The 57,237-nt window shown below is 72.6% G+C and carries 48 protein-coding genes and 2 pseudogenes (2 of these 50 only partly in view); 29 read left to right on the top strand and 21 right to left on the bottom strand.

What is annotated here, in order from left to right; all coding sequences use genetic code 11:
* From yidC to ACZ7BZ_RS03990, 6 genes are all read left to right on the top strand, one after another.
* A protein-coding gene (gene yidC, locus ACZ7BZ_RS04015) for a membrane protein insertase YidC (RefSeq protein ID WP_470356989.1) crosses the window boundary here: on the top strand, positions 1 to 437 show its final stretch. It extends 706 nt beyond the left edge of the window; 437 of the gene's 1,143 nt are visible here — the last part of the coding sequence; its start codon lies off the left edge, out of view; it ends in the stop codon at positions 435 to 437.
* Between the two features lie 82 nt (positions 438 to 519).
* On the top strand, positions 520 to 1,050 hold the full coding sequence (locus tag ACZ7BZ_RS04010; RefSeq protein ID WP_465739873.1) for a Jag family protein: 531 nt from the start codon (positions 520 to 522) through the stop codon (positions 1,048 to 1,050).
* Between the two features lie 160 nt (positions 1,051 to 1,210).
* The gene (gene rsmG, locus ACZ7BZ_RS04005) at positions 1,211 to 2,038 is read left to right on the top strand and encodes a 16S rRNA (guanine(527)-N(7))-methyltransferase RsmG (protein WP_470356988.1); all 828 of its coding nucleotides are present in this window, start codon (positions 1,211 to 1,213) and stop codon (positions 2,036 to 2,038) included.
* Between the two features lie 291 nt (positions 2,039 to 2,329).
* The gene (locus ACZ7BZ_RS04000) at positions 2,330 to 3,280 is read left to right on the top strand and encodes a ParA family protein (RefSeq protein ID WP_380461671.1); all 951 of its coding nucleotides are present in this window, start codon (positions 2,330 to 2,332) and stop codon (positions 3,278 to 3,280) included.
* Positions 3,277 to 4,353 carry a ParB/RepB/Spo0J family partition protein gene (locus tag ACZ7BZ_RS03995; RefSeq protein ID WP_470356987.1) on the top strand — a complete coding sequence of 359 codons (1,077 nt, stop codon included), beginning with the start codon at positions 3,277 to 3,279 and terminating at the stop codon, positions 4,351 to 4,353. The genes ACZ7BZ_RS04000 and ACZ7BZ_RS03995 overlap by 4 nt, the downstream gene beginning before the upstream one ends.
* A gap of 133 nt (positions 4,354 to 4,486) precedes the next feature.
* A complete protein-coding gene (locus ACZ7BZ_RS03990; RefSeq protein ID WP_470356986.1) occupies positions 4,487 to 5,104 on the top strand; it encodes a GNAT family N-acetyltransferase in 618 nt (205 codons plus the stop codon).
* A gap of 73 nt (positions 5,105 to 5,177) precedes the next feature.
* On the opposite strand, the gene trxA is transcribed toward ACZ7BZ_RS03990, so the two are convergent.
* From trxA to ACZ7BZ_RS03955, 7 genes are all read right to left on the bottom strand, one after another.
* Entirely contained in the window at positions 5,178 to 5,504 is a 327-nt protein-coding gene (gene trxA / locus ACZ7BZ_RS03985) for a thioredoxin (protein ID WP_380458421.1), read from the bottom strand.
* 134 nt (positions 5,505 to 5,638) lie between these two features.
* On the bottom strand, positions 5,639 to 6,604 hold the full coding sequence (gene trxB / locus ACZ7BZ_RS03980) for a thioredoxin-disulfide reductase (protein WP_188307728.1): 966 nt from the start codon (positions 6,602 to 6,604) through the stop codon (positions 5,639 to 5,641).
* A 194-nt stretch (positions 6,605 to 6,798) separates the two neighbouring features.
* On the bottom strand, positions 6,799 to 7,755 hold the full coding sequence (locus tag ACZ7BZ_RS03975; RefSeq protein WP_470356985.1) for a cupin domain-containing protein: 957 nt from the start codon (positions 7,753 to 7,755) through the stop codon (positions 6,799 to 6,801).
* Entirely contained in the window at positions 7,752 to 8,531 is a 780-nt protein-coding gene (sigM, locus tag ACZ7BZ_RS03970; protein ID WP_470356984.1) for an RNA polymerase sigma factor SigM, read from the bottom strand. The genes ACZ7BZ_RS03975 and sigM overlap by 4 nt, the downstream gene beginning before the upstream one ends.
* 39 nt (positions 8,532 to 8,570) lie before the next feature.
* Positions 8,571 to 10,523 carry a protein kinase family protein gene (locus tag ACZ7BZ_RS03965; protein WP_470356983.1) on the bottom strand — a complete coding sequence of 651 codons (1,953 nt, stop codon included), beginning with the start codon at positions 10,521 to 10,523 and terminating at the stop codon, positions 8,571 to 8,573.
* A 316-nt stretch (positions 10,524 to 10,839) separates the two neighbouring features.
* Positions 10,840 to 13,269 carry a murein biosynthesis integral membrane protein MurJ gene (murJ, locus tag ACZ7BZ_RS03960; protein WP_470356982.1) on the bottom strand — a complete coding sequence of 810 codons (2,430 nt, stop codon included), beginning with the start codon at positions 13,267 to 13,269 and terminating at the stop codon, positions 10,840 to 10,842.
* A gap of 58 nt (positions 13,270 to 13,327) precedes the next feature.
* Positions 13,328 to 15,862 carry a DUF6049 family protein gene (locus ACZ7BZ_RS03955; protein ID WP_470356981.1) on the bottom strand — a complete coding sequence of 845 codons (2,535 nt, stop codon included), beginning with the start codon at positions 15,860 to 15,862 and terminating at the stop codon, positions 13,328 to 13,330.
* A 362-nt stretch (positions 15,863 to 16,224) separates the two neighbouring features.
* Here ACZ7BZ_RS03955 and ACZ7BZ_RS03950 point away from each other — a divergent pair, with 362 nt between their 5' ends.
* Positions 16,225 to 17,649, top strand: coding sequence for a CCA tRNA nucleotidyltransferase (locus tag ACZ7BZ_RS03950; protein ID WP_470357168.1), 1,425 nt, complete (start codon positions 16,225 to 16,227; stop codon positions 17,647 to 17,649).
* Positions 17,650 to 17,724: 75 nt separating this feature from the next.
* Here the strand turns inward: ACZ7BZ_RS03950 and ACZ7BZ_RS03945 are convergent, their stop codons facing one another.
* From ACZ7BZ_RS03945 to ACZ7BZ_RS03925, 5 genes are all read right to left on the bottom strand, one after another.
* The gene (locus ACZ7BZ_RS03945; protein ID WP_470356980.1) at positions 17,725 to 18,717 is read right to left on the bottom strand and encodes an LppU/SCO3897 family protein; all 993 of its coding nucleotides are present in this window, start codon (positions 18,715 to 18,717) and stop codon (positions 17,725 to 17,727) included.
* Between the two features lie 54 nt (positions 18,718 to 18,771).
* Positions 18,772 to 19,380 carry an LppU/SCO3897 family protein gene (locus tag ACZ7BZ_RS03940; RefSeq protein ID WP_470356979.1) on the bottom strand — a complete coding sequence of 203 codons (609 nt, stop codon included), beginning with the start codon at positions 19,378 to 19,380 and terminating at the stop codon, positions 18,772 to 18,774.
* Positions 19,381 to 19,515: 135 nt separating this feature from the next.
* Positions 19,516 to 20,850, bottom strand: coding sequence for an MFS transporter (locus tag ACZ7BZ_RS03935; RefSeq protein WP_470356978.1), 1,335 nt, complete (start codon positions 20,848 to 20,850; stop codon positions 19,516 to 19,518).
* Positions 20,851 to 20,966: 116 nt separating this feature from the next.
* The gene (locus tag ACZ7BZ_RS03930; protein WP_470356977.1) at positions 20,967 to 22,049 is read right to left on the bottom strand and encodes an inositol-3-phosphate synthase; all 1,083 of its coding nucleotides are present in this window, start codon (positions 22,047 to 22,049) and stop codon (positions 20,967 to 20,969) included.
* A gap of 127 nt (positions 22,050 to 22,176) precedes the next feature.
* Positions 22,177 to 22,881, bottom strand: a complete 705-nt coding sequence (locus ACZ7BZ_RS03925; protein ID WP_380458441.1) for a PadR family transcriptional regulator — start codon at positions 22,879 to 22,881, stop codon at positions 22,177 to 22,179.
* 354 nt (positions 22,882 to 23,235) lie between these two features.
* Here ACZ7BZ_RS03925 and ACZ7BZ_RS03920 point away from each other — a divergent pair, with 354 nt between their 5' ends.
* Entirely contained in the window at positions 23,236 to 25,854 is a 2,619-nt protein-coding gene (locus tag ACZ7BZ_RS03920) for a transglycosylase domain-containing protein (RefSeq protein WP_470356976.1), read from the top strand.
* A gap of 152 nt (positions 25,855 to 26,006) precedes the next feature.
* Positions 26,007 to 27,590, top strand: a complete 1,584-nt coding sequence (locus tag ACZ7BZ_RS03915) for a glycosyltransferase family 87 protein (RefSeq protein ID WP_470356975.1) — start codon at positions 26,007 to 26,009, stop codon at positions 27,588 to 27,590.
* A 3-nt stretch (positions 27,591 to 27,593) separates the two neighbouring features.
* Here ACZ7BZ_RS03915 and ACZ7BZ_RS03910 read toward each other — a convergent pair whose 3' ends face one another.
* The 3 genes from ACZ7BZ_RS03910 to ACZ7BZ_RS03900 all read right to left on the bottom strand — a co-directional run bounded on the left by ACZ7BZ_RS03910 (position 27,594) and on the right by ACZ7BZ_RS03900 (position 30,228).
* Positions 27,594 to 28,628, bottom strand: a complete 1,035-nt coding sequence (locus ACZ7BZ_RS03910) for an alanine racemase (RefSeq protein ID WP_380458447.1) — start codon at positions 28,626 to 28,628, stop codon at positions 27,594 to 27,596.
* Positions 28,629 to 28,641: 13 nt separating this feature from the next.
* Positions 28,642 to 29,760, bottom strand: a complete 1,119-nt coding sequence (locus tag ACZ7BZ_RS03905) for a lipid II:glycine glycyltransferase FemX (protein ID WP_363429774.1) — start codon at positions 29,758 to 29,760, stop codon at positions 28,642 to 28,644.
* Between the two features lie 168 nt (positions 29,761 to 29,928).
* Positions 29,929 to 30,228, bottom strand: coding sequence for a hypothetical protein (locus ACZ7BZ_RS03900; protein WP_188302419.1), 300 nt, complete (start codon positions 30,226 to 30,228; stop codon positions 29,929 to 29,931).
* A gap of 319 nt (positions 30,229 to 30,547) precedes the next feature.
* Here ACZ7BZ_RS03900 and rpsF point away from each other — a divergent pair, with 319 nt between their 5' ends.
* From rpsF to rplI, 4 genes are all read left to right on the top strand, one after another.
* On the top strand, positions 30,548 to 30,838 hold the full coding sequence (gene rpsF, locus ACZ7BZ_RS03895; protein WP_188298654.1) for a 30S ribosomal protein S6: 291 nt from the start codon (positions 30,548 to 30,550) through the stop codon (positions 30,836 to 30,838).
* A gap of 96 nt (positions 30,839 to 30,934) precedes the next feature.
* Positions 30,935 to 31,549, top strand: coding sequence for a single-stranded DNA-binding protein (locus ACZ7BZ_RS03890; protein WP_470356974.1), 615 nt, complete (start codon positions 30,935 to 30,937; stop codon positions 31,547 to 31,549).
* An 80-nt stretch (positions 31,550 to 31,629) separates the two neighbouring features.
* Complete coding sequence (rpsR, locus tag ACZ7BZ_RS03885) at positions 31,630 to 31,866, top strand: 30S ribosomal protein S18 (protein WP_030059640.1); 237 nt, start codon at positions 31,630 to 31,632, stop codon at positions 31,864 to 31,866.
* A 17-nt stretch (positions 31,867 to 31,883) separates the two neighbouring features.
* A complete protein-coding gene (rplI, locus tag ACZ7BZ_RS03880; RefSeq protein WP_380458452.1) occupies positions 31,884 to 32,330 on the top strand; it encodes a 50S ribosomal protein L9 in 447 nt (148 codons plus the stop codon).
* Positions 32,331 to 32,395: 65 nt separating this feature from the next.
* Here rplI and ACZ7BZ_RS03875 read toward each other — a convergent pair whose 3' ends face one another.
* The gene (locus tag ACZ7BZ_RS03875; protein ID WP_470356973.1) at positions 32,396 to 33,745 is read right to left on the bottom strand and encodes an MATE family efflux transporter; all 1,350 of its coding nucleotides are present in this window, start codon (positions 33,743 to 33,745) and stop codon (positions 32,396 to 32,398) included.
* Between the two features lie 451 nt (positions 33,746 to 34,196).
* Between ACZ7BZ_RS03875 and dnaB the strand changes: the two genes are divergently transcribed.
* Positions 34,197 to 35,789 (top strand): replicative DNA helicase, encoded by a 1,593-nt coding sequence (gene dnaB, locus ACZ7BZ_RS03870; RefSeq protein WP_470356972.1) that lies wholly within the window; start codon positions 34,197 to 34,199, stop codon positions 35,787 to 35,789.
* A 43-nt stretch (positions 35,790 to 35,832) separates the two neighbouring features.
* Here dnaB and ACZ7BZ_RS03865 read toward each other — a convergent pair.
* Positions 35,833 to 35,961 (bottom strand): annotated as a pseudogene (locus ACZ7BZ_RS03865) (GNAT family N-acetyltransferase); the annotation flags it as partial.
* A 52-nt stretch (positions 35,962 to 36,013) separates the two neighbouring features.
* Between ACZ7BZ_RS03865 and ACZ7BZ_RS03860 the strand changes: the two are divergent.
* Entirely contained in the window at positions 36,014 to 37,486 is a 1,473-nt protein-coding gene (locus ACZ7BZ_RS03860; RefSeq protein WP_470356971.1) for an acyltransferase family protein, read from the top strand.
* Between the two features lie 73 nt (positions 37,487 to 37,559).
* Here the strand turns inward: ACZ7BZ_RS03860 and manA are convergent, their stop codons facing one another.
* Positions 37,560 to 38,768, bottom strand: a complete 1,209-nt coding sequence (manA, locus tag ACZ7BZ_RS03855) for a mannose-6-phosphate isomerase, class I (protein ID WP_470356970.1) — start codon at positions 38,766 to 38,768, stop codon at positions 37,560 to 37,562.
* A gap of 288 nt (positions 38,769 to 39,056) precedes the next feature.
* Between manA and ACZ7BZ_RS03850 the strand changes: the two genes are divergently transcribed.
* The gene (locus ACZ7BZ_RS03850; RefSeq protein WP_380458460.1) at positions 39,057 to 39,824 is read left to right on the top strand and encodes a polyprenol monophosphomannose synthase; all 768 of its coding nucleotides are present in this window, start codon (positions 39,057 to 39,059) and stop codon (positions 39,822 to 39,824) included.
* Between the two features lie 74 nt (positions 39,825 to 39,898).
* Here ACZ7BZ_RS03850 and ACZ7BZ_RS03845 read toward each other — a convergent pair whose 3' ends face one another.
* A complete protein-coding gene (locus ACZ7BZ_RS03845; RefSeq protein ID WP_470356969.1) occupies positions 39,899 to 40,306 on the bottom strand; it encodes a winged helix-turn-helix transcriptional regulator in 408 nt (135 codons plus the stop codon).
* 107 nt (positions 40,307 to 40,413) lie between these two features.
* Here ACZ7BZ_RS03845 and ACZ7BZ_RS03840 point away from each other — a divergent pair, with 107 nt between their 5' ends.
* The 10 genes and pseudogenes from ACZ7BZ_RS03840 to ACZ7BZ_RS03795 all read left to right on the top strand — a co-directional run bounded on the left by ACZ7BZ_RS03840 (position 40,414) and on the right by ACZ7BZ_RS03795 (position 51,738).
* Positions 40,414 to 41,061 (top strand): FMN-dependent NADH-azoreductase, encoded by a 648-nt coding sequence (locus tag ACZ7BZ_RS03840; protein WP_470356968.1) that lies wholly within the window; start codon positions 40,414 to 40,416, stop codon positions 41,059 to 41,061.
* Between the two features lie 111 nt (positions 41,062 to 41,172).
* Positions 41,173 to 42,114 carry an MBL fold metallo-hydrolase gene (locus ACZ7BZ_RS03835; protein WP_470356967.1) on the top strand — a complete coding sequence of 314 codons (942 nt, stop codon included), beginning with the start codon at positions 41,173 to 41,175 and terminating at the stop codon, positions 42,112 to 42,114.
* 17 nt (positions 42,115 to 42,131) lie between these two features.
* A pseudogene (locus ACZ7BZ_RS03830) lies at positions 42,132 to 43,114 on the top strand (NTP transferase domain-containing protein).
* A 20-nt stretch (positions 43,115 to 43,134) separates the two neighbouring features.
* Entirely contained in the window at positions 43,135 to 44,319 is a 1,185-nt protein-coding gene (locus ACZ7BZ_RS03825) for a molybdopterin molybdotransferase MoeA (RefSeq protein ID WP_470356966.1), read from the top strand.
* A gap of 22 nt (positions 44,320 to 44,341) precedes the next feature.
* On the top strand, positions 44,342 to 45,400 hold the full coding sequence (locus ACZ7BZ_RS03820; RefSeq protein ID WP_470356965.1) for a potassium channel family protein: 1,059 nt from the start codon (positions 44,342 to 44,344) through the stop codon (positions 45,398 to 45,400).
* A gap of 36 nt (positions 45,401 to 45,436) precedes the next feature.
* Positions 45,437 to 46,414: an NAD(P)H-quinone oxidoreductase gene (locus tag ACZ7BZ_RS03815; protein WP_470356964.1), complete on the top strand. Its 978-nt coding sequence runs from the start codon at positions 45,437 to 45,439 to the stop codon at positions 46,412 to 46,414.
* A gap of 126 nt (positions 46,415 to 46,540) precedes the next feature.
* Entirely contained in the window at positions 46,541 to 47,329 is a 789-nt protein-coding gene (locus ACZ7BZ_RS03810) for a hypothetical protein (RefSeq protein ID WP_470356963.1), read from the top strand.
* A gap of 244 nt (positions 47,330 to 47,573) precedes the next feature.
* Positions 47,574 to 48,188 carry a bacterial proteasome activator family protein gene (locus ACZ7BZ_RS03805; protein WP_380458476.1) on the top strand — a complete coding sequence of 205 codons (615 nt, stop codon included), beginning with the start codon at positions 47,574 to 47,576 and terminating at the stop codon, positions 48,186 to 48,188.
* Positions 48,189 to 48,455: 267 nt separating this feature from the next.
* Complete coding sequence (locus ACZ7BZ_RS03800) at positions 48,456 to 49,907, top strand: protein kinase domain-containing protein (RefSeq protein WP_470356962.1); 1,452 nt, start codon at positions 48,456 to 48,458, stop codon at positions 49,905 to 49,907.
* Between the two features lie 112 nt (positions 49,908 to 50,019).
* Positions 50,020 to 51,738: a protein kinase domain-containing protein gene (locus ACZ7BZ_RS03795; protein WP_470356961.1), complete on the top strand. Its 1,719-nt coding sequence runs from the start codon at positions 50,020 to 50,022 to the stop codon at positions 51,736 to 51,738.
* A gap of 4 nt (positions 51,739 to 51,742) precedes the next feature.
* Here ACZ7BZ_RS03795 and ACZ7BZ_RS03790 read toward each other — a convergent pair whose 3' ends face one another.
* Together ACZ7BZ_RS03790 and ACZ7BZ_RS03785 are read right to left on the bottom strand one after the other, a co-directional pair.
* Complete coding sequence (locus ACZ7BZ_RS03790) at positions 51,743 to 52,843, bottom strand: phosphotransferase enzyme family protein (RefSeq protein ID WP_470356960.1); 1,101 nt, start codon at positions 52,841 to 52,843, stop codon at positions 51,743 to 51,745.
* A gap of 64 nt (positions 52,844 to 52,907) precedes the next feature.
* Positions 52,908 to 53,567: a response regulator gene (locus ACZ7BZ_RS03785; protein WP_380458484.1), complete on the bottom strand. Its 660-nt coding sequence runs from the start codon at positions 53,565 to 53,567 to the stop codon at positions 52,908 to 52,910.
* A gap of 426 nt (positions 53,568 to 53,993) precedes the next feature.
* On the opposite strand from ACZ7BZ_RS03785, the gene pdhA reads away from it, so the two are divergent.
* The 3 genes in view from pdhA to ACZ7BZ_RS03770 are tightly spaced (at most 15 nt apart) and all read left to right on the top strand, a layout consistent with a single transcriptional unit that may run on beyond the window.
* On the top strand, positions 53,994 to 55,148 hold the full coding sequence (gene pdhA / locus ACZ7BZ_RS03780) for a pyruvate dehydrogenase (acetyl-transferring) E1 component subunit alpha (protein WP_380458486.1): 1,155 nt from the start codon (positions 53,994 to 53,996) through the stop codon (positions 55,146 to 55,148).
* Entirely contained in the window at positions 55,148 to 56,122 is a 975-nt protein-coding gene (locus tag ACZ7BZ_RS03775) for an alpha-ketoacid dehydrogenase subunit beta (protein WP_380458488.1), read from the top strand. The genes pdhA and ACZ7BZ_RS03775 overlap by 1 nt, the downstream gene beginning before the upstream one ends.
* Positions 56,123 to 56,137: 15 nt before the next feature.
* A protein-coding gene (locus ACZ7BZ_RS03770; protein WP_470356959.1) for a dihydrolipoamide acetyltransferase family protein crosses the window boundary here: on the top strand, positions 56,138 to 57,237 show its 5' portion. Its footprint extends 355 nt past the window's final position; 1,100 of the gene's 1,455 nt are visible here — the first part of the coding sequence; the start codon lies at positions 56,138 to 56,140; its stop codon lies beyond the right edge, outside the window.

The following is a 57,237-nucleotide window of genomic DNA, read 5'->3' as shown; positions in this document are numbered from 1 at the left end:
CGATGGGTCAGCAGCTGGTCGTCATCCACAACAACCCGACCCCGGGCAGCAAGGCTTTCGAGGAGCGCCAGGCGCGCCTGAAGAAGGCCGGCCGACTGCGTGCGGACGGTACGGAGATCAAGGGCGCGCTCTGGGGCATGCTGCCCCCGTCCAAGACGGCCATCGCCGAGGCGGCCTCCGCCGCCGCCGTGGTCGAGGAGTCGGTCCGGGCGAGCCGCCAGCAGCCCCGTCGCCAGACCAAGGCCCAGCGCCAGCACGGCGGTGCCATCCAGGCGGCCGAGCCGGGTGAGGACAGCGCCGCCGAGGACGCCGCCCCGGCCGACTCCGCTGCCAAGCCGGCGGCCGACAAGCAGACCGCTGCCAAGCCCGGCGGCACCAAGCAGGGCACTCGGCAGCAGCCCAAGCGCGGCGGCCAGCGGCCGAAGAAGAAGTCCTGACCGACCCCTGGCCCGTTGTGGCAGCTGCGAAGAGCTTCGTTCCCCGCCCGCCAGCCGGGCCCATCTCCGAAGGAGTCCATCAGTGACGGAAGGCACCACCTCCGCCGTCGAGGCCGAGGACGTCGCCAGCACCGACGAGAGCCTCATCACCCGCCTGGAGCAGGAGGGTGACATCGCAGCGGACTACCTGGAGGGTCTGCTCGACATCGCGGACCTCGACGGTGACATCGACATGGACGTCGAGGGCGACCGTGCCCTGGTCTCCATCGTCAGCGACGGCAACGACCGCGCGCTGCAGCGCCTGGTCGGCCAGGACGGCGAGGTGCTGGAGGCCTTGCAGGAGCTGACCCGGTTGGCTGTCCACCGGGAGACCGGCGAGCGCAGCCGTCTCATGCTGGACATTGCCGGCTTCCGGGCCCGCAAGCGCGAGGAGCTGGCCGTTCTGGGCGCCGAGGCCGCGGAGCAGGCCAAGAGCAGCGGCGAGCAGGTCAAGCTGCGGCCGATGACGCCCTTCGAGCGCAAGGTCGTCCACGACGCGGTCGCGGCCGCCGGTCTGCGCAGTGAGTCGGAGGGCGAAGAGCCCCAGCGGTGCGTGGTCGTGCTGCCGGCCTGAGGCCGTCGGACCGACGACCGGTCGCCGCGGCGGCCGGTGAGCCTTACCGAACGCGACCCCGTCCGCCTCGTGCGGGCGGGGTCGTTGTTCCTTCTGGGATGTTTCACGTGAAACAGTGCGTTTGAGCGGGTCGGTGGATCCGGAGATCGGAGAGGTCGAGATGGACACGGAGAGCGCGGCCGCCGGCCGTCCGGGGGCGGACGTGAACCCTGACGCTGAGGAGCGGGCCGAGGTGCCCGAGCTGGACGTGCTGGCCGAGGCACCGGCCGCCGCCCGGGAGGTCTTCGGCGACCGCTTCGACGCCGCCGTCCGCTACACCGAGCTGCTGGCCACGGCGGGCGTCCGGCGCGGGCTGATCGGGCCCCGCGAGGTGCCCCGGCTCTGGGACCGGCACGTCCTCAACTGCGCGGTGCTGGCCGAGCTGCTGCCGGCCGGATCCACCCTGTGCGACGTCGGCTCCGGCGCCGGCCTGCCCGGCATCCCGGTGGCGCTGGCCCGCCCGGACGTCTCGGTGACCCTGCTGGAGCCGCTGCTGCGCCGGACCACCTTCCTGGAGGAGGTCGTCCGGGAGCTGGCGCTGGAGAACGTCACGGTGCTGCGCGGCCGGGCCGAGGAGATGGTCGGCAAGCTCGCGGTGGACGTGGTGACCGCCCGGGCGGTGGCCCCGCTCGACCGACTGGCCGGCTGGGGCATGCCGCTGCTCCGCCCGCACGGGCAGATGCTGGCGCTCAAGGGCGACAGCGCCGAGCAGGAGCTGGCCGACTCGCGCGCCGGGCTGGCCAAGCTGGGCGCCGTCGAGTGGACCGTGATCTCGGTCGGCGAGGGCACCCTGGAGACCTCGACCCGGGTGGTCCAGGTCAAGGCGGGGGAGAGCCCCGGCGGGGTGAAGGCCGCGACCCGACGGGCCAAGGTGGCCCGGGCCGGCCGCAACGCCGGCGCCAAGAACGGCCAGGGCGCCGCCCGGGGCGGCCGGCGCCGCAGCCGCTGACCCCCGGCACGCACCACGACAGCGGGCGGACGGTCCCCTCCGACGGGGGGAACCGTCCGCCCGCTGTCGTTCGGATGACGGGTGGGCCTCCAGCGGATCACCGGAGTGTCGCAACGTCAGATTTGCGACATAGCGGGCATGGTGTTTCACGTGAAACGTCGCTCTCTGCTCTCTGACAGCTTCGACTGGCGGCTCCGCCGCGGGCTCGGCCTCTTCCGAGCGGCGACTGTTGCCGCTCCGGTTTCACGTGAAACACTGAGCCCCATGCAGGACTCGGAGACCATCGACCAGATCGATGACACGCCCATCGCGCGGGCTGCCCAGGCTGCGGTTCAGGCGATCGGCCGAGCGGGGGAGGGGCTGCCCCGGCCCGCCGCCACCCGGGTGATCGTGGTCGCCAACCAGAAGGGCGGGGTGGGCAAGACCACCACGACCGTGAACATGGCCGCCTCGCTGGCCATGCACGGGCTACGCGTCCTGGTGGTCGACCTCGACCCCCAGGGCAACGCGTCCACCGCCCTCGGCATCGACCACCACGCCGAAGTGCCCTCCATCTACGACGTCCTGGTCGAGGGCAAGCCCCTGGCCGACGTGGTCCAGCCGGTCGTGGACGTCGAGGGACTCTTCTGCGTCCCCGCCACCATCGACCTGGCCGGCGCCGAGATCGAGCTCGTCTCGCTGGTGGCCCGGGAGAGCCGGCTGCAGCGGGCCATCGCCGCTTACGAGCAGCCGCTGGACTACATCCTGATCGACTGTCCGCCCTCATTGGGCCTGCTGACGGTCAACGCCCTGGTGGCCGGCCAGGAGGTGCTGATCCCGATCCAGTGCGAGTACTACGCGCTGGAGGGCCTCGGCCAGCTGCTGCGCAACGTCGAGCTGGTGCGCGCGCACCTCAACCCCACGCTGCACGTCTCGACCATCCTGCTCACCATGTACGACGCCCGGACCAGGCTGGCCGCCCAGGTCGCCGAGGAGGTCCGGACCCACTTCCAGGCCGAGGTGCTGGGCACGGCGATCCCGCGCTCGGTCCGCATCTCGGAGGCGCCCAGCTACGGGCAGACGGTGCTGACCTACGACCCGGGCTCGACCGGGGCGCTGTCGTACCTGGAGGCCGCCCGCGAGCTCGCGCTGCGTGCGGTGGGCCAGGGTGGCGGCTCGCTGGTGGGTCAGCAGCGGGACGGAAGCGGTACGGGGCACGGCGCCCCGATGGCACAGCACGGCACGACGGAGGGTCAGCAGTGAGTGGTCGCAGGGGTCTGGGACGAGGGCTCGGGGCGCTGATCGGCCCCGCGGCGCCGGCGGACGGCGGGGCGGCGCAGCCCGCCTCCGCCCCGTCCGCGCCGACCTCGGTGGTGCCGGCCGGCGCGACGTCGCCGGCCTCGGTGCCGGTGCTGCCGGGTGGCCGCGCCACGGTGGCGGCGCGGGCGGCCGTCGGGCGGCAGGCGGAGCAGCCGACGCCGGCGCCGGTGCCCGGTGCCTCTTTCGCCGAGCTGCCGCTGGACGCGATCACCCCCAACCCGCGCCAGCCGCGCGAGGTGTTCGACGAGGACAAGCTGGCCGAGCTGGTCACCTCCATCAAGGAGGTGGGCCTGCTCCAGCCGATCGTGGTGCGCCAGGTCGCGGCCGAGCGCTACGAGCTGATCATGGGCGAGCGCCGCTGGCGGGCCTCCCGCGAGGCGGGGCTGGAGCGGATCCCGGCGATCGTCCGGGTCACCGAGGACGACAAGCTGCTGCTGGACGCCCTCCTGGAGAACCTGCACCGGGCCGAGCTGAACCCGCTGGAGGAGGCAGCCGCCTACGACCAGCTGATGCGGGACTTCTCCTGCACCCACGAGGAACTGGCAGACCGGATCGGCCGCTCGCGGCCGCACGTCTCCAACACCCTGCGGCTGTTGAAGCTCCCGGCGCCCGTTCAGCGCCGGCTGGCGGCCGGCACGCTGACCGCCGGGCACGCCCGGGCGCTGCTTCCGCTGACGGATCCCGAGGCCCAGGAGAAGCTGGCCGGGCGGATCATCGCCGAGGGCCTCACGGTGCGCAACGTCGAGGAGCTCGTCCTCCTGATGCGCTCGGAGGAGCCGAAGGGGGAGAAGCGTCCGGCGCCGAAGGCGGGCAGGATCATCTCCCCGGCCTTCAACGACCTGGCGAGCCGGCTGTCGGACCGCTTCGACACCCGGGTCAAGGTCGAGGTGTCGCAGCGCGGTGGCAAGCTCGGCAAGGGCAAGGTGGTGCTGGAGTTCGGATCGGTCGAGGACCTGAACCGGATCCTGGACAGCATGGCTCCGGGCGAGGACGGTCTGCGGCTGTCGCAGGGCTGAGCCGGCCGACCGGACCGAGGGCAACGACCCGATGGGTGCATGTGCCACGTGAGCGCTGTTTCACGTGAAACATGCACCCATCGGCGTTCGTGGGGGAATGCTCGACCGTGAAAGGGAGGAGGAGGTACGGGCCATGGGACGCCGGATCGCTCCGCTGACGTTGGACAACCTCGCGGACCTGCCGACGGGCTGCCGCTCCTGTGTGTTCTGGGAGCTGGACCCGGTCAGTGGGAAGGAGGCGGTGGAGTCGGGGAAACCGGAGCTGGAGAAGGAGGGGTGGATCTCCGCAGTGCTGCTGGAGTGGGGGTCCTGCGGCCGGATCGCCTACGTGGACGACCAGCCCGCCGGGTTCGTGCTCTACGCGCCGCCCGCCTACGTTCCCCGCTCCCAGTCCTTCCCGACCAGCCCGGTCTCGCCGGACGCCGTGCAGCTGATGGTCAGCCGGGTGCTGCCGGGCTACCAGCGGCAGGGGCTGGGCCGGGTGCTGGTACAGGCGGTGGCGAAGGACCTGTTGGGGCGCGGGGTGCGGGCGATCGAGGCCTTCGGCTGGGCGGGCCGGGTGCCGACCAGCTGTGTGCTGCCGGCCGACCATCTGCTCGCGGTCGGCTTCAAGACCGTACGGCCGCACCCGCGGTACCCGAGGCTGCGGCTGGAGGCGCGGACCACGCTCTCCTGGCGCGGGGACGTGGAGGGGGCCCTGGAGCGGCTGCTCGGCGGCGGGCGGAAGGAGCCGGCCCTGCGGCCGTTCTGAGCGGGGCCGGACGACGGCGGGGGGGCCCCCCCGTCGGGGACCCCCGCCGCCGTTCGGTCGGTGACCAGAAGACCTAGATCAGGCCGTCCAGCTCGCGCAGCAGCGCGGCCTTCGGACGGGCACCGGTGATCTGCTTCACCGGCTGGCCGCCCTTGAAGAGGATCAGGGTCGGGATCGAGATGACGTTGTACTCGGCGGCGGTCGCCTGGTTGGCGTCCACGTCGAGCTTCGCGATGGTCAGCTTGTCGCCGCTCTCGGCCGCGATGTCGTCGAGGACCGGGGCGACCTGGCGGCACGGGCCGCACCAGGTGGCCCAGAAGTCGACCAGTACGGGCTTGTCGCTCTCCAGGACGTCGGACTTGAACGTCGCGTCGGTGACGGTGGTGGTGGCGCCGGCCACGGGGACTCCTCGGGTTAGGACGGAGGGGGCTGCTGCCAGGTGAACAACGGCTGGAGCCGTTCTGTTTCTGCCTGGCCGGGGCGGGGGTGTTTCACGTGGAACACCCCCGCGGGGTTCGGTCGGTGGTGGGGAAGTCAGACCGCGACCGCGGCGGTCTTGTTCTCCACGTCGTCCAGCGCGGCCAGGTAGCGCTCGGCGTCCAGTGCGGCGGAGCAGCCGGTGCCGGAGGCGGTGATGGCCTGGCGGTAGGTGTGGTCCACGACGTCGCCGGCGCCGAAGACGCCCTCGACGTTGGTGCGGGTCGAGGGGGACTCGACCTTCAGGTAGCCCTCGGCGTCGAGGTCCAGCTGGCCCTTGAACAGGTCGGTGCGCGGGTCGTGGCCGATCGCGATGAACAGGCCGGTGACCGCCAGCTCGCGGGTCTCGCCGGTGGTGGTGTCGCGCAGGGTGACGCCGGTCAGCTTCGGGTCGCCGTGGATCGCCTCGACCGCGCTGTCCCACTCGAAGCGGATCTTCGGGTCGGCGAAGGCGCGCTCCTGCATCGCCTTGGAGGCGCGCAGGCTGTCCCGGCGGTGGATGATCGTGACGCTCTTGGCGAAGCGGGAGAGGAAGGTCGCCTCCTCCAGGGCGGTGTCGCCGCCGCCGACCACCGCGATGTCCTGGTCGCGGAAGAAGAAGCCGTCGCAGGTCGCGCACCAGGAGACGCCGCGGCCGGACAGCTTGTCCTCGTTCGGCAGGCCCAGCTTGCGGTGCTGGGAGCCGGTGGTGACGATCACCGCGCGAGCCTTGTGGACGTTGCCCTCGGAGTCGGTGACGGTCTTGATCTCACCGGTGAGGTCGACCGCGACGATGTCGTCCGGGATCAGCTCGGCGCCGAAGCGCTCGGCCTGCGCCCGCATGTTGTCCATCAGCTCGGGGCCCATGATGCCGTCCCGGAAACCCGGGAAGTTCTCGACCTCGGTGGTGTTCATGAGCGCGCCACCGGCGGTGACGGCTCCCTCGAAGACCAGCGGCTTGAGGGAGGCTCGGGCCGTGTAGAGCGCAGCCGTGTACCCAGCCGGGCCGGAACCGATGATGATCACGTTACGGACGTCGCTCACTGCTTCTCCTGGTTCGCATCGCGACCCGCGTTTGCTGCGGGGAGGGCGGTCCTGCTCCGCCGCCCGGGACAACGACTGACCAGTCTCTCGCATTCCCAGGCGGATCAGTACCAGGCGCCCGAACTCCGGAAGCGGCGTGGCGACCTTGACGTCGATCGCATGGGAACGGCCGACCGGTGGCTGGGAACGGTTGCTCAGCGGCCGGGGACGGTCCGCTGCAGGAGGACCGGGCCGCAGTCCGCGGCGCGCAGGTAGACGTCCACGGAACCGGGTCGGTCGGGGGCCGGATAGACCAGAACGTCGACCGGAGAGCCCTGGTAGCTGCCCCGGTCGGTGGCCAGCGGGGTGCCCTGAGCGGGCGCCGGGCAGGCGGTGGGGGAGGCCGCCGGCGCGGTGGGGGAGCCAGGGCCGGCGAGGTCGGGGCGGGAGCCCTCGGCGGGGGCGGCCTCGGACTTGGCGGGCCCGGTGGCGCGCAGCCCGGGCTCGGCCCCGGAGCGGGCCAGCAACTGCTGGACCTGTGTCGCGAGCCGGTCCTCCCGGTAGTCGGTGCCGGGGCCCGCCAGGCGCGGGCTGCGGGCGTTCGGGTCGCCGGCGGCGGCGGAGGAGGGGACCGAGGCCGCCGAGGCGGTGGACCGGCCGGAGTCGTCGGGGTGGTTCAGCAGCAGGGCGCCGCCGAGGCCGAGGGCGGCCAGGGCGGCGGCCGTGCCGAGCAGCAGGGCGAACCGGCGGCGGGGCCGGGATCGCCCGGGACCGGAGGCCGAGCCGGGGCGGGGCGGGGGCGCGGAGGGGGCCGGGACGGACCGGACGGGCGTGGTCGGGGTGGTGGTCGGGCGGCCGAGGGCGGGGGTCTCCCGGGGGCGTTCCACGGCTCCGGCCGCCGCGCGGCGGCCGGAACGGGCGGCCTCGGCGAGGGCGGCGTCCAGCCGGGCGGCCACGTCGGCGGGCATCGGCTCGGGCTCGACGGTGCCGAGCAGCGCCTGCACCTCGGCCAGGGCCTCGGCGGTCTCGCGGCACTCGGCGCAGCCGTCCAGGTGCCGTTGCAGCGCCCGGGCGGCCTGGGCGGGCTCGATCAGGCCCTCGGCGAGGTCGGCGAGTTCCTCGACGGAGGGGTGGGCGCCGGAGGCCTCGGGGGAGGAGAGGGGGGCGGTCATCGTGAGCTCGCGTCTCCTTCCAGCATCGTGCGGCCGGTGCTCGGGCCTGTCCCTGTGACGGTGCGGGGGCCCGTCGGGTTCCCCTGGGGCGCGCGGTGCGGTGGCGGGGACCCGCCGGACGCTCCGCGGGCCGGTGTTTCACGTGAAACGTTCCGTCGCCCGCGCTCCCCGACGAGCTCTCCGTCGCGCTCTCCACCGCGCGCCTCGCCGTCGGTCTCCCGCAGGTGCCGCACCAGTGGGAGCAGCCGGGCCCGGCCGCGCGCGCAGCGGCTCTTCACCGTGCCCACCGGGACGCCCAGCAGCTCGGCGGCCTCGGCGACCGGGTAGCCCTGCATGTCGACCAGGACCAGCGCGGCCCGCTGCTCGGCGGGCAGCTCTGCGAGCGCTGCGGTGAGCTCGCGGTGCACCTCGGCCCGGACCACCGGGGAGTCGGCCGGTTCGGCGGTGCCGACCAGGCGGTCCAGCCGCTGCGGGTCGTCGTCCAGCGGGGTGGTGCGCCGGGTGGCGCTGCGCCGGGCGCGGTCCAGGCAGGCGTTGACCACGATCCGGTGCAGCCAGGTGGTGACCGCCGAGCGGCCCTGGAAGCCGGGGGCGGCCCGGAAGGCGGAGACCAGGGCGTCCTGGAGGGCGTCCGCGGCCTCCTCGCGGTCGCCCAGGGTGCGCAGGGCGACCGCCCAGAGCCGGTCGCGGTGGCGGTTCACCAGCAGGCCGAAGGCCTCCTGGTCGCCGGCGACGTGCCGGGCGAGCAGTGTCGCGTCGTCGTCCGCCACTGTCACCCCGAGTCCCCTTGCCGTCGTACGGATTCGCCGACCGGGTCAGCCGGAGACCTTGACCTCCGAGACCCGGCCGACGAACTTCGTGGGGTTATCCTTCGGCAGAGCGGTCAGCCAGAGCAAGAGGTAACGCGTGGTGACCGGTGCGTCGAGGGCGTACTCGGCGTGCGAGCCGGTCTGCTTGCCGACGACGGTGAAGCCGTCGAGCTTCGCCTGGGAGGGATTGGCGGCGGAGGCCGGCGTCGGCACCCGCAGTTCCGCCGTGTGCTCGCCGGCGAACTGGACGCTCACCGAGGAGACCGGCTGGGGGGAGCCGAGGTCGATCAGCAGGCCGGTCCCCGCTTTGAGGGAGGGCAGCTTGGGACCGAACTGGTCGCGGTACCACTGGGTTTCCCAGAACGTGTTCGGGTCGCCGTCGACCGCTTTCGCCGGACTGTCCGATCCTTCGGTGCCGTCACCGAACGGGTCGTAGGCCTGCGCGCCCTTGATCGCGATCGGCACCGGGGCGTGGGCCGTCGGGTGCATGCTCGGGGCGGTGCTGCTGACCGAGGTCTGCGGGGTGGCGGCGGCCTGCCCGGTGTTGCGCAGGCTGCCGACGAACTGCCAGGAGGCCACGCCGATCGCGCCCAGCGCGACCGTCCAGGCGGTGGCCTTGACCACCCGGCGCAGCCGGCGCTTGGTGCGCCGGGCGGCGGTCGGCCGGGAGGACGGCGGCAGCGGGGCGACCGTCGGGTCGGCGACCCGGGTGGGGTTGGGCGCGGTGGGCAGGGAGTGGGTGTTGTGCCGGGGCGGAGCCGGGAAGGCCGGCAGCTCCGGCTCGGGCTGGCGGATCTTGGGCAGCTTCGCGATCGCCCGGACCAGTTCCTCCGGGGTGGTGATCGGCTCGGCGTGGTGCGGCGGGTGGTCGAACAGGGCGCGTGCGGCGAGCTCGGACAGGCCCTTGTGGACGCCCGCGCGGACCTGGTCCGGTGCGGCGTTCTGCAGGTCCTTGGGCAGCCCCTTGAGGTCGTAGCGGTCCTCGGGGTACGGCCAGCGGTGGGTGAGTGCGGCGAACAGCAGGGCGCCGATCGCCTGGGTGTCGGTGCGCTGGGCGTCCTCGGTGGAGTCCTCCGGGGGCAGTCCGCGCAGGGCGGCGTCCACCGCGATGCCGTTGATCCGGTACTGGCCGCTGTCGGTGCGCAGCACGCAGCGCGGGGTGAGCCGTAGGTGGGCCTTGCCGCGGCGGTGGGCGGCGGCGACGGCGTCGGCGACCTGGCGGACCATCTGGTACGCCTCGTGCGGCTCCATCGGGCCGTTCGCGAGCAGTCTGGCGAGGTCGGAGGCGTGCGGCAGCCACTCCCGCACGACGTAGACCAGCTCGTTCTCCTGGACGGCGTCCAGCACCTGGACGAAGCGCGGGTCGCCGAGCAGGGCCGCGGACTTGGCGGCGGCCAGCACCTTGCGGGCGCGCTGGTGGCCGGAGGCCATCAGGTGGACGCCGACCGCCCGGCGCAGCTTCTCGTCGACGGCCCGCCAGCTGCTGAAGGTCTCGGTCTGGGAGATGCACTCTTCCAGCAGGTACCGGTTGCCGATCTTGTCGCCGCTGTGGCGCATCGGCGCCGGGAGGGTGCGCGGGAGGGTGGCGGTGTCGCGCGGGTCGACCGTGGGCTGGGGGTCGGTCGGGCGGCGCTTGGCGGGCGCGGCCGCCGGCCCGGGAGCGGGCTTCTTCGCGGCCGAGCCGGCCGCCAGCTCGGCGGCGATCTCCTGGACCGAGAGCGGGGCGGTGACCTCCGAGGTCTCCTCGCTCACGGAGGCCTCCGGGGCGCGGCCCGGGTCCGGCGCCGCCGGTTCGTCCTCGTCGGCAGCCGTGGGGGCGTCCGCGGAGGGGGCGTCGGCGGAGCCCGCCGGGGCGGGCTTACCGCCCCCGAGCTCGTCGATCGCCGCGGCCAGCGCGGCCTCGTCCGCCGCCGTGTCAGCTGCTGACGTGTCGACGACCGCCTTGGTGCCATCAGCCACCGTGGTCCTGCCTCCCCTTGTGTCGCCCCGGCTGAGAGAGTCGCTGGAGCCCGCGGATCGGCCGCCCTGTGCTCCAGGACAATTGTGCCCACTCTTCTCCACCGGGTACGACCGCTGAGGTGTCCGCTCGGTTGCACGGGGGTGGAGAGATGTGGTGCAGATCCGACACCGGGCCGCCACCGGGCCGCCACCCGGTGGTCCCGGGTGCTCCCGGCCGCGGCCTGCGGCCCAGAATCAGGCCGGACGGGCGGAGGCGGTGTCGCCCCGGTTGACGCCCGCTCAGGGCGCCCGCTCGTCCGGCCGGTTGGCCGGTCGGTCAGCGGCCCAGTCGGCCGCGGACCATGCCCAGCATGGCGTTCATCTCCTCGATCCGCAGGCGCTTCGCGATGAACACGAACACCAGCATCTGGATGCCGCCGCCCAGCAGGACGGACGCCACGCTGCCCGGCCAGCCGCCGATCACCTGCTGGACCGCCAGGCTGACGCCGAGGCCGACCACCGCGGCCGGCACGCAGGCGGTGGCCAGCCGGCTGTAGGTCTTGCCGATCCGCTTGGTGTCCAGGCCGCCGATCTTCTTCTTCAGCTTCGGCACCGCGACCACCACTCCGACGGCGTAGGCGAGGCCGTAGCCGAGGGCCATGCCGGTCACGGTCCACTGCGCGGGCAGCGCGAACCAGCAGATCAGCGAGAAGCCGGCCTGGCAGACCGCCACCCAGACGGTGTTGGAGAACGGCGTCCGGGTGTCCTCGTAGGCGTAGAAGCCGCGCAGCATCACGTACTGGGCCGAGTACGGGATCAGCCCGAGCGCGAAGGCCGACAGCATCAGGCCGACGTTGGTGGCGTTGTCCAGGGCCGTACCGCCGCCGCCGACCGCGTAGATCGAGCGGCCGATCGCCGGGCCGAGGGCCAGGAACAGGAATGCCGCCGGGACGACCGCCACGGCGGTGGTGCGCAGCCCGTACGACAGGTCGTCACGGACGGCGCCGGCGTCCTCGTCGGCCGCCGCCCGGGAGAGCCGGGGGAGCACCGCGCTCATGATCGAGACGGTGATGACGGCCTGCGGGAGCTGCCAGATCAGCAGGGCGTTGGAGAAGGCCGACAGGCCGACACCGCCGTGACCGCCCTGCTCGGCGGCGCTGCCGGCGGCGGTGGCCAGCTGGGTGATGACCAGGTAGCCGGCCTGGTTGGCGAGCACGAAGAAGAAGGTCCACTTGGCCAGCCGGGCGGCCTTGCCCAGGCCGTGGCCGCGCCAGTCGAAGCGCGGCCGGAAGCGGAAGTCCGCGGCCCGCAGGTACGGGATCATCGCCAGCGACTGGACGACCAGGCCGAGCAGGGTGCCCAGACCGAGCAGCCGGACGCCCTCCGGGGAGATGTTCTCGGGGGTGACCTGGGTGCCGTTGTAGCCGCCGAAGACCCAGATGTAGGCGCCGAAGGTGAAGATCACCACGATGTTGTTGAGGACCGGGGTCCACATCATCGCGCCGAACCGGCCGCGGGCGTTGAGGATCTGGCCCATCACCACGTGCACGCCCATGAAGAAGATGGTCGGCAGGCAGTAGCGGGCCAGCGCCACCGTGGTGTCGGCGCGGGCCGGGTTGGTCATCATCGGGTGGGCGATCAGCTGGACCAGCAGGGGCGCCCCGAGCACGGCCAGGAACACCACGCCGCCGAGCCCGACCATCACCAGGGTGAGCAGCCGGTTGGCGTAGGCGGTGCCGCCGTCCTCGTCGTTCTTCATGCTGCGCACCAGCTGCGGCACGAAGACCGCGTTCAGCGCGCCGCCGCCGATCAGGATGTACAGCAGGGTCGGCAGGGTGTTCGCCGCGTTGTAGGAGTCACCCATGACCGCGATGCCGATCGCGCCGGCGATCACCATGGTCCGCAGGAAGCCGGTGCCGCGGGAGACCAGGGTGCCGGCCGCCATGATCGCGCTGGAGTTCAGCAGGCTGGCGACCTTGCCGCCACCGCCCTCGGTCGCCGGGGCGGGCGCGGCCGCGGGCTGGGCGTCGTGCTCCTCGGTGAAGTCCGCCAGCGGCTCGACCGCCGGGGGCACCGCGACGGCGGCCACCTGCATGGTGGCCTCCTCCTCGGAGAGCGGCGGGTCGAACTCGATCGGCGGCACGAAGGGGCGCGGCCCGTCCGGGCCGCCGTGCTGCGGCTGCCCCGGGTAGCCGCCCATTGGCGGGTACAACCCGGGGGCGACCGGCGGTACCGGCGCGGACGGCGGGGCCGGGGCGGGCTGGGGCACCGGCGGCTGGGCCGCGGCCTCGGGCTGGTGGCCGCCGAACAGGGCGTCCACCCCGACGTACTCGGTGGTCTCGCTGTCCCATGCGGAGTGCGCCGGGCCGGGCTGCCACTGCGGCTGCTCGGCACCGCCCCACTGGGCCGGCGCCGGGGCCGGAGCGGCCTGCTGCGGCCAGTCGGCCTGCACCGGGGTGTCCCAGCCGGGCTGCACGGGCGGCACCGGGGCCGTGAACGGCGCCGACGGCACCGGCGTCGGGTACCCGCCACCCTGCGGCGGCAGCTGCGGCGGCACGTCGTACGCGGTGACCGGCGGCGGCGCGGCGGCGGGCCGTCCGGCCTGGAGACCGTACGGGTCCTGGCCGTCCTGCTGGGCCCGGTACGCCTCCGCGGCGTACGGGTCCTGGGCGTAGGTGTCGGCCACGTACCAGTCGCCGGACGGCGACTCGGCGCCCGGCCGGCTCTCACCGCGGCCCGGCGGCCGCTCCTCGCTGCGCCCGGTCATGTCACCTCTTCGCTGTTGTGGGGGGAGGCCGGCCCGGCGTTGCGGGGGGTCGGCGGTATCAAGGACCAACCTTCTCATCACTGGCGGTCCGATCCCGGCCATCCGGGCTGCTGGCGCGCGGTGTCTGCGCGGGACGGCCGCCCGCGGAGCCGTCCGGTCCGGGGTCCTCGGTGGCTTCCTCCGCGGTGTCGCCGGTGGTGTCACCCGCGGCGGCGTCCGGGTCGGCCGGCTCGGTCTCGGCGGCGCTCCCCGGACCGTCGGTGTCCGGGCCGTCGCCGACCGGCTGGTCGCCGTCCTCGTGCGGCTGCCCGCCCCGGCGCTTGCGCTGGCGGACGAAGCGCAGCGCGGCCAGCACCAGCAGTACGGCGGCACCGGCGAAGACGTACAGCACCCCGTTGGTCACCGAGGTGACCTCGACGGTGAAGGACTGGGCCTCGCCGTACGGCCGCGGATCGGGGCCGCTGGTCCACAGCTGGGCGATCATCGTGACCGGGCCGTTGTTGCGGGCCTCGGCGTTGAAGCGCAGGGTGACGCTCTGCGAGGCGGGGAGCACCAGCTCCTCCGGCTTGCCCACCCGCAGTCTGTTCGGCTGGACCGAGGTGAGGCGCAGCTGCAGGTTGGTGACCGTCTGGGTGAGGTCGTTGCGCACGCTGACCTGGAGCTGGCCGGTGTTCCCGGCCAGGGTGACCACGTTCTTCTTGGGCACCTGGACGGCGCCGATGAGCTCGTCCAGGTACGTGGAGACGCCCTTGCGGTAGGCCTCGCCGGCCGGGGCCCGGGTGCGCCACTCGGTGGACAGCGAGCGGACCATGGCAGCGCTGAACGGGCCGCGGACGCGCTGCGGCAGGGTGAGCACCCGCATCAGGGTGTCCAGGTGCTGCTGGATGACGTCGGTTCCGGTCAGGGCGTCGGCCGGCAGCTCGGAGGCCCGGACCTGGGTCGGGTAGTCGGCGGGCGACGGGACGGTGGTGTTGGCCTTCGGGTCCGGCGCGGCCTGGGCCAGCGCGTCCAGCTTCACCGGGGTCAGCCACTTGTCGGTGGCCGTCTGCAGGGCGCCCGCCAGCACCTTGGCGGTGTTGACGGTCAGGTCGCGCGGCGGCATGACCAGCAGGCCGCGCTGGTTCTGCGGCTGCTCGTGGGTGATCGCGAAGGTCTCGGCGAGGAACCGCTGGGTGGTCTCGCTCTGGTCCTTCGGGGTGGCCAGGTCCTTCTGGAAGAGCGTGGAGACGGTGTCGTCGGCGACCACGGCGCTCTGTCCGTTGCCGATCGGGCGCACCGCGGTCGGGGTGTAGTTGACCGAGTCCGGCTCCGGCATGCTCGCGCCGTTGGCCAGCACCAGGCTGCTGCCGGCCTGCCGGGCGATGCCGGCGATCTGCTGGTCGAGGTAGCCCTGGTAGGGCCAGGCCACGTCGGAGCGGGTGTCCACGGAGAGCCGGCCCTCGACGGTCAGCCGGCCGGCGGTGGACGCCTTGTTCAGGGCGGTGCCCATGCCGGCGAGGTCCGCGCCGTTGTGCCCGATCGAGGCGAGGTCCGGGTCCGCGTACGGCAGGGCGACGACCTGGCTGCCCTGCTTGGCGACGGCCCCCCGCAGCTTGTTCAGCCAGGCGTCGGCGGCGGCCGAGGCGGGGCGGGAGACGGTGTTGTCCTCGCGGGCGGACTTGCCGGAGGACTCGGTGCCCGGCTTCTGCACCCGGTAGCCCTTGGTCATCGCGAACGCGGCGTCCAGCAGGTCCGGGTCGACCATCCAGGTCAGCCCGTTCAGCTTGGCGCCGGTGTCGACCAGCTCGTACAGCCGGCCGCCCGGCGCGAAGTCGGTGGCCAGGCTGTCGTCGCGCAGCACCGGGACGGTCTGGTCGCCCTCGGCGAAGGTCTGCGCGGCCAGCACCGGCGGGTGCACCAGCGGCCAGAGCGTGGCGACCTTGGTCGGCTGGGCCTCGGTGCCGCCCTGGGTGTAGGGCAGGAAGGTGCGGGCGATGCCCAGCGCCCGGTCGCGCGGGTTGTCGGCGGTCGCGCCCCAGGCGTCCACCGCGAGCTCGTAGACGCCGCTCTCGGACAGCCCGAGGTCGCTCACCGCGACGCTCAGGGTGTACGCCTGGCTCTGGCCCGGGTTCAGCTCGGGCAGGGCGTACTGCGGGCTGTCCAGCTCTATGCCGTCGTCGCCCCTCGGCGTGGTCCTGGTGGCCACGCCCTGGAGCTCGCTGCGCCGCTGGAGGGGCTTGCTGGAGACGGGCTTGCGGACCGCCGCGTGGGCGCCCTTGAGCGCCGACTTGCCGGAGTTGGTGACGTGGCCGGTGACGGACACCGTGCCGTTCTGGGTGGCCAGCTGCGGGGTGACCGTGTCGATGGTCATCACCACCGGGTACTCCGCGGTGGCTGCGGCGTCGGCGGCCGGGCGGATGGTGCCGCCGGCCGGCAGTGCCGTCGCGGGGCCGGCCGTGAACGCGGTCGTGAACAGGGTCAGGGCGGCCGCGCAGGCGGCGGCGAGTCGGCGGGCGCGGCGGTGCCGCCCTTCGGTGGGACGCCCGGTGGGATCCGCGATCCCGCCAGGCCGTCGGTGTGCCCCCAGGCCCGAGTGCCGTGCCGGCTCACTCACTCGATTCGCCCTCGCCGTTCTGTTCGATCGCTCGCTGCTGATGCTGCCCGCCCGGCGCGGTCGCCGGACGTTCCCCGCTCGACGTGCTTCGCTCGACGCCGTACGCCACCCTGCTGCCGCGGAGGTCCCGTCGGCACGGCGCAACGCGACACCGCATCCCCGGTTCCGGTGTCCGCGCTTTCGTCCACCGGCATGGTAACGATCCAGCCTGGGGCGCAGTGTTGCGGGCTGTGGGGTGAGACGCCCAAAACGCGCGGGCGGTTGACCTTCCGGGGCACGTACCCTTGTGAGCCGTGTCCACTGCCAATGAGCCCACCGCGCGCACCGATCGTTCCAGCACCGACGTCCAGGCCGTCCCAGGACTGAGCGAGGCCCAGACCCTGGGGCTGCAAGAGCTGCTGCGGGTGTCGCCGGTCGCCGACGAGATCGCCCGCCGGTTCCAGGCGGCCGGTCACCGGCTGGCCCTGGTCGGGGGCTCGGTCCGGGACGCGCTGCTCGGCCGGCTCGGCAACGACCTCGATTTCACCACCGACGCCCGGCCGCAGCAGGTGCTCAAGCTGGTCAAGGGCTGGGCGGACGCGGTCTGGGACGTCGGCATCGCCTTCGGCACCGTCGGCGCCCGCAAGGACACCCCCGAGGGCTCCTTCCTGATCGAGATCACCACCTACCGCTCCGAGGCGTACGACCGCACCTCCCGCAAGCCCGAGGTGACCTACGGCGACACCATCGGGCAGGACCTGGTCCGCCGGGACTTCACGGTCAACGCGATGGCCGTCGACCTGCCCGGCCGCGGCTTCGTCGACCCGCACCACGGCCTGGAGGACCTGGAGGCCCGGGTGCTGCGCACCCCCGCCACCCCCGAGGAGTCCTTCTCCGACGACCCGCTGCGGATGATGCGGGCCGCCCGCTTCGCCGCCCAGCTGGACTTCGACCCGGCGCCCGAGGTGGTCGCCGCGATGACCGCGATGGCCGAGCGGATCACCATCGTCTCCGCCGAGCGGGTGCAGGCCGAGCTGAACAAGCTGCTGCTGTCCGCGCACCCGGTGAAGGGCCTGCGGCTGCTGGTCGACACCGGCCTGGCCGGGCACGTGCTGCCGGAACTGCCCGCGCTCCAGTTGGAGAGCGACGAGCACCACCGGCACAAGGACGTCTACGAGCACTCGCTGACCGTTCTGGAGCAGGCCATCGACCTGGAGCAGGACGGCCCGGACCTCACCCTGCGGCTGGCCGCGCTGCTGCACGACATCGGCAAGCCGCGCACCCGCCGCTTCGAGTCGGACGGCCGGGTCTCCTTCCACCACCACGAGGTGGTCGGCGCCAAGATGACCCGCAAGCGGATGCGCGAGCTCAAGTACTCCAAGGAGCTCACCGAGGAGGTCTCGCGCCTGGTCGAGCTGCACCTGCGCTTCCACGGCTACGGCGGCGGCGAGTGGACCGACTCCGCGGTGCGCCGCTACGTCACCGACGCCGGGCCGCTGCTGGAGCGCCTGCACAAGCTGACCCGCTCCGACTGCACCACCCGCAACAAGAAGAAGGCCGCGATGCTGTCGCGCACCTACGACGGCCTGGAGTCGCGGATCGCCGAGCTGAAGGCGCGGGAGGAGCTGGACGCCATCCGCCCGGCGCTGGACGGCAACCAGATCATGGAGCTGCTCGGGCTGAAGCCGGGCCCGGCGGTCGGCAAGGCGTACAAGCACATGCTCGAACTGCGGCTGGAGCACGGTCCGATGGAGCCCGACGAGGCGGTCGCGGCGCTGCGGACCTGGTGGGCCGGGCAGCAGGGCTGACCGGGGCGGCGCCCCCCACGACGAGCGGCGGCCACCTCCTCGGAGAGCGAGGGGGCGGCCGCCGTCGGTGTCCGCTCAGTTGTTGACGTGCTTGAGGCAGAGCACGTAGTCGAGCGAGGGCAGCTTGCTGTAGGTACGGGTGTAGGTGCTGTCCGACTTCGGCTGCTTCTGGCAGGACTTCTCGTCCGAGGTGCCGAAGTACTTGTAGACCACCTTGTACTGCGCCTTGGGGTCGGTGCAGGGCAGCACGGTGATGTTCGGGTGGTCGTCGTCGCCCGTGCCGTTGCTGTTCTCGTTGCGCAGGCAGTCGCCGATGCCGGCGCTGTCGACGTCGTTCTTGGCCGCCGGGGTGGCGGGTGGCGGCAGGGTGATGCTCGGCATGGTGAAGCTCGGCATCGGCACCACCGGCGGCGGGGTGTGGCTGTAGGTGGGCATCGGCAGCGGCGACGGCGAGTACGCGGTGGTGTTGTTCGGCGTCGACGAGCCGATCGTGCTGCCGGGGTCGTACTTCGGGCCGATCACGCCGGTGACCACCAGGATCCCGGTGGTCAGCAGGGAGACCGGCACCAGCAGCATCGCGATGTGCGGGCGGCTGCCCAGCGGGGTGCCCGGGTCGAGCTGGGGGCCGTGGGTGCCCGGCACGGGCGGCGGCAGCCGCTTGATCCGGCCGTTGGCGCCGAGGTTCAGCAGCAGGGTGATCACGGTCAGGAGCGGCGAGACCCAGCTCCACCAGCCCTGGACCAGCGTCCGGGCGGACATGTCGCGGACGGTGGCCGTCCCGCAGGTGCGGCAGAACGGGCCGTGCATCCGCAGCATCCGGAAGGCGATTATCAGGCCCTGGTGGCCGCGGACGGTGGCGCGCACGGCGGGGAAGCCGCCGCAGAACCGGCAGGTCTCCCCGTCCATCGGGGCGGGCGGCGGGTAGCCGTACCCGGGCGGCTGGGCGCCGTAGGGCTGCTCCGGCGGCGGGGCGCTCGGGTAGCCGTAGCCGGGCGGCGGCGGGGGCGGCGAGCCGTACGGGCCGCCGCCGTACGGGTTGCCGCCACCGGGTGGCGGGCCGTAGGGCATCTGGGGCGGAGGTGGAGCGGACAAAAGGTCCCCCGGGGAAGGTCGGTGGCAGGGTCAGGACTTCTTCGCCGGCGGGTAGCCGGCGGTGGCGGGGGTCAGTGGGCCGAGGCAGAGCACGTACCGCTTCTTGTTCCAGCGGCGGCCGCTCTTGCCCGAGACGGCGCTGGTGGTCTGCGGGGTCTGCCGGCAGCGGTTCACGTCGGTGGTGTCGGTGAACTTCGACAGCACCTTGTAATTCGCTTTGCGATCAGTGCAGTTGACGATCGAGACGTCGCGGGCGCCGCTCACCTGGACGCAGTCGCCGGGCTTGGCGCTGCTGACGCTCGGGCCGGCGACGAAGTAGCCGACCGCGAGCGCGGCGCAGCCGCCGATCAGACCGACGATCCGCAGCTTGGACCGGACGCCGCGCTTGGCGGGTGGTGCCGGGGGTACCGCGCCGGGCTGGGGGCGGCCGTACGGTGCCTGCCCGTACGGTGCCTGCCCGTAGGGCGGTTGGCCGTACGGCGGCTGGGGCTGGGGCGGCGGCCCGTACGGGCCCGGGGCGTACGGCTGCGGGGCGGGTGGCTGCTGCCCGTACGGCGCCTGCGGGTAGGCCGCCGGGGGCGGACCGAATCCGGGCGCGGCCGGTTGCGGCGGCCCGTACGGGCCGGTCGGTGTGCTCATCAGTTCGTCCCCCGAGACCGAGTGCTGTCGTTCCGACAGGTTTACGTACCTTAGCGACTGGGTCGGACGCAATCGGCCCGGTGGTCGGACGGGGGTTTCGGGACGAGGTGGTTTCGATTCCGCTACCGGGCGGTTTCAGTGGCCGTCGCCGGGCAGCGGCCCGGACCGCCGGGCGGCCCGCAGGTAGACGAGGGCCGTCAGCGCGTACACCACGGCCACTCCGACGACCACCGCGACCGAGCGGCCGGACAGCGGAAGCACCAGCGCGGTGACCAGGGCGGCGGCCACGAAGGCGACGTTGAACAACACGTCGTAGATGGCGAAGACCCGGCCGCGGAACTCGTCCTCGACCGACTCCTGCACCACGGTGTCGGCGCAGATCTTGGTGCCCTGGGTGACCACCCCGAGCAGCAGGGCGGCGGCCAGCGTGGGGACCGGGGCGAAGAACAGGCCCAGCACGGGCACGAAGACCACCGGGGCGAGCAGGCAGGCGGTCATCCAGCCGGCCAGACCCAGCCGGCGGGTGCACCAGGGGCTGACCAGCGCGGCGACGAAGAACCCGGCGGCGGACAGCCCGACCGCCTGGCCGAGGGTGGCCAGTCCGGCGGCGCTGTCGGTCGGGTCGTTGAAGGTGTACCGGGCGAGCATCACCACGACCACGATCAGCACGCCGTAGCAGAACCGGGCCGCGGTGACGGCGGCCAGCGCGTGCACGGCCGGGCGGCAGTCCCGGACCAGGTGGCGCACGGCGGCGCCGAGTTCGACGGCGGCCCGCACCAGCGCCTGGCCGAGCGCGGGCCGTTCGCCGTGCCGCTCCGGGCCGAGCAGGTCGCGGTCCATCCGGCGGGCGGCCAGCGCGGCCGACAGGTAGAGCAGCGAGGCGACGGTGACCAGCGCGGCGTCCGCCTTCGGCCCGGGGGTCATCACCTGGTGCAGCAGGAAGCCGAGGCCCCCGCCCGAGGCGGCGGCGACCGTCCCGAGGGTGGGGGAGAGGGCGTTGGCGGTGACCAGCCGGTCCTGCTCGACCACCCGGGGCAGTGCGGCCGAGAGCCCGGCCAGGATGAACCGGTTGAGCGCGGTGACCAGCAGCGCCGAGGCGAAGAACAGCCAGGTCGGCGCCTTGACCAGGAGCAGCGCGCCGGTGCCCAGGCCCAGGCCGAAGCGAGCCAGGTTGCCGAAGTAGAGCACCTGGCGGCGGCGCCAGCGGTCCAGCAGCACTCCGGCGAACGGGCCGATCACCGAGAACGGCAGCAGCATCACGGCCAGCACCGAGGCGATGTCGGCGGGGGAGGACTGCTTCTCGGGGGAGAAGACCACGTAGGCGGCGAGCGAGACCTGGAAGACGCCGTCGGAGAGCTGGGAGAGCACCCGGGCGGTCAGCAGCCGGCGGAAGTCCCGGCCGCGGAGCAGACCGAGGAGCGTGGCGCTGCGCGCGGACTGGTGGGTGCTGCCGTTCTCGGTGATCGCCACCCGCTCAGGGTGCCATGGAACCGGTCGCCGTTTCACGTGAAACATTCGCCGCGGAACCGTGAAGGGCTCACGATCGGATGATCGTGAGCCCTTCGGAGGAGCTAGGAGCGGTCAGCTCAGCGCTCGACCTCGCCGCGGATGAACTTCTCGACGTTCTCCTTGGCCTCGTCGTCGAAGTACTGGACCGGCGGCGACTTCATGAAGTACGAGGAGGCCGACAGGATCGGGCCGCCGATGCCGCGGTCCTTGGCGATCTTCGCGGCGCGGACGGCGTCGATGATGACACCGGCGGAGTTCGGGGAGTCCCAGACCTCGAGCTTGTACTCCAGGTTCAGCGGGACGTCGCCGAACGCGCGACCCTCCAGGCGGACGTACGCCCACTTGCGGTCGTCCAGCCAGGCCACGTAGTCCGAGGGACCGATGTGGACGTTCTTGGCGCCCAGCTCGCGGTCGCGGATCTGCGAGGTGACGGCCTGGGTCTTGGAGATCTTCTTGGACTCCAGGCGCTCGCGCTCGAGCATGTTCTTGAAGTCCATGTTGCCGCCGACGTTCAGCTGCATGGTGCGCTCGAGGATGACACCGCGGTCCTCGAACAGCTTGGCCATCACGCGGTGCGTGATGGTGGCGCCGACCTGGGACTTGATGTCGTCACCGACGATCGGCACGCCGGCCTCGGTGAACTTGTCCGCCCACTCCTTGGTGCCCGCGATGAACACCGGCAGGGCGTTCACGAAGGCGACCTTGGCGTCGATGGCGCACTGGGCGTAGAACTTGGCCGCGGCCTCGGAACCGACGGGCAGGTAGCAGACCAGGACGTCGACCTGCTGGTCCTTGAGGACCTGGACGACGTCGACCGGGGCCTCGTCCGACTCCTCGATGGTCTCCCGGTAGTACTTGCCCAGGCCGTCGAGGGTGTGGCCGCGCTGGACGGTCACGCCGGTCGGCGGGACGTCGCAGATCTTGATGGTGTTGTTCTCGCTGCTGCCGATGGCGTCAGCCAGGTCGAAGCCGACCTTCTTGGCGTCGACGTCGAAGGCGGCGACGAACTCCACGTCGCGGACGTGGTAGTCACCGAACTGGACGTGCATCAGCCCGGGGACCTTGCCGGCCGGGTCGGCGTCCTTGTAGTACTCGACACCCTGCACCAGCGACGCGGCGCAGTTGCCCACGCCCACGATGGCTACGCGAACCGAACCCATTCCGGTTGCTCCCTGTGATCTCATGAGGGCCGTCAGAGTCGACGGCACTCGTCCTGCTTCTTCGAATGACTGCTTGTACGGGCGCGAGGCGCCCACTCCTGCCGCGTGGCACCGGGCTGACGCGGCGTCAGCGCTCCTGGGCGGAGCGCCCCGGGCGGTCGTACGGTGGCCCGGACGGGTCGGGGGACCCAGTCTCCTGGCCACGGCCGTCCGAAGTCGTGTGGGGTACGGCGGTGGTTCCGGGGGTTCCGGTGGCGGGCCCGGGTCGGCCGGTGCGGTTGGCCCGCTCGGTCTCGATCAGCTCGTTGAGCCACCGGACCTCGCGTTCCACCGACTCCAGGCCGTGCCGCTGGAGTTCGACGGTGTAGTCGTCGAACCGCTCGCGGGCGCGGGCCAGCGAGCTGCGCATCCGCTCCAGGCGTTCCTCCAGCCGGCTGCGGCGCCCCTCCAGGACGCGCATCCGGACCGCCCGGTCGGTCTGGCCGAAGAAGGCGAAGTGAACGCCGAAGCGCTCGTCCTCCCAGGCGTCCGGACCGGAGTCGGCGAGCAGCTCCTCGAAGCGCTGCTTCCCCTCGGGGGAGAGCCGGTAGACGATCTTCGACCGCTTGCCGTTGAGCGCGGTGGCCGGGACGTACTCGACGTCCGGGTTGTCCTCGACCAGGAAACCCTGGGCGACCAGGCTCTTCAGGCACGGGTAGAGCGTTCCGTAGGAGAGTGCCCGCAGTGCTCCGAGCAGGATGTTGAGCCGCTTCCGCAGCTCGTAGCCGTGCATCGGGGCGTCATGGAGCAGGCCGAGAACGGCGAACTCCAGCACTCCTGAGCGTCTGCCCACTGCCGTCGTCCTCCTTTCTCTCGACCTTCGATGCGGCCGCTGCATCGGCGGGTATACCGCTTCGATGTATCGGCTCGATATATCGAGAACAGTAAACCCGACCCCCGGAAGGGGCAAGGGGGGCACGCGTGAATGTGATCACAAGCCGACGCGCGGGTGGGCTTGGCAACGGGCGTGTAATGATCTGACGCCGTTTTGCGGTTATTGGCGACTGATGCCCGATTAGTTCGGATTCCCCGCTGCGTACGCTGTCGCGTGTGCACGAGGACCAACCTCCGGGGTTAGGGCGGTCCGAGCATCGGACAGGAACCCTGCCTTCAGGCCGATCAGGCCTGGCGAGGAGTGGCTGGAAACATGAGCGAGCGACGGCGAAGGACGCCCGACCCGGGCGGTGACGGGCAGCAGCCCCCGGGAGGCGGAGGCCGTCGGGGTGGCCCCGGGCCCGACGAGTTGGCCTCGGACGGCATCGGCCGCCGACGCCCGCCCGGCGTCCGGGAGACCGCCCAGCAGCCCCGGATGACCCGCGCCGAGATGCGCAAGGCCGCCCAGAAGAAGGGCAAGGGCGGTGGCGGCCGACGCGGTGCCGCCGGCGCCTCCGCCGCGGCTGCCGCCGACCCGGGCAAGAAGCGCTTCATCGACTACCCGCGCTGGGGCAAGACCGGCGTCCGGCGCTGGCTGCCGTCCTGGAAGCAGGTGCTGAGCGTCTTCCTGCTGTTCTTCGCCGCCGGCGTGGCGGGCGTGTTCTACCTGTACCAGACCACCACCGTCCCGCAGCTCAAGGACCTGGTGAAGGACCAGAACACCATCTACTACTGGGCCGACGGTTCGGAGATGACCCGCAAGGGCGAGACCAACCGGCAGATCGTCGAGCTCAACGACATCAACCCGACCCTGCAGAACGCCGTCATCTCGGCCGAGAACGAGACCTTCCGCACCGACAGCGGCATCGACCCCAAGGGCATGCTGCGCGCCGTCTACAACATGGCGAAGGGCGGTGAGACCCAGGGCGCCTCGACGATCACCCAGCAGTACGTGAAGAACGCCTACCTGAGCCAGGAGCAGACCCTCAGCCGCAAGCTGAAGGAATTCTTCATCACGCTGAAGATCAACCAGCAGATGGAGAAGAACGACATCCTCAAGGGCTACCTCAACACCAGCTGGTTCGGCCGCAACGCCAACGGGGCCCAGGCCGCCGCCCAGGCCTACTACGGGGTCAACGCCAAGGACCTGAACCTCTGCCAGAGCGCCATGCTGGCCGGCCTGCTGAAGGGTGCGAACTACTACGACCCCTCCAAGCCGGCCAACCACGACCGCGCCGTGGAGCGGTGGAAGTGGATCCTGGACCGGATGGTGACCACCCACAACGCCACTGCGGAGGAGCGGGCGAAGTGCACCACCTTCCCCGAGCCGATCCCGCTGAAGCCCAGCTCCAACATGAACGGTGAGATCAGCTACCTGGTCGACACCGCCAACCAGTACGTGATGACCACCGACAAGTCGGTCACCCAGCAGATGATCGACAAGGGTGGTCTGAAGATCTACACCACCTTCGAGAAGGACAAGGTCGACGCCCTGAAGAAGGCCGTCGACGACGTCAAGGGCGAGAACCTCGACCCGCAGAAGCGCCCCAACAACGACACCTTCGTCCAGTTCGGCGCCGCCAGCATCCGCCCCGGTGACGGTGCGATGGTGGCGATCTACGGTGGCGACGGAGTGGAGAACAACCACTTCGACAACAACGCCAACGCCACCGGTGTCCAGGTCGGCTCGACCTTCAAGCCCTTCGTGCTCGCCACCGCGATGCAGGTGGGCGTGCAGACCGCGAAGGACAGCGACGGCAAGCCGAAGCGGATCAACGCCGACAGCCGCTACCTCGCCGACGACATGTCCGAGATCCGCAAGCCGGACGGCTCGCTGGTGATCGGCGACGACGGCAAGCCCTACCGGCAGAAGAACGAGGACTCCGGCAAGCGCGGCTACGTCTCGCTGCGGCAGGCCATGCAGTGGTCGTACAACGTGCCCTTCGTCCAGCTCAACCAGGACGTCGGCGGTCCGGCCGTGGCCGACATGGCCGTGCAGATGGGCATCAAGCGGGACAGCCTGGCCGACCCGAAGACCGCGACCTTCCCGCTCGGCACCTCCACCATCAGCCCGATCCGGATGGCCACCGGCTACGGCACCCTGGCCGCCAGCGGCAAGGAGGCCGAGCCCTACTCGGTCACCAAGGTCGAGGTCGACGGCAAGGAGCGCCCGGGCTTCGGCAAGAAGGACGTCAAGGTGGCGCTGGAGCCGGCCGTCGCCGACAACGTCACCGACGTGCTGGTGAACGTGGCCAAGAACGGTACCGGTACGAAGACCAACAGCCTGGGCCGCCCGGTGGCCGGCAAGACCGGTACCACCGACCAGAACAAGTCGGCCTGGTGGGTCGGCTACACCCCGCAGCTGGTCACCAGCGTCGCGATGTGGCGCGAGGACCCGAGCAAGCACGACCGGGAGTCCCTCAACGGCACCGGCGGCAAGGAGTCCATCCACGGTGGTGACATCCCCACCGACATCTTCACCCGCTACATGAAGGCCGCCCTGGCCAACGAGAAGAAGATGGACTTCCCGACTCCGCAGCCGGTCGGCACCGAGGTGGACTCCTCCGGTGCGCCGTCCACGGCCACCGCGACGCCCACCCAGACCGCGACCGAGGCCCCGTCGCCCCCGGCGCAGACCCAGGCGCCGGTCCAGCAGCCGACCCAGCAGCCGACCCAGCCCGCTCCGGGCGGGGGCTGCGTGCCGGGCGTGGACTGCCAGACGACCCCGCCGCCGAGCCCCACCCACAAGCCGAAGCCGACGGACACCAGCTGCACCCTCATCTTCTGCCCGTCGACGCCACCGCCCGGTGGCAGCGGTGGCAACGGTGGTGGCGGTGGCAAGCCGACCCCGACCAGCACCGGCGCCACTCCGGGCGCCGGAGCGGCCGGGTAGCAGCGAGACGACCGGAACGGCGGCGGCGGTCCTCCTCGGAGGGCTGCCACCGCCGTTTTCGTCACGATTCGCCGCGCGCGCCCCACCCGTACCGCCGGACCACCGCGGGGTCCTCCTCGTCCCGGTGCGGCGGGTGCGGCAGGATGTCCGGCATGACGTCGAGCGATCGTGACGAAGCCGTCGGCCGGTACGGGCCCGACGGCGCCGCAGGGCCCCTCCCGGCAGCCGTCGCCACGGCCGTGCCCCCGGTCGACACGGTGGTAGTCCCGGCCGACGAGGACCGGGTGGCGGCGGCCGGCAGCGAGGTGATCGGCGGCCCGCCCGGGCGCCGGGCGCTGCTCGGCGTCTCCTGGTGGATCCCGGTGCGCGTCCTGGCGCTGGCGGTGATCGTGGTCTCGGCGCTCGGCATGGTGCACAACCTGCCCTGCTACGACCAGGCCTGGTTCCAGCCGGGCTCGCCGCAGTACATCCACGCCTGCTACAGCGACATCCCGCACCTGTTCTCCGGCCGCGGCTTCGCGGCCGGGCTGCACCCGTACGTGGACCGGATCCCGGGCACCACGGGGGACCTCCAGTACCTGGAGTACCCGGTGCTGACCGGTCTGTTCATGCAGGTCGCGGCCTGGCTGACGCCCGGCGGCGGTACCGAGCAGGCCCAGGAGCAGTGGTTCTGGGCGATCAACGCCGGACTGCTGATGGCCTGCGCCGTGGTCGCCGCGGTCGCGCTCTCGCGCACCCATCGCCGGCGCCCCTGGGACGCGATGCTGTTCGCGCTCTCGCCGGTCCTGCTGCTCAACGGCACGGTCAACTGGGACCTCCTCGCGGTCGCCCTGGCCGCCGTGGCGATGGCCTGGTGGGCCGGCTCCCGACCGGGCTGGGCGGGCGTCTTCATCGGCCTGGCCACCGCGGCCAAGCTCTACCCGCTGCTGCTGATCGGCCCGCTGCTGGTGCTCTGCTGGCGGGCCGGGAAGTGGCGCGAGTTCCGGGTGATGCTCGGCGGCGCGGTCGGCTCCTGGCTGCTGGTCAACCTGCCGATCATGCTGGCCAACTGGCAGGGCTGGTCGACCTTCTACGTCTTCAGCAAGCACCGCGGCGAGGACTACGGCTCGTTCTGGCTGATCCTGATGCAGAACCGCGGGGTGGGGCTGGCCGACCTCGACCTCTACATCGCGGTGCTGATGGTGCTGGGCTGCGCGGCCATAGCGTGGCTCGGCCTCTCGGCGCCCCGCCGGCCGCGGTTCGCGCAACTGGCCTTCCTGGTGGTCGCACTGTTCGTGCTGGTCAACAAGGTGTACTCGCCGCAGTACGCGCTCTGGCTGCTGCCGCTCGCGGCGCTGGCCCGGCCGCGCTGGCGGGACCTGCTGATCTGGCAGGCCTGCGAGGTGCTCTACACCCTGGGCATCTGGTCCCACCTGGGCTTCGTCACCGGTCCCAAGCAGCACGGGATCGGCGAGCCCTGGTACCACTTCGCGATCGTGCTGCACCTGCTCGGCACGCTCTACCTGGTCGCGCTGGTGGTCCGGGACGCACTTCACCCGGAGCGCGACCCGGTCCGCTGGGACGGCACCGACGACCCCTCCGGCGGGGTGCTCGACCACGCCCCGGACGTGGTCACCCTGGGCGCCGCCCGGCGGCTGCACGAGGAGGAGAGCTACGCCGGATACGCGCCGGCCGGCCCCTTCGACCAGTGGCTGGAGGAGCCACCGGCGACGGAGCCGGCCGAGAAGCAGCCGTGAGGCTCAGCGGTCCACCACGCGGTCGAAGTGGGTGGTGGTGTGCCGGACCTGGAGGCCCAGCTCCTCGCCGATCGCGGGGGGCGCGGTCTCCCCGTCCAGGAACAGCAGCGAGACCTGCATGTGCGGCGGCTCGGCGAACCAGAGCTGCTTGCCCGCCCAGTGGAACGGCGACTTGGTCTTGTTGACGGTCGCCAGGCCGGCCCGGGCGATGCCCTTGGCGCGCGCGCCCATGCTGGCCACGTACTTGGGGGCTTCCAGGCCGATGCCGTGCGCGGTGCCGCCGGCCGCCACCAGGATGTGGCCGTCGGCGGGCGCCGGGTGCTGGCGGTAGCCGTAGCGTTCGCCCTTCTTCACCGGGGTGACGTCCAGCACCGTGGCCCGGACCTCCAGCGCGCCGTGGTCGCCCAGCCAGAGCCGGGTGCCGATCCGGGCCCGGAAGACGGTGTCCGGGTAGCGCTGGGCCAGCTGGTCCATGCCGGCCGCGCCCAGGTGGCTGACGAAGACGGTGTGCACCGGGATGCCGGCCGCCTTCGCGGTGTCCACCCAGTACATGACCTCCTCGACCGGGCTGGAGCCGTCCGGCCGGTCCATCGGCAGGTGCAGGGCGAGGCCCTCGAAGGACACGCCGTCCAGCTCGGCGGCGACGGTGCGCAGGTCGGCCGCGCTCACGCCGTGCCGGCGCATGGTGGTCATGCACTCCAGCACCACCCGGGCGCCGTGCAGCGAGCGCAGCGCGTCGACGCGGGCGACCGTCCGGATCACCCGGGCGTGCGGCAGCGGGAGCACCTCCTCGCCGACCCGGTAGGGGGTGAGCACCAGCAGCTCGCCGCCGTACCACTCGGCGACGTCGGCCGCCTCGTACGCGGTGCCGACGGCCAGCACCCCGGTGCCGAGCAGGGTCGCCTCCTCGGCCAGCCGGTGGTTGCCCAGGCCGTAGCCGTTCCCCTTGGCGACGGGCACCAGGCCGGGGAACTCGGCCAGGACGGAGCGCTGGTGGGTGCGCCAGCGTTCGGTGTCGAGGTAGAGCGACAGCGTCATCGGGGCAGCCTCCTCAGCGGCGGGACATGTAGAGGTCGAGGGCCTTGTGCAGGAGCTTGTTCAGCGGGAAGTCCCACTCGCCGAGGTACTCGGCCGCCTGGCCGCCGGTGCCGACCTTGAACTGGATCAGGCCGAACAGGTGGTCGTTCTCGTCCAGGGTGTCGCTGATGCCGCGCAGGTCGTACACGCCGCCGCCGAGGGCGTAGGCGTCGCGCATCATCCGCCACTGGATCGCGTTCGAGGGCTTGACCTCGCGCTTGTGGTTGGCCGAGGCGCCGTAGGAGTACCAGACGTGCTCGCCGACCACCAGCATCGTGGTCGCGGCCAGCGGCTCGCCCTCGTGGTACGCGATGTAGAGCCGCATCCGGTTCTGGTCCTCGGCGGTGAGGGCCTGCCACATCCGCTGGAAGTAGGACAGCGGGCGCGGCGTGAACTTGTCGCGCTCGGCGGTGACCAGGTAGAGCTGGTGGAAGATCGGCAGCTCGTCGTAGCCGCCCTGGTACACCTCGACGCCGCTCTTCTCGGCCTTCTTGATGTTGCGGCGCCAGAGCTGGTTGAAGTTCTTGTGGATGTCGTCCAGCGAGCGGTTGGCCAGCGGCACCTGGAAGACGTAGCGCGGCTGGACGTCGCCGAAGCCGGCGCCGCCGTCCTCGCCCTGCAGCCAGCCGGCCTTGCGCAGCCGGTCCGCGACCTCGAAGGCGCGCGCCTCGTACCAGTCGGCCTCGATGTCGCGCAGGCGCTTGGCCTGCTTGCCGGCGATGGCCTCCTTGATGGTGGGGGCGTTCCAGCGGCGGATGACGATCGGCGGGCCCATCTTCACCGAGAAGGCGCCCTGCGACTTCAGGTGCGCCAGCATCGGGGAGAGCCAGCGGTCCAGGTCCCGGTCGAACCAGTCGATCACCGGGCCCTCGGGCAGGTAGGCCAGGTAGCGCTTGACCTTCGGCAGCTGGCGGTACAGCACCAGACCGGCACCGACGAGCTGGTCGGCGTCGTCGAACCAGCCGATCGACTCCGAACGCCACTCGGCCTTCACGTCGCCCCAGGACGGCACCTGCATGTGGCTGGCCGAGGCGCGGCTCCTGATGAAGGCGAGGTGCTCCTCGCGGGTGATCGTCCTCAGGCGCAGGCTCATTGCTCGGTGCTCCTCGTCGGTCGGGCTGCGGTGGGCCCCAGGTTCTCGGGCTGACCTTATCGTCCGGGGCCCGGGCGCCCGCCGGTGCGGGCACGACGGCGCCCCCGTCGGGTACCTGTCCCTTCCAGATACGCGACGGGGGCGCCGGGGGTTCCTGGGGCCGGGTGCTCAGCCCCAGAGGCCGCCCCGGGCGATGCCGAGGTAGAAGCCGATCGCGGAGGCGCCGAGCGTGATCATCAGGACGAAGCGTTCGGCGGTGGTGACCGAGACGAACATGCCCCACAGGCCCGTGACGATCCCGGCCAGGCCGGTCCACGAGGTCAGCAGGTGCAGGTTGTGGAAGAACGAGGTGGTGAAGGCGATCACGCCCAGCACGGCCGTCAGGGCCACCAGGGTGTTCTCGCGGGGGTGCGGGTGGCCGTCGGTGTTCAGCGTGAGGGCGGGCATGCGGTGGACGGACTGGGCCATGAGTCCCACCTCCTGGCGTGGAGACGAACGGGCAGGAATCCCGTTCCGTCCAGATTGCGGCGGTTGGGTCCGTCTCACAACCCCTATGCGTTTTGTTCGGCCGTCCGGGTGCAGGTAGGCTGTGCCGTCTGCACTGGTGTAGTTGTGCCCCCTTGCGCCCTCTTACGGGTGACACCCTCTTCCGGGTGGGCGGGGCCCGATTGTCGGACCCGGCCGCTACGGTGGGCCGGAGTCGTCACCGCACCGGTGCCGACGCTACGCACAACCCTCCTGCCACGGAGAGACCGTGGCCGCTGAGTCCAAAGGAGGTGGGTTACTCATGCGTCACTACGAGCTGATGGTCATCCTCGACCCGTCGGTCGAGGAGCGCGCTGTCTCCCCCCTGATCGAGTCCTTCCTGGCCGTCGTCCGCAACGCCGGCGGCAAGGTCGAGAAGGTCGACACCTGGGGTCGCCGCCGTCTGGCTTACGAGATCAACAAGCAGTCCGAGGGCATCTACTCGGTCATCGACCTCAAGGCCACGCCTGAGGTCGTCAAGGAGCTCGACCGCCAGCTTGGCCTGAGCGAGTCGGTCCTCCGGACCAAGGTCCTGCGCCCGGACACCCACTGAGCCACCTCTGAGGCCTTCGGGTCTCGGGTAGCTCGCGTCCGCTGTTTCACGTGAAACAGCGGTGAACGGACATCTTCCCGAGAGGTCATCACCACCATGGCAGGCGAGACCGTCATCACCCTCGTCGGCAATCTCGTCGACGACCCCGAGCTGCGCTTCACCCCGTCGGGTGCGGCGGTCGCGAAGTTCCGCATCGCGTCCACCCCCCGCACCTTCGACCGTCAGACGAACGAGTGGAAGGACGGCGAGAGCCTCTTCCTCACGTGCAACGTCTGGCGTCAGCCGGCGGAGAACGTGGCCGAGTCGCTGCAGCGTGGCATGCGCGTCATCGTGCAGGGCCGACTGCGCCAGCGGTCTTACGAGACCAAGGAAGGCGAGAAGCGGACGGTCTTCGAGGTCGAGGTCGACGAGGTCGGCCCGAGCCTGCGCTCGGCGACCGCGAAGGTCACCCGGGCCAACCGGTCCGGTGGCCCCGGCGGCCCCGGTGGCGGCTTCGGCGGCCAGCAGGGCGGCGGCCAGGGCGGTTGGGGCGGCGGCAACGGTGGCGGCCAGCAGGGCGGCGGCAGCTGGGGTGGAAACTCCGGCGGCGGTCAGTCCGGCCCCTCCGACGACCCTTGGGCGTCCAGCGCTCCGTCCGGTGGAAACCAGGGCGGCGGCGGCTGGGGCGGCGCCCCGTCCGGTGGCGGCTTCTCGGAAGAACCCCCGTTCTAAAGAGCTGACAGATTTCGTGCGGCCCGGCCGCAGGCGTCCCCGGACGCCGGCCGGGCCGTGAACCCCAAATGGAGCACACCATGGCGAAGCCGCCTGCTCGCAAGCCGAAGAAGAAGGTTTGCGTCTTCTGCAAGGACAAGGTCAACTACGTTGACTACAAGGACACGAACCTGCTGCGGAAGTACATCTCCGACCGCGGAAAGATCCGTGCCCGCCGGGTCACCGGCAACTGCACCCAGCACCAGCGTGACGTCGCCACGGCCGTGAAGAACAGCCGTGAGATGGCGCTGCTGCCCTACACCAGCACCGCGCGCTAAGAGAGGGTGACCGAGTAATGAAGATCATCCTCACGCACGAGGTCCCGGGTCTCGGCTCCGCCGGCGAGGTCGTCGAGGTCAAGGACGGCTACGCCCGCAACTTCCTGGTCCCGCGTGGCTTCGCCATCCGCTGGACCAAGGGTGGCCAGAAGGACGTCGACGCGATCCGTCGCGCCCGCAAGATCCACGCGATCCAGACCCTCGACGCCGCCAACGACGTCAAGGGCAAGCTCGAGGGCGTCCAGGTCAAGCTGGCCGTTCGCTCGGGCGAGGCCGGCCGTCTGTTCGGCTCGGTGACCCAGGCCGACGTCGTCGAGGCCATCAAGGCCGCCGGCGGCCCGGCTGTGGACAAGCGCGCCGTCGCGATCGGCTCGCCGATCAAGACCGTGGGCACCCACAAGGTCTCGGTCAAGCTGCACTCGGACGTCGTGGCCAACCTCGACGTCGCCGTCGTGGCTGCCTGAGTTCCGTAGCAGTGGCCTGAGGGCCGGACTCCCCGCTCGGGGAGTCCGGCCCTCGGTCGTTCCGGTCAGCTCCGGACGGCCCCGGTGACCAGCCAGCGGCCGCCGCGGGCGCGGGCGACCAGGAAGACCGCGCGGACCAGCATGAACAGGTTCATCGCCCACCACAGCCCGGCCAGCCCGGTGCCGGTGGCGGGCACCGCGAGGGCCGCCGGGGTGAACACCGCCAGGGTGGCCAGCGCCGCCCGGGCCAGGTACGGGCCGTCCCCGGCGCCCATCAGCACGCCGTCCAGCACGAAGACCAGGCCGGCCACCGGCTGGCTGAGCGCGAGCAGCAGCAGCGCCGTGTGCAGCTGCCCCTGGACCACCGGGTCGGGCGTGAACAGCGGGACGTACAGCGGGCGGGCGAGCACCACCAGCAGGCCGAGCACCACCCCGGAGCCCAGCCCCCACTCGACCATCCGCCGGGTGGCCGCCCGGGCGCCCGGGACGTCCGAGGCGCCCAGGTAGCGGCCGATGATGGCCTGCCCGGCGATCGCGATGGCGTCCAGAGCGAAGGCCAGGAAGCTGAACAGCGTCATGGCGATCTGGTGCGCGGCCACCTGGTCGTCGCCGAGCCGGGCGGCCACCGCGGTGGCGATCATCAGCACCGCGCGCAGGCTGACCGTGCGCACCAGCAGCGGACCGCCCGCCCTGGCCCCGGCCCGGATGCCGGCTGCGTCAGGCCGCAGCGAGGCCCGCTCCCGGCGGGCACCGCGGACCACCACGACCAGGTAGACGGCGGCCATCCCGGTCTGGGTCAGCACGGTGCCCCAGGCGGAGCCGGCCACCCCCAGGCCGGCGCCGTACACCAGGCCGGCGTTCAGGCCGATGTTGGCGGTGAAGCCCGCCACGGCCACCACCAGCGGCGTGCGGGTGTCCTGGAGGCCGCGCAGCACGCCGGTGGCGGCGAGCACCAGGAGCATCGCCGGGATGCCCAGCGAGCTGATCCGCAGGTACGTCACGGCGTACGGCGCCGCGGTCGGCGAGGCGCCCAGCAGCTCGGCCGCCCAGGGAGCCAGCAGCAGGGTGAGCAGCACCACCGGGACGGCCAGGCCGAGCGCCAGCCAGAGGCCGTCGACGCCCTGCTGGACGGCGCCCCGGCGGTCCCCGGCGCCTATTCGGCGGGCCACCGCGGCGGTGGTGGCGTAGGCGAGGAAGACGAACACCCCGGTGGCCGTGGTGAGGGCGGCGGAGGCGACGCCGACCCCGGCGAGCTGGGGGGTGCCGAGGTGGCCGACGATCGCGGAGTCGGCCAGCAGGAACAGCGGCTCGGCGACCAGGGCGCCGAAGGCGGGCACCGCCAGGGCGAGGATCTCGCGGTCGTGGCTGCGGCGGTCGCGGCTGCGTCCGGAGGGATCGGTGGGGGCGGTGCTCATGCGCTCCAGGGTACTCATCCACAGGTAATAGACCAATGGCCTTTTCAGTCATTACTCGAAACTGTGAGCGGCGAGCTCCGTCCGGTCCGTGTCCACGGCCGTTCGGCGGTGTGTGAAGAATTTCTCATGCACAGGCCCCGGAAGAGGTAAACGCAGGTCAGCAGGTTGACGGTGGATCGATCGTCCGGTTATCCACAGGAGCTTCCACAGGGGTGTCCACAGCTTTGCGGCAGTTCTCCACAGTCGAGGGCCACTCGTCCACACCCCCTGTGGATAACCGCCTTGGCGCGAGGGCGTCCGGCGCCTTAGCGTTGGCCCTCCGCCCGACACTCTCACCACCCCGGCGTCCGATTTGTCGGTGCCGTGGCGTACAAAAGGAGCGGCTCCGCTCCACCCAGCCACCGGCAAGGCCCGCTCCAACTTCGCACCACTCGCTGATCGGGGAACACGCGTGACCGGCCCCCAGTACGACGACCACGACGCCCCGCCGCCGCCGGAGGAGGACTGGCAGAACGCCGAGGATCCCTTCCCGGCCGGCGCCTTCGACGACGCCCCCTTCCCGGACGGCCCCGGCGACCGGCTGCCGGTCTCCCGCAACCGCGGCGGCCAGGGCAGCGGCCAGGGTGGCGGCCGCGGCGAGGGCTTCCGCAAGGGCGGCTTCGGGAAGAACGGCAAGGACCGGGACCGCCGGGACGACGACGGCCAGGGCGGTGTCGACGGCTTCGAGCGCGTCCCCCCGCAGGACCTCGCCGCCGAGCAGTCCGTGCTGGGCGGCATGCTGCTGTCCAAGGACGCCATCGCCGACGTGGTCGAGGTGCTCAAGCCGGCCGACTACTACCGGCCCGCGCACGAGATGATCCACGGCGCGATCCTCGACCTCTACGCCCGCGGCGAGCCGGCCGACCCGATCACCGTGGCCGGCGAGCTCACCAAGCGCGGCGAGCTGCAGCGCGTCGGCGGCGCCTCCTACCTGCACACCCTGGTCAACTCCGTCCCGACCGCGGCCAACGCCGAGTACTACGCGCAGATCGTCGCCGAGCGCGGGGTGCTGCGCCGCCTGGTCGAGGCCGGAACCCGGATCGCCGGCATGGGCTACGCGGCCGAGGGCGACGTGGACGAGATCGTCAACGCCGCCCAGGCGGAGATCTACGCCGTCACCGAGCAGCGCACCAACGAGGACTACGCACCGCTCGCCGACATCATGGAGGGCGCCCTCGACGAGATCGAGGCGATCGGCTCCCGCAACGGCCAGATGTCCGGCGTGCCGACCGGCTTCGCCGACTTCGACCAGCTCACCAACGGGCTGCACCCCGGTCAGATGATCGTCATCGCGGCCCGCCCCGCCATGGGTAAGTCCACCCTCGCGCTGGACTTCGCCCGTGCCTGCTCGATCCACCACAAGCTGCCGAGCGTGATCTTCTCGCTCGAAATGGGTCGCAACGAGATCGCCATGCGCCTGCTCTCCGCCGAGGCCCGGGTCGCGCTGCACCACATGCGCTCCGGGAACATGACGGACGACGACTGGACCAGGGTCGCCCGCCGGATGCCCGACGTCAGCGAGGCGCCGCTGTTCATCGACGACTCGCCGAACCTGTCGATGATGGAGATCCGGGCCAAGTGCCGCCGGCTCAAGCAGCGCAACGACATCAAGCTGATCGTGATCGACTACCTCCAGCTGATGCAGTCCGGCGGCTCCCGCCGGGCCGAGAACCGTCAGCAGGAGGTCTCGGACATGTCCCGGAACCTCAAGCTGCTGGCCAAGGAGCTGGAGGTCCCGGTCATCGCGCTGTCCCAGCTGAACCGTGGTCCCGAACAGCGCACCGACAAGCGGCCGATGGTCTCCGACCTGCGCGAGTCCGGCTCGATCGAGCAGGACGCCGACATGGTCATCCTGCTGCACCGCGAGGACGCGTACGAGAAGGAGTCCCCGCGCGCGGGCGAGGCCGACCTGATCGTCGCCAAGCACCGTAACGGCCCGACCGCCACCATCACGGTGGCCTTCCAGGGCCACTACTCGCGCTTCGTCGACATGACCCGGGACTGACGGTCCCGGGCCGCCCCCGGGCGGGGCGGCCGGTCGGCGGTCGGAACCGGCTCAGGCAGTGCGGCGGGCGCTCGGCGCGGAACAGGGCGTCGGCGAGGGCGGCCGCCTCCGGGCGGTGGGTCCGGACGAGCCCGGCCCGGACGGGCGTGCTCGGGGCGGTGCCGCCGAGGTGGGCGACGGCGCCGGAGGCGGGGACGTGACGCAGATGGACTACTGTCCCTGCGGTGAAGACGATACGACTGCCGGTCGCCCGTAAGTCCGGGGGAAGCACGCAGGCCCGGGCGGGCGGTGCGGCCGCCCGGCTCGGCTGGCTCGACGCGCTGCGCGGTGTGGCCGCCCTCGTGGTCGCCCTGCACCACTTCGACGTCCTGAAGCTGCTGCCGGACCGGCTGGCCACCTTCATCTGGTGGCACGGGGATCTCGGCCTGTACGGCGTGATGCTGTTCTTCCTGGTCAGCGGCTACATCATCCCCGCCTCGCTGGAACGCCGGGGGAACGTCCGGGCGTTCTGGATCGGCCGGTTCTTCCGGCTCTGGCCGCCGGTGATCATCGGCATCGCGGTGGCGCTGGCCATCATCCCCAAGGGCGACGGCTCGGTCGCGCTCTTCGCCACCGGTCACAACTTCGTGGCCGTGGCCGCCAACACGACCATGCTGCAGGACTTCATGGGCGTCTGGAACGGCCTGGGCGTCATGTGGACGCTGAGCTACGAGATGGCCTTCTACTACATGGTCACCGCGCTCTTCGCGGTCGGCCAGCACCGTCGCAGCGCCCCGATCGCGGTGGCCTTCGCCGCCGTGGCGGTGATCTTCGGGACCTCCATCGCGTCCCACACCATGACCGTCGACGCCGCCTCGACCCACAACCTGGTCTGGGGCGTGGTGCTGATCGTGCTCTTCGCCTTCGCCTGCGTGCTGAGCGGCCGGGCGAACCTGACCCGGATCGGCGCGATCACGCTCGGCGTGCTGGCCTTCGTGCTGATGTACAACAACAGCCGGGCCCCGATGTTCGAGACCCTGATGATCTTCGCCACGATGTTCGCCGGCACCACGGTCTACCGCGCCGAGCGCGGCCAGATCGACCGCCTGCAGGCCGTCCTCTGCTGCGGCTTCGTGATGGCCGCGGGCGTGGCCGTCGCGTTCTTCTACAACCACAGCGGCATGGAGAACAACACCTGGACGGCCGGGCCGCGGGCCTTCGTCGGCTCCTACCTCGGCGCCTGGCTGACCTTCGGGATCGGCTTCGCACTGCGCAAGCGCCGCTTCCCGAAGCCGCTGACCTGGCTCGGCGGGATCAGCTTCTCGCTCTACCTGCTGCACGTCCCGGTGCTGCACACCCTGCACTACCTGCTGGACGTGCCCAAGGTGCCGCCGACGACCGGCGGCAAGGTGCTGTGGACGGTCGAGTACCTCGCCGTGATCATGATCGCGAGCTGGGTGATGTACAAGCTGGTGGAGCTCCCGGTGCAGAAGGTGGGCCGCAAGGTGGGCAAGTGGGTCGACCGCCGCTGGCCCGGCGGCGAGCTGCCGCCGCTCGCCTTCGCGGTGCCGGCCGGCGCCGCCGTGAGCGTCCCGGCCTCGACTCCTGCTTCGGCCTCGACCTCGGCCTCGACCTCTGCTTCGGCCTCGACCTCGGCCTCGACCTCGGCCTCGGCCGAGGAGACGGTGCCGGCCGGGGCCGGATCCCCGGGCGGCTGACCCGTCGAACAGCACGAAGGGCTCGCCCCCACTGGGGGCGAGCCCTTCGCCGTACCCGCCCCTCCGGGCGGGCTCAGACCGTGACGGTGGCGCGGAAGAGCGTGCCGGCGGCGCCGGAGAGCCGGGTCGGGGTGCCGGTGGCCGGGAGGAAGGCGGACTGGCCGCGGGCGAGGTCCAGCACGGTGCCGTCGGCGGCGGTGAGCCGTACGGCGCCCTCGGTGCAGAGCAGGATCTGCGGGGTGCGGCCGTCGATCTCGCGCTCGACGCCGGCCAGCTCGAAGCGGGAGAGCCGGAACTCGTCGATCGGGACGGGGTAGAGCTGCTCGCCGGGGGTGGTCCCGACCGGGACGGGGTGCACCACCTCGGGCGCGCAGGGCTCGAAGAGCACCACCTTGAGCAGTTCCGGCACGTCGATGTGCTTGGGGGTGAGGCCGGCTCGCAGGACGTTGTCCGAGTTGGCCTGGAGCTCCACGCAGACCCCGGACAGGTAGGCGTGCGGCACCCCGGCGCCCAGGTAGAGCGCCTCGCCGGCCCGCAGCCGGACGTGGTTGAGCAGCATGCCGGCGAGCACGCCGCGGTCGTCCGGGAAGTCCTTGGCGATCCTGGCGTACGGGGCGTGCTCGCCGTCCGGGTCCGTCCCGGCCAGTGCGGCGACGGTGTCCCGGACGGTCCGCCCGGCGGTCTCGTCGTCCATGGTGAGCAGGGCGGCCAGGGCGTCGCGCAGGGCCCGGGCCTCGGCCTCGGGGCCGCCGGGGGCCCCGACCGACAGCAGTGCGATCACCGGGGCCAGCCCGGGCACCCCGAGGGCGGCCATCAGCGCGGCCGCCGCGCCGGGCCGGCGGAAGCCGCACAGGCCCTCGAACTCGCCCAGCGCGCAGACCATTTCGGGCTTGTGGTTGTCGTCGCGGTAGCTGCGCCCGGGGGCGTCCAGCGGGATGCCGAGGGCGTTCTCGGCGGCGAAGCCGGCCCGGGCCTGGTCCAGTGTGGGGTGGGCCTGGATGGACAGCGGGATGCCCGCGGCGAGCACCTTGAACAGGAACGGCAGGCTCGGGCCGAACCGGGCCACGCTCGCCGCGCCGAGTTCGCCCTCGGGGTCGGCCGCGATCAGCTCGTCCAGCCGCCTCGGGCCCTCGCCGCGGTCGGCGCGGGACGGGTCGCCGGGGTGGGCGCCCATCCACAGCTCGGCCTGCGGTTCGCCGGTCGGTTCCTGCCCCAGCAGCTCGGGCAGGGCCGTGAGCGACCCCCAGGCGTACGGGCGGACGGTGTTGACGAGCCTGTCCATGCGCGCGGTCCTACTCCTTCGCTGACGGGGCGGCCCGGGCACGGGCAAGGGCATCGACCCTAGCTGACCTGGGTCGCCCGCGGGGAAACGGCGGCCATCCGGTGGGAGTGCCGTGGTCCGACCGGTGGTTCCCGGGCGCGGTAGTAGGATGCCAGGACGCAGTAGTCTTCGCCCCCCGCAGCATTCTCCACCGTGGTCATCCCGTCGGCGGGCTGTCGGCGGGGCCGCGTTCCAGAGTGCGGGCGACGGTGTTCTGATACTCCCCGCCATCGGCCGAGAGGTTTGTACGTGACCGTGAACCAGCAGAGTTTTGCTGATCTCGGCAGGGTCCTGGTGATCATCCCGACCTACAACGAGGCGGAAAACGTCGAGCGGATCGTCGGCCGGGTCCGGGCCGCGGTGCCCGAGGCCCATGTGCTGGTCGCCGACGACAACAGCCCTGACGGCACCGGCGAGCTGGCCGACAAGCTGGCCACCGAGGACCAGAACGTGCACGTCATGCACCGCAAGGGCAAGGAGGGCCTGGGCGCCGCCTACCTCGCGGGCTTCCGCTGGGGCATCGACAACGGCTACGACGTCCTGGTCGAGATGGACGCGGACGGCTCGCACCAGCCCGAGGAGCTGGACCGGCTGCTGAGCGCGCTGCGCGGCGCAGACCTGGTGCTCGGCTCGCGCTGGGTGCCGGGCGGCCGGGTGGTCAACTGGCCGAAGTCCCGGCTGCTGCTCTCGCGCAGCGGCTCGACCTACTCGCGGCTGATGCTGGGCGTGCCGATCCGGGACGTCACCGGCGGCTACCGGGCCTTCCGCAAGGAGACCCTGCTGGGCCTGGGCATGGACGAGGTGGCCTCGGCCGGGTACTGCTTCCAGGTCGACCTGGCCTGGCGCACGGTGAAGGCGGGCTTCAAGGTCGCCGAGGTGCCGATCACCTTCGTCGAGCGTGAGCTCGGCGCCTCCAAGATGAGCCGCAGCATCGTGGTCGAGGCGCTCTGGCGGGTGACGTCCTGGGGCGTCGCCGACCGGGTGGCTCGACTGCGCGGCGGTGCCGCGCAGGGCTGAGCAGCTGCACGAAGGGCCCGTCCGCCGTTGTCGGCGGGCGGGCCCTTCGGCGTGTCCGGGTGCGGCCGGGCGGGTCAGCAGCCGCCCTTGAGGGCGTCCTCCGGCAGGTAGCGGTCGGCCCAGACGGCCAGTTCGGTGAGGGCCGGCTTCAGCGCGATCCCGCTCTCGGTGAGCCGGTACCTCACCCGCAGCGGGGGGCCGGGGTCGACCTCGCGGACGACCAGTCCGGCCTCGGTGAGCTCGGTCAGTCGGTCGGAGAGCATCCGCTCGCTGATGCCCGGGACGGTGCGGCGCAGCTCGGAGAAGTGGGCGGGGCCGCCGTTGTTGAGCACGCCCAGCAGCAGACCGGTCCAGCGCTTGCCGAGCAGGGTGAACACCCGGTTGAGGGCGAGCTCGACGTTGAAGCAGCCGCCGTGGCCCTCGGGGGCGCCCGCGTCGACGGCGGTCGGAGCTGCGTCGGGGACTACCTGGGGCTCGGCCATGGCTCCAGCCTACTCGACCCGTCCCTAGTGACTATAGAAAAGTAAGCTGCTACGTTACTTGCAGCTGCGACGGAAACCGTAGCTACTTATCCTCTGGAGGCTCTGCCATGCCCACACTGCTGCACATCGACTCCTCGGCGCTCACCGACGGCTCCGTCTCCCGCGAGGTCACGGCCGCGTTCCGGGACGCCTGGCAGGCCGAACACCCCGGCGGCACGGTGATCCACCACGACCTCGCCGCCGCCCCGCTCCCGCACCTGGAAGCCGCCGGCATCACCGCCGGATACCTCCCGGCCGAAGCCCGCACCGCCGAGCAGGCCGCCGCCTTCGCGCTCCGCGAGCAGCTGATGGTCGAGCTGGAATCCGCTGACGCGGTGCTGATCGGCGCCCCGATGTACAACTTCACGATCCCGTCGACCCTCAAGGCCTGGCTGGACCACGTGATCCTGATGGGCCGCACCGCCGGCGACCGGCCCTCCGCCAAGGGCACCCCGGTGACCGTCGTCGCCTCCCGCGGCGGTTCGTACGGCCCGGGCGCCCCGCGCGAGCCGTACGAGTTCGTCACCACCTACCTGGAGAAGGTGCTGGGCGGCGGGCTCGGGCTGGAGGTCGACTTCATCGTCCCGGAGCTCACCCTCGCGGCGAGCGTCCCGCAGCTGGCCGAGTTCGTCCCGCGGGCCGTCGAGTCCAAGGCGCAGGCGCTGGAGCAGGCCGCCCGCCGGGGCAAGGAACTCGCCGCCCGGGCCGCGGTGTGACCTGCCCCTGAAGGCGCGCCCCGCCGGGCGCGCCTCCCGCGCAATCGGCCGCCGGTGCTCCCATGCTGTAGGGCGCAAGGAGTCCGACCGCCGAACCAGAGGGAGCAGCCCGTGACGTCGTCCCCGCCCGAGGAGAGCGCCGGCGCGGAACGGGCCGACACCGAGCCCGTCGCGCCCGGGGCCGCCGACGACGCCGAGCGCCCGGCCCCTCCGCTGGAGGTCGCCGTCTTCACCGGGCCCGAGTCGGCCTTCTTCACCACCTCCACGCTGATCCTCGGCGAGCGGACCGCGATCCTGGTCGACGCCCAGCTCACCCGCAGCGCCGGGCGCGAACTGGCCGAGTGGGTCGCGGGCAAGGGCCGTCGGCTGCTCGCCATCGTGATCACCCACCAGCACCCGGACCACTACTTCGGGGCCGAGGAGGTGCTGAGGCTCTTCCCGGACGCCCAGCTGCTGGCCGCCCCGGCGGTGGTCGAGGGCATCCGGCGGACCGTCGTGGCCAAGGTCGCCCAGTGGAAGCCGGTCTACGGCGACGACATCCCGGACCACCCGCTGGTCCCCGCCCCGCTGCTGCCGCAGCCGCTGATGCTCGACCGCCAGGTGATCCCGGTGCTGCTGCTCGGCCAGGCCGACTGCGGGGAGTCCACCGTCGTCCACGTGCCCAGCATCCGGACCGTGATCGCCGGGGACTTCGCCTGCAACGGCACCCACGTCTGGACCGCCGACACGACCCCGGCCCAGCGCACCACCTGGGGCCACAACCTCGGCCGGATCGCCGACCTCGGCGTCGACCGGGTCATCGCCGGGCACCGCGCCCCCGAGCAGGGCGACGACGCGGACCGGGTGCTCGCCTTCACCGGGGAGTACCTCAAGGACTTCGACCGGCTGCTGGCCGAGCACCCGGACGACCCGGAGGCTCTGGTCACGGCGATGAACGAGCGGTACGGGGAGCTCACCCTGCCGTCCTTCCTGGAGCTGGGCGCCGCCGCCAACACCGCGCGGGCGGCCTCCCCGGCAGCCGAGGCGGAGGCGGAGGACGGGGCGAGCGAGTAGGACGGGATACTGGCCGCATGGCGACGCTGTACGACGTGATCGTTCCGGCCGGCGGCTCGGCCCGGCGGCTCGGCGGGGCCGACAAACCCGGCCTGACCGTCGGGGAGACGACCCTGCTGGACCGGGTGCTCGCCGCCTGCACCGGTGCCCGGACCACCGTCGTGGTCGGCCCCGCCCGGCCGACCGCGCGCGCGGGTGTCCACTGGACCAGGGAGCAGCCGCCCGGCGGCGGGCCGGTCGCCGCCGTCGCGGCCGGGCTCGACCTGGTCACCGCCGACCTCGTGCTGCTGCTCGCCGCGGACCTGCCCTTCCTGGACCGGCGCACGGTGGACCGGCTGGCAGACGCCCTCGACGGGGCCGGGTCGACCGTGGACGCCGCCCTGCTGGTCGACGCGGGCGGCCGTGACCAGCCGCTCGCCGCCGCCTACCGCACCGCCCAGCTGCGCGCCGCGCTCGCCGCCCTCGGCGACCCGGCCGGGCAGCCGCTGCGCCGCCTCGTCGGCGGACTGGCCGGGCTGCGGGTCGCCGACACGGACGACGTCGCGTACGACTGCGACACCTGGGAGGACCTCGAACAGGCCCGGGAGCGGGAGAAGTCCTGACCGGCCCTCACCGGTTCCGGCCCCGGACCGTGAGGGAAACGACGCGCGCCGCACACGGGGCGAACACCTCGGGGAAACCACCGATCAGGCAGCATGGGCGCATGGAGCGCACGCTGGAAGACTGGATCGCCGAGGTCAAGGCCGACCTGGGCATCGACCTGGACGTGGACGTCCGGGGACTGCTCGACACGGCCCGGGTGGTCGCGCACGGGGTGGCCCGGCCGGCCGCGCCGCTGACCGCCTTCCTGGTCGGCTACGCGGCCGCCCGGCAGGGCGGCGGGGCGGAGGCCGTCGCCGAGGCGTCCCGGCGGACCGCGGCGCTCGCCGAGCGGTGGGCGCTGGCCGAGGACGGCCCGGCCGGGGACAGCCCGGGCGACGACAGCCCGGGCGAGCCGTGAGCGCGGTCGGGCAGACCACCGTGACCGCCCCCGTCACCGGCCCCGGCGTGCTGAGTTGGCCGCGCGCCCGGGAGACCGCGCGCCGGGCCGGGCTGCGCCCGCTGCCGGAGATCGGGCGCCCGCTGGCCGAAGCGCTCGGACACGTCCTCGCCGAACCGCTCGGCGCGCTCACCGACCTGCCCGCCTTCGACACCTCCGCGATGGACGGCTGGGCGGTCGCCGGCCCCGGGCCCTGGCGGGTCGCCGGGAAGGTGCTGGCCGGCCGCACCGAAGTGGCCCCGCTGGCCGACGGCAGCGCCGTCGAGATCGCCACCGGCGCCCAACTGCCGCCCGGGGCGACCGCTGTACTGCGCCGCGAACACGGCCGGACGGACGGCACGCTGCTGCGCGATCGCGGCCCGCAGCCGCTGACCACCGGTCAGGACGTCCGCCCGCGCGGCCAGGAGTGCCGCCGGGGCGAGGAGTTGCTGCCCGCCGGGACGGTGGTCGGGCCCGCCGTGCTCGGCCTGGCCGCCGCCTGCGGCCACGACCGGCTCGCCGTGCGCCGTCGCCCGGTCGTCCAACTGCTCATACTGGGCGACGAGTTGCTCCGTGCCGGGATCCCCGGCCCGGGGCTGGTCCGGGACGCGCTGGGCCCGCTGCTGCCGCCCTGGTTGCGGGCGGCCGGTGCCGAGGTCGCCGAAGTCCGGTGTGTCCGCGACGACTTCGGGCTGCTCCGGGACGCCCTGCGGCACTCCACCGCCGACGTCGTGGTCACCACCGGCGGAACGGCTGCCGGGCCGGTCGACTTCCTGCACCGGGCGCTCGCCGAAGCCGGCGCCCGACTGCTGGTCGACGGCGTGGCCGTCCGCCCCGGACACCCCATGCTGCTGGCCGAACTCCCCGGTGGGCGCCATCTGGTGGGCCTGCCCGGCAACCCGCTGGCCGCCGTCGCCGGCATGGTCACCCTCGCCCTGCCGCTGCTGCACGCCCGCGGCGGGCGGGGTGCCACCGCGCCCGCGCTCGCCCCGACGGCCGTCCCGCTGCCCGGACACCCGGTGGACACCCGGCTCCAGCCGGTGCGGCGCACCGCCGCGGGGGTCGTCCCGCTCGCCTTCGACGGGCCCGCGATGCTGCGCGGCCTCGCCCGGGCCGAGGCGCTGGCCGTCGTCCCGCCCGGCGGGGCCGGCGCGGGGGAGGCCGTCGAACTGGTGGAGGCGCCGTGAGCGGGCGGAGCGAGGTGGGCGGATGAGCCGGCTGAGGCGCATCTCGGCGCCCGGCACGGAGCCGTGGGCGGACGCCGGGATCGTGCTGCCCGCCCGGCGGACCGCGCCCGCGGTGCGGCAGGTCGGCTCCCGGCTGCTGCTGGCGCTCGCCGTGCTGGTCGCCACCTCGGTGATCGTGTACCTCGACCGGGCCGGCTACCACGACAACGCGGGTGGCGATCTCAGCTTCCTGGACGCGGCCTACTACGCCACCGTGACGCTCTCCACCACCGGCTACGGCGACATCACCCCGTACAGCGACGGCGCCCGGCTCACCAACATCTTCGTGATCACCCCGCTGCGCGTGGTGTTCCTGATCATCCTGGTCGGCACCACGCTGGAGGTGCTCACCGAACGCACCCGTCTGCAATGGCGGTTGAACCGCTGGAGGTCCACCGTGCGCGAGCACACCGTCGTCATCGGCTTCGGGACGAAGGGGCGCAGCGCCGTCGACACCCTGCTCGGGCAGGGGGTGAAGGCGGAGGAGATCGTCGTCGTCGACCCCCAGCGCAAGGTCATCGAACACGCCTCCCAGCACGGCCTGGTCGGGGTGGTCGGTGACGCCACCCGCACCGACACCCTGGTGCGGGCCGCGGTACCGGGCGCGGCCCGGATCGTGGTCGCCCCGGAACGGGACGACACGGCGGTGCTGATCACCCTGACGGTGCGCCAGTTGAACAAGGGTGCCACCGTGGTCGCCGCCGTAAGGGAGGACGAGAACGCCCCGCTGCTGCGGCAGAGTGGTGCCGACGTCGTGGTCACCAGCTCCAGTTCGGCCGGGCGGCTGCTCGGGCTGTCGATGCTCAGCCCGCACGCCGGAGCGGTGATGGAGGACCTGCTCACCTACGGGAACGGGCTGGACGTGGTCGAACGGCCGGTCACCCGGGCCGAGGCCGGGCACGGTCCGCGCGAGTGCGAGGAGTTGGTGCTCGCGGTGGTGCGGGGCCGACGGGTGCTCAACTACACCGAGCCGGAGGCCGCCGTGCTGCAGCTCACCGACCGGGTGATCGTCATCAAGTCGGCCGGTCCGGGCGGGGCCTGAACCCCGGATCGCCGTAGGGCGAAGTAGGTTCGGGGCATGCATGCGATGACGATTCCCGTACCCGGCGGCCCCGAGGCACTGGTGTGGGCCGAGGTCCCCGATCCGGTGCCCGGCGAGGGCGAGGTCCTGGTCGAGGTGGCGGCCACCGCCGTCAACCGTGCGGACCTGCTCCAGCGGCAGGGCTTCTACAACCCGCCGCCCGGCGCCTCGCCCTACCCCGGGCTGGAGTGCGCCGGGCGGATCGTCGCGCTCGGGCCGGGTGTGGCCGGCTGGGCCGTCGGCGACCGGGTGTGCGCGCTGCTGGCCGGTGGCGGCTACGCGCAGAAGGTCGCGGTGCCGAGCGGGCAGCTGCTGCCGCTGCCCGAGGGGCTGAGCCCGGAGCAGGCCGCGGCGCTGCCCGAGGTGGCCTCCACGGTGTGGTCCAACGTCTTCCTCACCGCCCACCTGCGGCCCGGCGAGACGGTGCTGCTGCACGGCGGCGCCAGCGGGATCGGGACGATGGCGATCCAGCTGGCCAAGGCCGTCGGCGCACGGGTCGCGGTCACCGCGGGCAGCGCCGAGAAGCTGGCCCGGTGCGCCGAGCTGGGCGCCGACATCACGATCGACTACCGCGAGCAGGACTTCGTCGAGGTGCTGCGCGAGGCCACCGGCGGGGCCGGGGCGGACGTGATCCTGGACATCATGGGTGCCAAGTACCTGCAGCGGAACGTGGACGCCCTGGCCGTCAACGGACGGCTGGTGATCATCGGGTTGCAGGGCGGGGCCAAGGGCGAACTCGACCTCAACGCGCTGCTGCGCAAGCGTGCCGCGGTGATCGCCACCAACCTGCGCGGGCGGCCGCTCGCGGAGAAGGCGGCGATCGTGGCGGCGGTGCGGGAGCACGTGTGGCCGCTGGTCGAGTCCGGAGTGGTGAAGCCGGTGGTGGACCGGGTGCTGCCGCTGACCTCGGCCGGGGACGCGCACCGGGTGCTGGAGGCGGGGGAGCAGGTCGGGAAGGTGGTGCTGAAGGCCTGACGGGCTGCGCGGCGGGTGCGCCGGCGTCCGAAATGCCGCGATTGTCGGAGTGTGTGAGGCTGGTCCGGAGCTGTCCCACCGCCGACCCCGCCCCGGGCGCGGTCGGCCGTCGGAAGGACTCCGACCGTGGCCGCACCTCCGTACGTCGTCCTCGGGCCGCTGCCCGCCGCGCTCCACCACCGCACCGACCCCCGGCTCCGCCGTGCCCGCCGGCTGTTCGCGGCAGCCGTGCTGGGACTGACCCTCCCGCTGGCCGCCGCGACCGTGGCGGCCGCCGAGCCGGCGCCGACCGCCTCGGTGCCGGCGGACTCCTCGGCTCCGGCGGACTCCTCGGCCACCGGGGCCGACGACCAGGCCGAGCCGGACGGGCCGGCGACGGGTGCCGACGACCAGGACGGGTCGGACGACCCGTCCGGCCCGGCGGCGGATGACGACCAGGCCTGGACGGAGCCGGAGGGGCCGTCGCCGAAGGCCGCGCCGCCGCAGTACCCGGCGCCCGACCGGTCGCGCCCGGACCTCGCCGGACTCCGGGCCCACCGGCACCACCCCGCGGCGGTGCTGGAGCACCCGGACACGGCCGTGGAGCAGGTGCCGGACCAGGCTCCCGGCCAGCTGCCGGACCAGGTGCCCGGCCAGGCACCGGACCAGGCCGTCGAGCAGTCGCCCGAGCAGGGCCAGGACCCGGCCGCCCCGGACACCTCGGACACCTCGGACGCCCCGGACGACTCCGCTCCGGCCGCCGACCAGGACACCGTCACGGCGGCCTCCGGCCAGCCCGTGGCCGCCGCGGCCGTCCCCGCCATCCTCCCCGCCCGCTGGCAGGACCCCTCCACGCTCCAGCTGCCGCTGGGCGCAGGCCTGGGGCTGATCGGCTGCGGCCTGGGGCTGATCGGCCTGCGTCTGCGCAAGGGCTGAGACGGGGCGCTTCGGGGCCCGGGGCGTGGAGATTCGGTGGGGGTTCGCGGAGTGCGGCCCTCCTGGGTGGGGTGGGTTTCGCGGGGTGATGGGGGAGGTGCTGTGTGCGGCCGGGCGGGAACCGAGTAGCCGTACGGATTCCCGGGCGGGCCGTGGGGGCGTACGGTCGTCGGGGGGTGGCGCAGGACGGCGGGACGCACGGGGGCTTCCGCCCGACCAACCCCAGTGAGAGAGAATGTTGTTCATGACGAATCCGATGAACGAGCGCTCGTCGCAGGAGCCCTTCCGGGCCGCCGGCGGGCAGTCGCAGGACGGCCAGAAGGTGCTGATCGTCGGACCGGACGGACTGCCCGTGGGCCAGGGGTTCGCCGGGGCGCCGATGGAGGGGGACGACGAGGCGGACGTGCCGCGCGAGCTCCCGGTGACCGAGATGGTCGAGCAGCCCGCCAAGGTCATGCGGATCGGCAGCATGATCAAGCAGCTGCTGGAAGAGGTCCGGGCGGCGCCCCTCGACGAGGCGAGCAGGGTCCGGCTGAAGGACATCCACGCCAGTTCGATCAAGGAGCTGGAGCTCGGGCTGGCCCCGGAGCTGGTGGCCGAGCTGGAGCGGCTCTCGCTTCCGTTCACCGACGACACCATCCCGACCGAGGCCGAGCTGCGGATCGCCCAGGCCCAGCTGGTGGGCTGGCTGGAGGGCCTCTTCCACGGCATCCAGACCGCCCTGTTCGCCCAGCAGATGGCCGCCCGGGCGCAGCTGGAGCAGATGCGCCGCGCGCTGCCGCCCGGTCTGCACGGGGGCGAGGCGGACGAGGAGGACCCGGGCCAGAGCCGCGGCATCCGCTCCGGCCCGTACCTGTAGGCCCACCGGGCCCGCCGCGGGGTCCGGACGTACCACGAGGATCCGCCCCGGACCGCGCCGCCGCAGCAGGGTGCGGGTGGTCCGGGGGCAGGATCGGCCCTGGGCCGAGCACCGTCGGCGGAAGCCGATACCCTGACCCCTGTCGCAGGCCGGTGGAGCCGCCGCGACAGGGGTTCGCCGGGCCAGCGGGCCGGGCCCACCACGTACGGACGAGACCGAACGTCACGGTTGCGGCAGGACCACCGCGCCGAGGGGGAGCAGAGGACCATGAGCGAGCACGGCAACGCGGCGGCCGAGGGCTTCTCCCTGGGCAACGGCCGCTATGTGCTGCAGCGGCTGCTGGGCGAGGGCGGCATGGCTTCCGTGCACCTCGCGTACGACAGCGTGCTGGACCGGCAGGTGGCGCTGAAGAGCATGCACAGCGAGCTGGGCCGGGACGACTCGTTCAAGGAGCGGTTCCGCCGCGAGGCCCAGGCGGTGGCCCGGCTGGAGCACCCGAACATCGTCACGGTGTACGACAGCGGCGAGGACGTCGCCCCGGACGGCTCCAGCACGCCGTACATCGTCATGCAGCTGATCGACGGCATGGGCCTGCGCGAGTCGATCAACGAGGCGGTCGCCCAGTACGGCGCGATGCCGACCGAGGATGCCCTGCGGGTCATCGTCGGCGTGCTGAACGCGTTGGAGGCCTCGCACGACATGGGCCTGGTGCACCGCGACATCAAGCCCGGCAACGTCATGTTCGACCGCAAGGGCAACGTCAAGGTCATGGACTTCGGCATCGCCCGGGCGCTGGAGTCGGGCGTCACCTCGATGACCCAGACCGGCATGGTGGTCGGCACCCCGCAGTACCTCTCGCCCGAGCAGGCGCTCGGCAAGCCGGTCGACGCCCGCTCCGACCTGTACTCGGTCGGCGTGATGCTCTTCGAGATGCTCACCGGCCAGCTGGTCTTCGACGGCGACTCGGCCTTCTCGATCGCTTACAAGCACGTCCAGGAGGAGCCGCCGGCCCCCTCCAGCCTGAACGCCTCGCTCACCCCCGTGGTGGACGCCTTCGTGGCGCAGGCGCTGCGCAAGGACCCGGCGCACCGCTTCCAGAGCGCCGCCGCGATGCGGGACGAGGCGGAGCGGCTGATCGCCGAGCTGAAGGGCGGCGGGGCCGGGCACGCGCTGCAGGCCAGCTCCCCACTGGTGATCAAGGAGGGACCGCGCTCGGTGCACGCGACGCCGCAGGCGCCGCAGACCCCGCACCCGCAGTACCTCCAGCAGGGGCAGCCCCAGCCGCCGGCCCCGCAGTACCAGACGCCGCCGCCGGCCTACCAGACCCCGCACCCGCAGTACCTCCAGCAGGGGCAGCCCCAGCCGCCGACGCCGCAGTACCGGACCCCGCCGCCGGCCTACCAGACCCCGCGCCCACAGGCGCCGCACACCCCCCAGCCGCAGTTCCTCCAGCAAGGGGGGCCGCAGCAGGGCCCGCGGCCGATGCCGCCGGGCCCGCAGACGATGCCGCCGTACCAGCAGCCGAAGCCCAGCAGCGGCGGCTGTTCCACGGCCTTCGTGGTGATCGCGATCATCGTCGGCGTGCTGGTGCTGGCGGGCATCATCATCGCGATCGTGGTCAACAAGGCGCAGAACAGCACCGGCGGGAAGTTCCACTCCGAGCGCCCGGCCGCGGTCGTCCTGGTGGACCCGCAGGCCGACCGGAACGGGCTGCTCTGACGGTTTCCCGCCGTTCTGCGGGTGTCACGGGGGCCCGCCGGAAGCGGTAGCGTTCGGGGATACGTAAGCGACAGGGCACCGCGATCCGAGCGAACGCCCGGGGCGAGGAGCGATGGCACAGACGCAGCAGCCGGACGACGAGGCGGGTGCCCGAGCGGTCGGACGGACCGGCGGCACGCCGAGGATCCCCGAGCCGGGCAGCGACGCCGCGACCTCCGCGCTGCCGCCGTTCGGCCGCGGCGGACCGCAGACTCCCGGTCGCGGGGTTCCGATAGGCACGGTCGGTGACGGCCGCTACCGGCTGACCCACCGGCTGGGCCGCGGCGGCATGGCCGAGGTGTTCGCCGCCGAGGACGTGCGGCTGGGCCGCACCGTCGCGGTCAAGCTGCTGCGCGGCGAGCTGGCCCAGGACGACGTCGCCCGGCTGCGCTTCACCCGCGAGGCACACGCCGTCGCGGCGCTGAACCACCACTCGATCGTCTCGGTCTACGACACCGGCGAGGAGTACCTCGGCGACGAGTCCACGCCGTACATCGTGATGGAGCTGGTCGAGGGCCGGACCGTCCGCGAGCTGCTGGTGGACGAGGAGGCGCCGCCGGTCGACCAGGCGCTGATCATCATCGCCGGGGTGCTGGAGGCGCTGGCCTACAGCCACCGCAACGGCATCGTGCACCGCGACATCAAGCCCGCCAACGTGATCATCACCAACACCGGCGCGGTCAAGGTGATGGACTTCGGCATCGCCCGGGCGCTGACCGGCGGGGCCACCACGATGACCCAGACCGGCATGGTCATGGGCACCCCGCAGTACCTGTCGCCGGAGCAGGCGCTCGGCAAGCCGGTCGACCACCGCTCCGACCTGTACGCGGCCGGCTGCATGCTCTACGAGCTGCTCACGCTGCGGCCGCCGTTCACCGGCGACACCCCGCTCTCGGTGGTCTACCAGCACGTCCAGGACCCGCCGGTGCCGCCCTCGCAGACCAACAGCCGGGTGCCGGTCGGCCTGGACCCGCTGGTGCTGCGCTCGCTCGCCAAGAACCCGGACGACCGCTTCCAGGACGCCGACGAGTTCCGCGCCCACCTCCAGCACGCGCTGCGCGAGATGCACGGTGCGGGCGGGGCCGCCTGGGCCGGCGCCGGGATGCCCGGTGACACCGGGGCCACCCAGGTGCTCCGGCCGGACCAGGCGGCGGCCACCCAGGCCTTCGGCGCGGTCGGCGCCGGCGACCGGACCTCGGTGCTGCCGTACTCGGCGGGCGGCCCGCACACCCCCGCCCCCTACCAGGGGTCCGGCGGCTCGTACGGCGGTGGCGGCGAGGACGACCACGACGACCACGGCGGTCGGCGGCGCGGGCCGTGGGGCTGGGTGGCCGGCGGGATCGCCGTGCTGGTCGCGGCCGGCGCCGGGATCGCGTTCGCGCTCAGCGGCGGCGGTGGTGGCGGCACCGACCACCAGACGACGCCCACGACGCCCGCACCGGTGGTCAGCACCACCGAGCCGACCACGCCGACCCAGAACGGCCAGCCGACCCCACCGCCGTCGACCTCCGGCACCCGGCGGCCGAGCCAGCCGACCGGCTCCGGCGGCTACGGCGGGACCGGCGGGACCGGCGGCGAGAACAACACGTCGCCGTCGCCGGGTACGGGCAAGCACACCCCGACCCCGACCCCCACGCCGACCGCCAGCCACTCCGCGACGGCCAGTTCGTCGGCGACCGGTGGTCCGACATCGGGGGCGTCGCCGACCGCGGGCGGCGGGAACACCCCCCCGCCGGTGTCGCCCTCGAAGCCGGCCGGCGGAGGCGGCACGCTGCCGCCGCCCATCGGCTGACGGATCAGTTGGCGAAGGCGTCCAGGACCTGCTCGTACTCCTGGCACCACCACGCCAACTGGCCCGCCGAGGCGGGGTACAGCGGGTCGGCCCGGTGGTCGGCCCGCTGGTAGCGCCACTGCAGCATCCAGAAGTCGTTCAGCCGCTCCCACCAGACCCGGTGGACGGCGGCGGCCAGCTGCTCGGCGGTGGCGGCTCCGGCCGCCCGGTAGGCCTGTGAGTAGCGGCGGACCCGGACCAGGTCGAGGGTGCCGGTGGCCCGGTCGTTGAAGAGCAGGGTGGCGCCGCGGACGGCCTCCTCGGCGCGCGGCTGCGGGCCGAGCTTGTCCCAGTCGAGCACGCCGGTGATCCGGTCGCCGCCCGGGCCCTCGCCGTGGAGCAGGTTGAGGCCGTGGAAGTCGCCGTGGGTCCAGCCGGTGGGCGGGGCGGCGAACGGTTCGGGGCGGCGGTGGGCGTGCTCGGCGAGCAGTTCCAGCCGTTCGTCGAGCCGTCGGACGACGAGGGCGTCGAAGTCGCCGTTGGGGCGGTGGCCGCGGGCTCGTCGCCGCAGCTCGCGGGCCAGTTCGGCGCTGTCGCGGGGGTCGGCGCTGTGGTAGCCGGCGGGCTGGTCGAGGGGGGCGCAGACGTCGTCGAGCGCGCCGTGCAGCCGGCCGAGCAGCGCGCCGAGCGCGTCGCACCCCGACGGATCCAGCTCGGTACCGTGTCGGTGTCGGCCATCCACCCAGGGGAACAGCGCGAACAGCCGGCCGTTCAGTCCGGCCACCGTCCCGCCGCCTCCGGAGCAGCTCAACGGGGGCGCCACGGGCAGCCCCAGGGCGTGCAGGTCGGTCATCGCGCGGTGGTGGGCGAGGATCTTCGGGCGGTTGGCGGTGGCGGCGTCGACGTAGCACTTCAGGAAGTACGCGCCGGCCTCGGTGGTGACCCGGTAGCCCCGGTTGAGCAGGCCCTCGGCGACCGGTTCGACGGTGAGCGGCCGCCCCACCCGGAAGCGGGCCAGGACCTCGGAGAGTGCGCTGCGCGGTACCGGTGGACTGAGGGTCCCTATCGGCGGTGCGGAGAGGTCGGGGCGGGCCGGGGCGCAGGCGAGGGTCTGGCTGAAAGTCACGTGCAGAGGTTATGGCCCCCTGGTGGGGGCCCTTGACAAATCATCACATGTGTGAAGGGCCGTATCAGTACTGATGATCGGCCTGGTGTCGGGCCACGTACGCGGCCGCCTGGGTGCGCCGCTCCATCCCCATCTTGGCGAGCAGACTGGAGACGTAGTTCTTCACCGTCTTCTCGGCCAGGTGCAACTCGTTGCCGATCTGACGGTTGGTCATCCCCTCGCCGATGAGATCGAGGATCCGCCGCTCCTGCTTGGTGAGTTGGGCCAGCCGTTCGTCCTCCTTCTCGCCGCCGTCGCGCAGCCGGGCGAGCACCCGGCTGGTGGCGACCGGGTCGAGCAGCGAGCGGCCGGCCGCGACGTCCCGGACGGCGGTGATCAGGTCGGTGCCGCGGATCGCCTTGAGGACGTAGCCGGAGGCGCCCGCCATGATCGAGTCGAACAGCGCCTCGTCGTCCGAGAAGGAGGTCAGCATCAGGCACTTGATCTCGGGCATCAGGGAGCGGATCTCCCGGCAGACCTCGACCCCGTTGCCGTCCGGGAGCCGGACGTCCAGCACCGCGACGTCGGGGTGGACCGCGGGGATCCGGGTGAGCGCCTCAGCGGCCGTGCCGGCCTCGCCGACGATCTCGATCTCGTCCTCGACCGACAGCAGGTCGTGCACGCCCCGTCGGACGACCTCGTGGTCATCGAGCAGGAAAACCCTGATATGTCCGTTATCAGTCACGCCCAAAGCCTCCCATATCACCGTACAGAAGGCCTATCGTCCTGGGTGCCGTAACGGTGCGATCCAGCCACACCCGACCGAAACCGATACCGAGAACCCCCTTACGTACGGGCGTCCGCCCGGATAACGTGCGCTGGTGTCCTGAAGGCGCTCGAATTGAGAGCTGCGTCACGCCGACCGTCACCCCCACCCTTCCGACGGCGAGCCGGGCGCGGCACCCTCGGGGTTGTAGACCCTGAACAAGTAGGACGTCCTAGCGCAAGCGCGCCAAGGGCGGACGCTGGGTAACGTTCTCGTGAGGGACGCCGTCGGAACAGGATCACCACCTGCCACGCAGTAGGTGCGCACACCCACGCGCGCCCCGCGAGGCGGTGACCGGACCGGTCACCGGCGACCCCGGGCGGCCGGACAGACCGAGGAGTGAACGTGACCGTCAAAAGCACGGCGAGGGCCCGCAAGAAGGCGGCCCCCGGCGTCCCTGACACCCTCCGCGCCACGGGGACGGACGCCCAGCCGGAGCTCGTACAGCTGCTCACGCCGGAAGGCGAGCGCGTCGAGCACCCGGACTACCCCCTCACCACCACTCCCGAGGAGCTGCGCTCCCTCTACCGCGACCTGGTGCTGGTGCGCCGGTTCGACGCCGAGGCGACCTCGCTCCAGCGCCAGGGCGAGCTGGGCCTGTGGGCCTCGCTGCTCGGCCAGGAGGCCGCGCAGGTCGGCTCCGGCCGGGCCATGCGCACCGGCGACTACGCCTTCCCCACCTACCGCGAGCACGGCGTGGCTTGGTGCCGTGACGTCGACCCGCTGAACCTGCTCGGCATGTTCCGCGGCGTGAACCACGGCGGCTGGGACCCGAACGAGAAGAACTTCCACCTCTACACCATCGTGATCGGCGCGCAGACCCTGCACGCCACCGGTTACGCGATGGGCATCACCAAGGACGGCTCCGACGACGCGGTGATCGCGTACTTCGGCGACGGCGCCTCCAGCCAGGGCGACGTCAACGAGGCCTTCACCTTCGCCTCGGTCTACAACTCCCCGGTGGTGTTCTTCTGCCAGAACAACCAGTGGGCGATCTCCGAGCCCACCACCACCCAGACCAAGATCCCGCTGTACCGCCGCGCCTCCGGCTTCGGCTTCCCGGGCGTCCGGGTCGACGGCAACGACGTGCTGGCCTGCCTCGCGGTCACCCGCTGGGCGCTCGACCACGCCCGCAGCGGCAACGGCCCGGTGCTGATCGAGGCCTTCACCTACCGGATGGGTGCCCACACCACCTCCGACGACCCGACCCGCTACCGGCTCGCCGAGGAGACCGAGGCCTGGAAGGCCAAGGACCCGATCCTGCGGCTGCGCACCCTCCTGGAGAAGGAGGGCCTGGCCGACGACGAGTTCTTCGCCGCCGTCGACGCCGAGAGCGAGCAGCTGGGGCTGCGGGTGCGCGAGGGCGTGCGCAGCATGCCGGACCCGGACCCGACGCTGATCTTCGACCACGTGTACAGCGAGCCGCACGCACTGGTCGATGAGGAACGGGCCGAATACGTCGAGTACGCGGCCTCCTTCGAGGCGGGGGAGAACCACTGATGGCCGGTCAGCTGAGCATCGCGAAGGCGCTCAACGAGGCGCTGCGCAAGTCGCTGGAGAACGACCCGAAGACCGTCCTGATGGGCGAGGACATCGGCAAGCTCGGCGGCGTCTTCCGGATCACCGACGGTCTGCAGAAGGACTTCGGCGAGGGCCGGGTGATCGACACCCCGCTGGCCGAGTCCGGCATCATGGGCACCGCGATCGGCCTCGCGCTGCGCGGCTACCGCCCGGTGGTGGAGATCCAGTTCGACGGTTTCGTCTACCCGGCCTTCGACCAGATCGTCTCCCAGCTGGCCAAGATGCACGCCCGTGCGCTGGGCCACGTCAAGATGCCGGTCACCGTCCGCATCCCCTACGCGGGTGGCATCGGCGCGGTCGAGCACCACAGCGAGTCGCACGAGGCGTACTTCGCGCACACCGCCGGTCTGCGGGTGGTCACCCCGTCCAACGCGCACGACGCGCACTGGATGCTGCGGCAGGCCATCGAGTCCGACGACCCGGTCATCTTCCTCGAGCCCAAGCGGCGTTACTGGGACAAGGGCGAGGTCGGCGCCGCCGCCGACCTGGGGCTGCACGACGCCCGGATCGTCCGCCCCGGTACCGACGCGACGCTGATCGCGTACGGCCCGATGGTCAAGGTCTGCCTGGAGGCCGCCGCGGCCGCCGCGGAGGACGGCCGCCGGCTGGAGGTCGTCGACCTGCGCTCGCTCTCCCCGGTGGACTTCACCACCCTGGAGGAGTCGGTCAAGCGCACCGGGCGGGCCGTCGTGGTGCACGAGGCCCCGGTCTTCCTGGGCATGGGCGCCGAGTTGGCCGCCCGGCTCACCGAGCGGTGCTTCTACCACCTGGAGGCACCGGTCCTGCGGGTCGGCGGCTACTACGCGCCGTACCCGCCGTCCCGGGTCGAGGAGTCCTTCCTGCCCGACCTGGACCGCGTGCTCGACGCCGTCGACCGCGCGCTCGCGTACTGATACCGGGGAGCGAAGATGACCACCGAAGTTCGCTCGCTCCGCGAGTTCAAGATGCCGGATGTGGGCGAGGGCCTCACCGAGGCCGAGATCCTCAGCTGGTACGTCAAGCCGGGTGACACCGTCACCGACGGGCAGGTCGTCTGCGAGGTGGAGACCGCCAAGGCGGCGGTGGAGCTGCCGATCCCGTTCAACGGGGTCGTCGAGCAGCTCTTCTTCCCCGAGGGCGCCACGGTCGACGTCGGCACCGTGATCATCACGGTGGCGGTCGCCGGGGAGGCGGGGGCCGCTCCAGCCGCCGCCGCCGCCGCTGCCGCCGTGCCCGCGCCCGCCGCCGCGGCGCCGGCCGCCGAGGCCGAGCCGGAGCGCCGGGAGGTGCTGGTCGGGTACGGCCCGCGCACCGGTTCCGCCCAGCGTCGGGCCCGGCGGACCACCGCCAAGACCGTCTCCGCGGCGAAGCCGGCTCCGGTCGCGGCCCCGGCTCCGGTCGCGGTGGCCCCGGTCGTCCCGGCCGCGGCCGCGGCCGGGACGACCGGGGCCGAAGTGCCGGTCGGCGAGCGGCCGTTGGCCAAGCCGCCGGTGCGCAAGCTGGCCAAGGACCTGGGCATCGACCTGCGGGTCGTCACCCCGACCGGCCGGGACGGCGTGATCACCCGCGAGGACGTGCACGCCCACGCCGCGGCCCAGGCCGCTGCGGCGGCTCCGGCCGTCGAGGCGGCCGTGGTCGAGTCGGCCGAGGCCGTGGTGGCGCCGGTGCCGGTGTCCGTCGCGGGCGACGTCCGGGTGCCGATCAAGGGCGTCCGCAAGGCGACCGCGCAGGCGATGGTGGCCTCGGCCTTCACCGCCCCGCACGTCACCGAGTTCGTCCAGGTCGACGTGACCCGCACCATGAAGTTCGTCCGCAAGCTCAAGGAGAGCGGCGAACTGGGCCGGGACGTCCGGGTCAGCCCGCTGCTGCTGGTCGCCAAGGCGCTGCTGGTGGCGATCAAGCGGCACCCGGAGATCAACGCCCAGTGGGACGAGGCGGCCCAGGAGATCGTGCTCAAGGGCCAGGTCAACCTCGGCATCGCCGCGGCCACCCCGCGCGGTCTGATCGTCCCGAACATCAAGGACGCCGG

This window comes from Kitasatospora sp. NPDC036934 (genome assembly GCF_055608425.1).
This window is presented reverse-complemented; position numbering and strand designations above follow the sequence as displayed.

Bases quoted from the DNA above. Each gene is read 5' to 3' on its own strand.
- rsmG (WP_470356988.1), top strand. From the start codon at position 1,211: ATGGACACGGAGAGCGCGGCCGCCGGCCGTCCGGGGGCGGACGTGAAC.
- ACZ7BZ_RS03990 (WP_470356986.1), top strand. From the start codon at position 4,487: ATGGGACGCCGGATCGCTCCGCTGACGTTGGACAACCTCGCGGACCTG.
- ACZ7BZ_RS03975 (WP_470356985.1), bottom strand. From the start codon at position 7,755: ATGACCGCCCCCCTCTCCTCCCCCGAGGCCTCCGGCGCCCACCCCTCC.
- murJ (WP_470356982.1), bottom strand. From the start codon at position 13,269: ATGACCGGGCGCAGCGAGGAGCGGCCGCCGGGCCGCGGTGAGAGCCGG.
- ACZ7BZ_RS03945 (WP_470356980.1), bottom strand. From the start codon at position 18,717: ATGCCCTACGGCCCGCCACCCGGTGGCGGCAACCCGTACGGCGGCGGC.
- ACZ7BZ_RS03940 (WP_470356979.1), bottom strand. From the start codon at position 19,380: ATGAGCACACCGACCGGCCCGTACGGGCCGCCGCAACCGGCCGCGCCC.
- ACZ7BZ_RS03930 (WP_470356977.1), bottom strand. From the start codon at position 22,049: ATGGGTTCGGTTCGCGTAGCCATCGTGGGCGTGGGCAACTGCGCCGCG.
- ACZ7BZ_RS03920 (WP_470356976.1), top strand. From the start codon at position 23,236: ATGAGCGAGCGACGGCGAAGGACGCCCGACCCGGGCGGTGACGGGCAG.
- ACZ7BZ_RS03915 (WP_470356975.1), top strand. From the start codon at position 26,007: ATGACGTCGAGCGATCGTGACGAAGCCGTCGGCCGGTACGGGCCCGAC.
- ACZ7BZ_RS03910 (WP_380458447.1), bottom strand. From the start codon at position 28,628: ATGACGCTGTCGCTCTACCTCGACACCGAACGCTGGCGCACCCACCAG.
- ACZ7BZ_RS03905 (WP_363429774.1), bottom strand. From the start codon at position 29,760: ATGAGCCTGCGCCTGAGGACGATCACCCGCGAGGAGCACCTCGCCTTC.
- ACZ7BZ_RS03900 (WP_188302419.1), bottom strand. From the start codon at position 30,228: ATGGCCCAGTCCGTCCACCGCATGCCCGCCCTCACGCTGAACACCGAC.
- rpsF (WP_188298654.1), top strand. From the start codon at position 30,548: ATGCGTCACTACGAGCTGATGGTCATCCTCGACCCGTCGGTCGAGGAG.
- ACZ7BZ_RS03890 (WP_470356974.1), top strand. From the start codon at position 30,935: ATGGCAGGCGAGACCGTCATCACCCTCGTCGGCAATCTCGTCGACGAC.
- rpsR (WP_030059640.1), top strand. From the start codon at position 31,630: ATGGCGAAGCCGCCTGCTCGCAAGCCGAAGAAGAAGGTTTGCGTCTTC.
- rplI (WP_380458452.1), top strand. From the start codon at position 31,884: ATGAAGATCATCCTCACGCACGAGGTCCCGGGTCTCGGCTCCGCCGGC.
- ACZ7BZ_RS03875 (WP_470356973.1), bottom strand. From the start codon at position 33,745: ATGAGCACCGCCCCCACCGATCCCTCCGGACGCAGCCGCGACCGCCGC.
- manA (WP_470356970.1), bottom strand. From the start codon at position 38,768: ATGGACAGGCTCGTCAACACCGTCCGCCCGTACGCCTGGGGGTCGCTC.
- ACZ7BZ_RS03845 (WP_470356969.1), bottom strand. From the start codon at position 40,306: ATGGCCGAGCCCCAGGTAGTCCCCGACGCAGCTCCGACCGCCGTCGAC.
- ACZ7BZ_RS03840 (WP_470356968.1), top strand. From the start codon at position 40,414: ATGCCCACACTGCTGCACATCGACTCCTCGGCGCTCACCGACGGCTCC.
- ACZ7BZ_RS03820 (WP_470356965.1), top strand. From the start codon at position 44,342: ATGAGCCGGCTGAGGCGCATCTCGGCGCCCGGCACGGAGCCGTGGGCG.
- ACZ7BZ_RS03815 (WP_470356964.1), top strand. From the start codon at position 45,437: ATGCATGCGATGACGATTCCCGTACCCGGCGGCCCCGAGGCACTGGTG.
- ACZ7BZ_RS03805 (WP_380458476.1), top strand. From the start codon at position 47,574: ATGACGAATCCGATGAACGAGCGCTCGTCGCAGGAGCCCTTCCGGGCC.
- ACZ7BZ_RS03800 (WP_470356962.1), top strand. From the start codon at position 48,456: ATGAGCGAGCACGGCAACGCGGCGGCCGAGGGCTTCTCCCTGGGCAAC.
- ACZ7BZ_RS03795 (WP_470356961.1), top strand. From the start codon at position 50,020: ATGGCACAGACGCAGCAGCCGGACGACGAGGCGGGTGCCCGAGCGGTC.
- ACZ7BZ_RS03775 (WP_380458488.1), top strand. From the start codon at position 55,148: ATGGCCGGTCAGCTGAGCATCGCGAAGGCGCTCAACGAGGCGCTGCGC.